The organism is Brucella sp. NBRC 12953, from assembly GCF_040369775.1.
Lineage (GTDB): Bacteria > Pseudomonadota > Alphaproteobacteria > Rhizobiales > Rhizobiaceae > Brucella > Brucella pseudogrignonensis.
The window spans coordinates 56,279-112,754 of the sequence record NZ_BAABSV010000001.1; the positions used below are offsets into that span (position 1 = coordinate 56,279).

A 56,476-nucleotide genomic window follows, 5' to 3' on the forward strand; every position below is an offset into this window, starting at 1 on the left:
CGGGATCTTCTGCATATGCTGTGAGCAGGCGACCAGCTTTTCAAAATCCGATTCAGTAATATCACCGCGACGAATCTTCGAGGAAGACACTTCCGTTTGCTCAGAAATGATACGGGTCGCGAGCTGCTCCGCCGACATTTCGAGTGAGAAGAAGCCAACAACACCGCCATTGATTGCCTTCATCGTGCCGTCGGCCTGCTGCTCGGCTTCATAGGCATTGGCGATGTTGAAAGCGATGTTCGTAGCAAGCGAGGTCTTACCCATACCCGGACGACCTGCAAGAATGATCAAGTCGGAAGGCTGCAAACCACCCATTTTGCCATCAAGCGTATGAATGCCCGTGGACACACCCGAAAGGTGGCCGTCGCGCATGAAAGCGGCGTTCGCCATATCAACGGCGGTGGTAACGGCATCCTTGAACGCCTGAAAACCACCGTCATAACGGCCCGTTTCTGCAAGTTCGAACAGACGGCGCTCGGCGTCTTCGATCTGTTCCTGCGGCGCATTGTCAACCGGCGCGTCATAAGCGACGTTGACCATATCTTCGCCAATGCCAATCAAAGCGCGGCGCGTTGCAAGATCATAGATCGCACGGCCATAATCTTCGGCATTGATGATGGTCACGGCTTCGGTGGCGAGACGCGCGACATACTGGAATACAGTCAGATCACCGATCTTGCCCTCATTGGGCAAGAAAGTTTTCATGGTGACAGGATTAGCCATCTTGCCGACGCGGATAAGATCCGTGGAGATCTCGTAGATACGGCGATGCAAGGGCTCGAAGAAATGGGTCGGTTTCAGAAAGTCTGAAACGCGATAAAAGGCGTCGTTGTTGATGAGGATAGCGCCCAAAAGCGCCTGCTCTGCTTCAATGTTGTGGGGTGCTTCCCGATAAAGCGTCTCTTTTTGATCGCGCGCATCGTCAAGTTTGCGTACCGCCGCTTCCGCCATGATTCTCTAGTCCTGTCCCTGATCTCTCCAGCTAGCTCTGAAGTGAAGCTAAACGCAACGCAGCCTCAAGGTGATTCCTGCTGGAAGATACAAGCTATACCATGATTCACAGGCATCCACAGTTCACGGTTCAATCTTTTGCACCGGGACTTGACGTCTGTTGTGATGCAGAATGGCTGCTGCTACGAAACCCGAAACAAGCTCAGAGGGATTCTTTTATGCGTTCTCGTTTCATATCGGCGTGGCTGGCGGCCATCGCTTCGTTGTCATTTCTGTCTTTTCCTGCGGCAGCTGCTGAACCGATCAAGGTTAAGGTCTTCATCGCTGCAATGTTCGAGATCGGCGAGAACAGCGGCGATCGCGCAGGTGAATTTCAAAACTGGTATGAGCGCTATTGGAAAGATGCCAAGCCTATCGAAGTGAAAGGCGCATTGAAGCCCGTCTATTGTAACGATGATGGTGTTTGCGGCGCAGTGCTTGGCATGGGCAAGGTGAACTCATCTGCCAGTATGCAGGCTATTCTTCTCGACCCGGCTTTTGACTTCTCGAAAAGCTATTATGTCCTGTCGGGTGTTGCCGGTACGCCACCTTCACGCGGTACGATTGGCGATGTGAGCTGGGCGACATGGCTTGTTGATTATGACCTTGGGCACCGCTGGGCACCGGAAGAAGGCAAGGCAGGCGAGCCGGTCTTCATGCCGCGTAAGGGCTATGAAGATTATCGGGTCTTCAAGCTTAACCCCGATCTTGTTGCCGCCGCCATGCGTCTTGGAAAAGACGTAAAGCTTGAGGATTCGAAGGAAGCGCAGGCCTATCGGATGCGTTATCCGGACAAAGTTGCACAAGCAGCACCGTCTTTGAAGGAAGGCACTCATATGACGGGTGATACTTTCTTTCATGGCCCGGGATTGTCAAAAGAAGCGCAGTATATTGCAAAGCTTTACGGCGCTGACGACTATTTGATCACCGAAATGGAAGCTGCTTCGATCACCCTCGTCATCAAGCGCCAGTTCGGCACGGATCGTATTCTCAGCCTGCGTGGGGCCGTGAACTTCGATCAGGGCAATCCAAACGAAACGACGTTGCAGCACCTTGATCCAGCACCGGGCGAAACCGCCGGCGGGTTTGCCGAAACAGTCAAGAATATCTACCTCGTTGGCGCTCCGGTCGTCGATGAAATCACGACCCATTGGGATAAATGGGAAGCTGGTGTTCCTAAAGCTGAATAAGCATAAAGGGCTGTGTGAATGTTCACACAGCCCCTTTCTTTGTATGTCAGCACTATTGAGCTTTGGCCCTTTTTTTGGGTGCTTGTGTCTCGCTGTTGGCACCTTTTGGCGCGCTGTCGAGCCGCTTGAGTCGCTTTTCCTCAGCCTCAATGTAATTGCGTGTTAGCGGCACGGCTTCCTGCTTATGTGCAATCTGAATATGGAACACCATCATGTTCTGCCAACGGAATGCGCTCTCAGAGGCTGCGAGGTAAAATTCCCACATTCGGCAGAAACGTTCGTCATAAAGAGCTTTGGCTTCCTCGCGTCGAGCCATAAATGCAAGACGCCATTCTTTGAGCGTTTCGGCATAATGAAGCCGCAAGATTTCAATGTCAGTGACATAAAGCCCTGCTTTCTCGATATGCGGCAACACTTCGGAGAGGGCAGGGATATAACCACCCGGGAAAATATACTTGCGGATGAATGGGTTGGTTGCGCCAGGGCCATCGGCGCGGCCAATAGCGTGAAGCAGGAAGACGCCGTCTTTTTTCAGCAAGCGCGCCGCATGTTGAAAATATTCAGCGAAATGTCCGACGCCGACATGCTCGAACATCCCCACTGAGACAAGCCGGTCGAACTGGTCATCGATATTGCGATAATCGGTCAACTGAAACTTGGCGCGGTCCGCAAGATCTTCTTCGGCTGCGCGTTTGTTGGCGATAGCGTGCTGTTCTTCTGAAAGCGTGACACCAGTCACATTAGCTTTGAGATAACGGGCGAGATAAAGCCCCATGCCGCCCCAACCGCAGCCTATATCCAGAATTTTGTCGCCTTCATTGACGAGAAGTTTCGCTGCGATATGGCGCTTCTTCGCGAGTTGTGCCTCAGCGAGCGTCGTATTGGGTGTTTCAAAGTAAGCGCAGGAATATTGCTTGTCCGGATCAAGGAACAGATCGTAAAGCGCGCCTGAAAGGTCGTAATGGCTTTTCACATTGCTCGATGAGCGAGCCAGATTGTTCATCTGCTGGAAACGCCGAAACAGCACGCGGAATTTGCCAGCTGCCTTCATCCAAGGCTCGGTGGCGGCTATTGGTCCCGTGTTTTCGAAAACCACTTTCAGCAATGTGTAAATATCGCCGTTGAGAAAATCAATTTCGCCATCCATGAAGCATTCCGCAAGCTTCAATTCAGGGTCGAGCGCTACAGCGCGTTCAGCATGTCGAGTATTAAAACGGATATGAACCGGCTGGCCGGTCTTGTCTCCATACTGATTGGCAGTCCCATCAGAATCGGTAACCGTCAGGTCTCCGGTTTTGATCATATGCGAAAGAACAGTACGCAGCATTCCATACATCGGCCCCATCTCCTTGTTGAGATTAGAGCAGGTGCAAACATCCATGCGATTGCATGGCAGGCGGCCTGTTGCCTTTACAAAAGCCGCGCTGTCATCAGATTTTCAGGCAATTCCCATTTGGTCAGTCAGTCTTTGGCCGGCCTCTGGCTTTTCGCCTGAGCAAACGCGGACGTTTCCGTCAGCACCCTCTCCAATCCAATACTAAAATGAAGAATAGGCACTTTTGCCGATCTGAAAAGAGAAAATGCCCGACGGAGACCGCCGGGCATGATCATATAAAGTTTACCACCATGGGAATGCCAGCCAAAGAGGCTGGCATTTCTCGGATGATAGACGGCTAAATTAAGCCTGGTCTTCTGCTTCTTCGTCTTCGTCGAAGATTTCTTCAGCAAGCGGAGCTTCTTCGATGCCGTAGATAGCTTCGATAGAGGTGAGGTCTTCACCCTTTGCCTGACGTTCAGCTTCTTCGGTCGAACGAGCGATGTTTACAGTAACGCTGACCTGAACTTCTGGATGCAGCGAAATCGAAACTTCGTGCAGGCCAATTGCCTTGATTGGCTGGTTCAGTTCAACCTGGTTGCGGTGCAGGTTGAAGCCGTTTGCAGTGATGATGTCAGCGATGTCGCGGGTCGAAACCGAACCGTAGAGCTGACCGGTTTCACCAGCCGAACGAACAACGATGAACGATTCGCCGTTGAGCTTTGCAGCAACTGCTTCAGCTTCGTTCTTGCGCTCAAGGTTCTGAGCTTCGAGCTGTGCGCGCTGGCCTTCAAACTTCTTCTTGTTGGCTTCGTTGGCACGAAGAGCCTTGCCCTGCGGCAGAAGGAAGTTACGGGCAAAGCCGTCCTTGACCTTAACAGTGTCGCCCATCTGACCGAGGCGGGCGATGCGTTCCAGAAGAATAACGTCCATTTGAGTTTCCTTTCGAGTGTTTCAATATGTTTATTGGTTGTTGGCGTCTGGCATTTTTGAGATCGGCGCACCGCGCGATGTATCGAAAAGACCAAAAACCATGAAGACAAAAAGCAGGAATGCGAAGAGGATAATCGCCACATAGACGAGCCACAGCACCACTGGGCGCCAGGCTTTTCCACGCGTGCGCATGTGGAATGTTGCAAGACCTGCAATCATGAAGCCGAAGCTCAATGCTCCAACAACTACCGTTGCAATCAGGCCAGCTCCACCCGGCAGAAACGCTACTGCGAGCGCTACCGCAAAAACGAGCAATGCTGGACGCGGCATACGCATGGTCGCGGGCCAGTCATCACGCGGACGGCGTAAACGGCCAGACAGAGCTGTAAGGCGCAGAGCCAGATAGAGATTGCCGACCAGAATGGCGAGGCAGGTTGCAGGCTGAACCGCAGGCAAGGCTACCATCAGAAGAGCCGTAACGCTCTGGCGCATTTCATCGCTAGGTGTGAACTGTGGATCAGCCTCAGCCAGACGATCGATCAGCGTATTAGCGAGCTCGCGAGCCATATCCGGCCCGAAACCCAGAATGAAACCAATGATGATGAAGCTGACAGCAACCATCAGCGCGAGACGGAAAACAATATCCGAAAGCGGATACCAGACCATGACGTCTTTAGGACCGCCGAGTTCGGAAGCCGGGCGTGCGAGGCCGGAAAGATACGCGCCTGTTGCAGCGGGCACGTAGCTTGTTAGTGCCATCAGCACTGCTGCCATGGGGGCTGCAAACACGCCGATCGCAATGGTGGCGGCTGCAGCGGCAACAAGCCCTGCGCTCGAACCCCAACCAAGGGCGGCAACAAAAATTGGTAACGGCGTCAGGAAATACAGAACCACCGCCATGCCCGATTGAGCAATGACGCCAGACGACATCAATGCCGAGGCAAGCCCCGCCAATATGCCGACTCCAATGATGGTTCCGTTAAACTTCATAAACTCGCTGTCCTGCTCCGGCTATTCCGGTTCTGCAGTTAGAGACGGCACAAGGGCTTCGCCTCAACTTGGGTTTTAATTATACTCCGTTGCGCCCATCGCAGTGGAGGAGAATGGGAGGCGAAGTGTCGCCTCCCAAAAAGTCTTACTTTACAACGTATGGAAGCAGGCCGAGGAAACGAGCGCGCTTGATCGCCTTGGCGAGTTCACGCTGCTTCTTCTGGCTGACAGCCGTAATACGCGAAGGAACGATTTTGCCGCGTTCCGAAATGTAACGCTGCAGAAGCTTGATGTCCTTGTAGTCGATCTTCGGTGCGTTTGCGCCGGAGAAAGGGCACGTCTTGCGACGACGATGGAAAGGACGACGGGTCGGGATCTGATTGATATCAACCATGATTATGCTCCTTCACCAGCTTCGTTGTCGCGTGGACGACGTGGGCCGCGATCACCGCGATCGCCACGGTCGAAACCGCCTTCACGTGGACGACGTGGACCGCGGTCATCACCATCGCGTTCACGACGATCGTCGCGGCGCGAAAGCATAGCCGACTGGCCTTCTTCGTGTTCTTCAACGCGAACGGTCATGAAACGAAGAACGTCTTCGTTGATGCGCATCTGGCGTTCCATTTCAGCTACGGCTGCTGCCGGAGCTTCAATGTTTACGAGCGTGTAATACGCCTTGCGATTCTTCTTGATGCGGTAGGTGAGGGGACGAAGACCCCAGTTTTCAACCTTACCGACCTTGCCGCCATTAGCTTCGAGGACACCCTTGTACTGTTCGACGAGAGCGTCGACCTGCTGCTGGGAAATGTCCTGGCGGGCAAGAAGCACATGTTCATAAAGAGCCATTGGCTTTGCCTTTCTTCTGTTGCATCACGCTGGCACTAACGGCTAAGCCTCTGCGACTTCTCTTAGAACCGGAAAACCGGGAAGAAAGGACGCTTGGGTAAAGACAATCGAGAGCGGAGACACGGGAGGCAGAAGCACTTACGACTTCCACATGCATTCTCACTTTTAACGGTGAGGAAGACATGCTCCTCCGTTCAGCCCCCAGCTAATGCCAGCAACGAACGGGCGCCTATTACGTGTTTTTCCCCTGCTTTGCAAGCGTTGCGACTGGCAAAAATCCACAAATACTTGACTTTTCAACCCATGCTGGGGCACATCGCGTGAAATTGTTATATAAAAAGAGGCATTCATGGCGGTAGCATTTACCTTTCCCGGACAGGGCAGCCAGGCAGTTGGCATGGGCAAAGCCTTAGCGGAACAGTTCGCTGAAGCACGCGCTGTTTTCGAGGAAGTAGACGCAGCACTGGGCGAAAAGCTATCCGCGACCATGTTTGAAGGTCCGGAAGATGTTCTGACGCTGACGGCCAATGCACAACCAGCTCTTATGGCTGTTTCGATTGCCACGGCGCGCGTCATGGAAGCGCGTGGCTTTTCGCTGAAGGACAAAGTCGCCTACGTTGCGGGCCATTCGCTCGGCGAGTATTCTGCGCTGTGCGCAGCGGGCACTTTCTCGCTTGCAGATACTGCCCGCCTTTTGCGCATTCGCGGAAACGCCATGCAGAAGGCTGTTCCGGTCGGTGAAGGCGCAATGGCTGCCATTATCGGCCTCGAGCACAGCGATGTTGAAGCCATCTGTGCAGAAGCAAAGGCCTCTGGCTCGGTTCAGATCGCAAATGACAATGGCGGCGGTCAGCTCGTCATTTCTGGTTCAAAAGCGGCTGTTGAACTGGCGGCTTCGCTTGCTTCCGAAAAAGGTGCCAAGCGTGCGATCATGTTGCCCGTCTCCGCACCGTTCCATTCGACGCTGATGGCTCCTGCTGCGGAAGCTATGCGTGAAGCGCTGGCTCAGGTTGAGAAGCACAATCCAATTGTGCCGCTGATTGCCAATGTGCGTGCGGCGCCTGTCACGGATGCCAATGAGATCGCTGATCTGCTGGTCGAGCAAGTCACGGGTCAGGTGCGTTGGCGGGAAACTGTTGAATGGTTTGCAGCCAATGGCGTAACCACGCTTTATGAAGTAGGTTCAGGCAAGGTTCTGACCGGTCTTGCGCGTCGCATCTCTAAAGATGTGACTGGAGTAACCGTTGGTTCGGCCGAAGAAATCGATGCAGCTCTTGCTGCGCTTAATGCATAAGAGGATCTGGAATGTTTGATCTGACTGGCCGCAAGGCTCTCGTAACCGGTGCGACTGGCGGTCTGGGCGAAGCGATTGCTCGCGCTCTTCATGCGCAGGGCGCAATCGTCGGCCTTCATGGTACGCGTGAAGAAAAGCTGAAAGAGCTCGCTGCTGAACTCGGTGATCGTACGTTCATTTTCCCGGCAAACCTGTCTGACCGCGAAGCCGTCAAGGCTCTTGGCCAGAAGGCGGAAGAAGAAATGGGCGGTATTGATATTCTCGTCAATAATGCCGGCATTACCCGTGATGGCCTGTTCGTACGCATGAGCGACGAAGATTGGGATGCGGTTCTCAATGTCAACCTGACCTCGGTGTTCAACCTGACGCGTGAGCTGACCCATCCGATGATGCGCCGCCGCAATGGCCGTATTATCAATATTACGTCGATTGTTGGCGTGACCGGTAATCCAGGTCAGGCAAACTACTGCGCGTCCAAAGCAGGCCTAATCGGCTTCTCGAAGTCGCTGGCCCAGGAAATTGCGAGCCGCAACGTTACAGTTAACTGTATTGCTCCGGGTTTCATCGAATCGGCTATGACCGACAAGCTGAACGAGAAGCAGAAGGAAGCAATCATGGGCAGCATCCCGATGAAGCGTATGGGCGCTGGCGGTGATATTGCTGCTGCGGTTGTTTACCTGGCAAGCGATGAAGCCGCATATGTGACTGGCCAGACACTGCACATCAATGGCGGTATGGCTATGATCTAAAAGCCCTTTACAGGCTTTGAGGTCACTATTTTACGGTATATAAAGGCTTAAAGTCGGACTGTGAAAACTAAAATGCGCTTTGCCTTGCTCAAGAAGCATGGTAATGCGCCCGACGAGAGTTTCGGCATTTCGGTTGCGAGATGTCGTTATCCTGTTCCGCAAGGAATATCCACAGGGTGACTGTCAGGCGAGTAAACTCGAAACTTGGCAGGCATCTTATAACTTGATTACAATCATGCATGCCGCTAACCAAGGCAGAGCAAACTAACAACAGGTCGAGGTTCCGACATGAGCGATACCGCAGAGCGCGTCAAGAAAATCGTTGTTGAGCATCTGGGTGTAGATGCCGACAAGGTCACCGAAGGCGCAAGCTTCATTGATGATCTTGGTGCAGACAGCCTCGACACCGTCGAGCTGGTCATGGCTTTCGAAGAAGAATTCGGCGTTGAAATTCCTGACGACGCTGCAGAAACGATCCTCACGGTCGGCGACGCTGTGAAGTTCATCGATAAGGCATCCGCCTAATCTGAGCTTTTGGGGCTGGGATTCTTGCAATCCCGGCCCTACTTGTCTTCTGCTTGGAGACACGAACGAACATAACCGGTTCTGGCCAAACACAGGCCACATGCGAAACGCAATCCGGTAGCAAGATTGAGCATCGGCCGTATGAGGCGCTATTCGCCTGCGGGATGTCTCCAACGAAGTTTATCAAATCTAAGGGGTGGATATGAGGCGTGTCGTCATCACCGGTCTTGGTCTGGTGTCTCCGCTTGCAAGCGGTGTCGAAGAGACCTGGAAGCGTCTTGTTGCCGGTGAAAGCGGTGCTCGCCGCATCACGGAATTTGAAGTTGACGATCTGGCCTGCCAGATTGCCTGCCGTATTCCGATCGGCGATGGCACCAACGGCACATTCAACCCCGATCTCCATATGGAGCCCAAGGAACAGCGCAAGGTTGATCCTTTCATCGTCTATGCTGTTGGCGCAGCTGATCAGGCTCTGGACGATGCCAACTGGCATCCTGAAAGCGATGAAGATCAGGTTCGCACTGGCGTTCTGATCGGCTCCGGCATCGGTGGCATCGAAGGCATCGTCGAAGCGGGCTACACGCTGCGTGACAAGGGTCCGCGTCGTATTTCGCCATTCTTCATTCCCGGACGTTTGATCAATCTGGCTTCCGGCCATGTTTCGATCAAGCACGGACTTCGTGGCCCGAACCATTCCGTGGTAACTGCCTGCGCAACCGGAACGCACGCCATTGGCGATGCTGCCCGTTTGATTGCCTTTGGCGATGCCGACGTCATGGTTGCCGGTGGTACGGAATCGCCGGTCAGCCGCATTTCGCTGGCAGGCTTCGCTGCTTGTAAGGCTCTGTCCACCAAGCGCAATGACGATCCAACCACAGCTTCCCGTCCTTATGACAATGACCGCGACGGTTTCGTCATGGGTGAGGGTGCAGGCGTTGTTGTTCTTGAAGAGCTGGAACACGCTCTTGCGCGTGGCGCAAAGATCTACGCTGAAGTCATCGGCTACGGTCTGTCAGGTGATGCTTTCCATATCACCGCTCCGACTGAAAGCGGTGAAGGCGCAGAGCGCTGCATGGTTGCAGCTTTGAAGCGCGCTGAAATCACTCCGGACCAGATCGATTACATCAATGCGCATGGCACTTCGACCATGGCTGATACCATTGAGTTGGGTGCAGTCGAACGTGTTGTTGGCGATGCGGCCTCGAAGGTCTCCATGTCTTCGACAAAGTCGTCAATCGGGCATTTGCTCGGTGCGGCAGGTGCTGCGGAGGCAATCTTCTCAACGCTAGCTATCCGCGACAATATCGCTCCGCCAACGCTTAATCTGGACAATCCAGCGGTTGAAACCAAGATCGATCTCGTTCCGCACAAAGCGCGCGAACGCAAAATCGATATCGCGTTGTCGAACTCTTTCGGTTTCGGCGGCACCAATGCTTCGTTGATTCTGCGTCGCTATTCCTGAATGGTAGCCTAAGCAAAAGTCGATCTATTTAAAAACGCGGGGATTTCTCCGCGTTTTTGCCAAAATATAACCCGATGCGATGTTTAAACCTGCTTTTTGTGGTTAGTGTGCTTCACAAGTATTTGGTTGATTTGTATGCCGTCTCGCGCGGGTCTCAGGACGAGGTGATGGAGTGAGTTCAGAAGAAAAGCCCGGAGCCAACCCTGCAGAGCAGCAGCCGCAAGGTGCTGTGGTGTCCGAACAGGCGGCAGCTAAGCCTTTCGTGCCGAAATCTGCTTCAGAGGCTCTGCGCCCTGAACCGGGTACGCCACCGCCGCGCAAGCGTTCGCGCCATGCACGAAGCCAGATCGTCGTCTTCATGAATTTCATGCTGTCACTGATCGTACTGGTTTTGCTCGGTGCATCGGCCCTGTTTTACTTCGGCAAGTTACAATTTGACTCTCAAGGGCCTCTGACTGCTGAAACCACATTCCTTGTGAAGCGTGGCGCTGGCGTTTCAGAAGTTTCGAACAGCCTCGAAGGCCGTGAAATCGTCAGCGACGCACGTATCTTCCGCTACGGTATGCGTGCTTACGGCCATGAGAATGATCTCAAGGCTGGCGAATATGCGATCCCTGCTGGCTCGACCATGCGCGACGTGATGAATATTCTGATCAGTGGCAAGTCGATCATGTATCCGCTGACAATTCCGGAAGGCCTGACTGTCAAACAGGTGTTCGACCGTATCTCTGCCGATCCAATTTTGGTTGGTGATATGCCAAAGAACATGCCTCCCGAAGGTGGTCTGTTCACCGACACGCTCAACTTCACACGCGGCTCGACACGCGAAGAAATCATCAATCGTATGATCGCTTCACAGCAGAAGTTGATTGACGATACTTGGGCGAAACGTCGCGCTGATCTGCCGGTCAAGGACAAGAATGAGTTCGTGACGCTTGCTTCTATCGTTGAGAAAGAAACAGGTATCGCATCGGAACGTCCGCATGTGGCTTCGGTTTTTGTGAACCGTCTCAACAAGGGTATGCGTATTCAGTCCGATCCGACTATCATTTACGGCCTCTTCGGTGGTGCTGGTAAGCCTTCTGATCGCCCGATCTTCAAATCAGATATCGAGAAGCCAACGCCATACAACACTTATGTAATCAATGGTCTTCCGCCGACACCAATTGCCAATCCGGGTCGCGCAGCACTTGAGGCTGTGGCCAATCCGCTTGATACTGAAGACCTTTATTTTGTGGCTGATGGTACTGGCGGGCATGTTTTTGCCAAGACCTTGGCCGAACACAATGCCAATGTGCGCAAATGGCGCGCGGTTGAGCAAGAAAAGAACCAGCTACAGCAGCAAAACACCGCCCAGTAATGGGCGGTTTTACTTCGCATGCTAGTCTTTGGTGAAGAAAGGTGCACATGGCGCTCCAGAGTATGACAGGGTTTGCGCGCCACGCGATACAGTATGGTGCAGCGGATAACGAAGCACGGATCGTGTGGGAAGTACGCTCGGTCAACGGCAAGGGCCTGGACCTGCGTTTGCGTTTGCCGCAAGGTCTGGAAGGTGCTGAGCACCCGGTTCGGTCACTTCTGGCGCGTTATTTTTCGCGCGGAAATTTTCAGGCAAGTCTGACAGTCGAACGTGCAGAAGCCCAGGCGGGTTTCACTATCAATCAAGCAATGCTCGATGAAGTTCTGAAACTAGGTGCGGAGCTGCAGGCCCGACACGGTCTTCAGCCAGCAAGCGTTGATGGCATTCTCTCGCTGCGTGGCATTATCGATCAGGCGCAAGTCAGCGAAGACGACAATTCACGCGCAGGGATTGAGGCAGCGGTAGTTGCGGCTTTTGAAGGCGCCTTGAAATCCATTGCCGAAGCACGCGCTCACGAAGGCCAATCACTTTTCACGATCCTTTCCGGCCATGTCGATACGATTGAGCGTTTGACACTTGAAGCGCGGAACGATCCGTCGCGTAGTGTCGAAGCTATCCGCACAAAGCTGGCCGGGCAGGTCGCTCTACTCATGGAAACCGGACGCGATCTTGATGAAACGCGGCTTTATCAGGAAGCGGCCTTCCTTGCGACCAAGGCGGACATTCAGGAAGAGCTGGACCGGCTGGAAACCCATGTCGCTTCCGCCCGCAAGCTGCTTTCCGATGGCGGTCCGGTAGGGCGTAAGCTTGACTTTCTTTCACAGGAATTTAATCGCGAAGCCAATACGCTGTGTTCGAAGTCGAATGCAGCGTCGATCACCGCAATCGGCCTTGAGCTGAAAGCAGTCGTCGATCAGTTTCGCGAACAGGTACAGAATCTGGAGTAACGGAAAATGGCCATCTCTTCGGTCGAACATGGCATTGCACGCAGAGGCTTGATGGTGGTGATTTCGTCACCGTCGGGTGCTGGAAAATCCACAATCGCGCGACAGTTGCTCGGCGATCCGGATATGAAGCTTTCGCTATCGATCTCCGTTACCACGCGTGAGCGCCGCCCAAGCGAAATCGATGGCGTGCATTACCACTTCATCACCAAGCGTGAATTTGAGCGGCTGCGTGACAATGATGAGCTGATCGAATGGGCGGAAGTGCATGGCAACTTCTACGGCACGTTGCGCCAGACCGCTGAGGAAGCGCTGGCAGACGGTCAGGACATGCTGTTCGATATTGATTGGCAGGGTGCTGAACAGCTCCAAGCCAAGATGCCTGCCGATGTGGTGTCGATCTTCATTCTGCCGCCTACCATGCGTGAGCTGCAGAACCGCCTCAACCGCCGTGCTGAAGACACGGCTGATGTGATCGAAACCCGCTTGCAGAATGCGCGGTTTGAAATCCAGAAATGGGTAAAATACGACTATATCGTCATCAATGAAGACCTTCAGCGCTCCTATGCGGGCATCAAAGGCATCATCGTTGCCGAGCGTCTGCGCCGTGATCGGCGTCCGGGACTTTTCGAATTTGTCGAAGGTCTTCTGGAGGAAAATCCGGGAATCTAAACAGCCATCAAAGCGCGGGGAGGGCGTGACGTGAGACCAGTTGTTGTCGTCACTGGAGGCAGCAGAGGTATTGGTGCTGCGACTGCAACGCTCTTCGCGCGTGAAGGCTATAATGTCTGCATCAGCTATGTAAGCGATGTTGATGCCGCTCTTGGCACTGTAAAAGCCTGCGAAGGCTTCGGTGCTAAAGCAATAGCTGTGCGCAGCGACGTTGCAAACCGGCAAAACGTGATCGATCTTTTCGCAACCTGTGATCGGGAGCTGGGCGCGCCCAGCTGTCTTGTCAACAATGCGGGCATCATCGGGCAAAACACCCGCATCCAGGGGCTCGAGGAAGAAGCACTCGAACAAACATTCAGGACGAATGTCTTCGGGTTACTCTATTGCACACAGGAAGCCGCACGCCGGATGTCGACTGCGAACGGTGGCTCTGGCGGCACAATCATCAATATTTCATCAGTGGCTTCCATTCTGGGGAGCCCGGGCGAATATGTCCATTATGCTGCCTCAAAAGGTGCGGTTGAAACCATTTCGATCGGCGCTGGCAAAGAGCTGGCACCGGAAGGTATTCGGGTAAATGCCATTCGTGTCGCCACGACCAACACGTCTATTCATGCACTAAGTGGTAATCCTGATCGACCTGCAAAAATTGCAGCCATGACACCGATGGGCCGTATCGCTGAGCCGGAAGATATTGCACAAACAGCGCTCTGGCTCGCTTCCGATAAATCAGGATTTGTAACCGGAACCGTCATTACAGTTGCGGGTGGTCTAAGCGCTTAATTTAGTTGATAATATTATGTCACGCCGTCGGTTTGATTTCCGATTGCGACGATAATGATTGGGCATTCGAAATGAACTGCCGAAAAATTGTAGAAAGTTGTGATTGCCGTGTCTTTTGTAAGTCCGCCCACCAAGCACTGGTCTGTTGTTGAGCTATTGCATGAAACGGTCAAGAACCCGAATATTCATGTACGAGGAAAACACAGCTATTACAGCAATGCCTGGACAGGCTCATTTGAAGATAGCGTTGTTCGGTACTTGTATGGTGATGAATACAGCCTCAAGGCTTGGGAATCTCAATGGCCTGTGGATCAGCTCCACATAGGTGATTACGTTTGTATCGGCGCGGAAGCAGTCATCCTGATGGGTGGCAACCATACGCATCGTACGGACTGGTTCAGTCTCTATCCATTTCCGGATGTCATTCTCGATGCCTATAAGGGAAAGGGCGACACCGTTATTGCGGATGGTGCCTGGATTGGAATGCGTGCCATGTTGATGCCGGGCATCACTGTCGGAGAAGGGGCAATCATCGCCTCTGGTGCTATTGTGACGAAGGATGTCGCACCTTACACGATTGTCGCCGGTAATCCTGCTACAGTGGTTCGCTCGCGGTTTTCAACACCGGTCGTTGAAACCCTGTTGGGCCTGGGAATATACAACTGGGATCAGAAAAAGTTCGATGCAATGAAAGCCTATCTCTGCGCAAGCGAGATTGAAGTGCTTGTCAGCGCTTCGGCAAAATACGATGCCTCGGTCAAAATAACGGAATGAGCTTTGCGCTCATTCCAGCCTGATCGTAATGCGATCCGTATCAGCAACCAATTGCCGAAATGCTTCCAGAAAAGGCTTGCCGCCGAGCGTTTTTAGCTCGCTCAGGGCTTCCACATTCCTGAATACGAGTTCGCATTCGCCCGGCCAGCCGGGGCCACCCCATTGCACACCATCCCAGAATGAATCGAGCGTATAGCCAAAGGATTTTGGATCAAGCGCGGGCACGGTGTCGAGATAGCGCTGCCAGAGCTCGTTGGGTGACTTTATGCCGGTGCAGTCGATTTCATGGACCGGCAGCATCAGTCGACCAGTATGAGGATCGCGTCCACTACGGCCAGTGTGAAGAGCAGCGCGATCATGGTTGCAGCTGCAATCACCATCATCCGCTTTTGTCGGGAGCGCTTTTCAGGCTGCTTTCCACTCCAGTCATATGGCGTCTCAGGCATTATCTCCTCCGGCATGATTTATCTCTTCAACCAGTCTCCATGGGTCCTGATCTTTATAAGCGTGCACATGACTGCGCCCATCTGCAAGATAAACAATACCCTGAGCGCCATAAAATTTACCGTCGGGATATCGCATGACGATCATTACTTCATATCCGCGTGCATCTTTGTAAACGCAACCTGTCCGGACTTTGAGTGTCATGCGCGGTCCTCTCGGGTCGCTTTCAGCAATAAGGGCTGTGGAGAAAATGTTATAGCTGCTGGAGTGCGATACGATTGCCTTCACTATCCATAATTTCAGCTACAAAGCTATTTTCGCCGAAAGCTGTCTTTGGAAACAGTACTTCGCTGCCGAATTTCGCCGCCTTTGCAATTGCCTTATCGATGTCAGCAACGCTGAGATAGACAATCGCACCATTGATAGTTGGCACATAGACGTCGCCTTCTGCCAGCGCGCCACTAGCACTATCCTTACCTTCTTCAAAAGGAAAGTAAGCCATGCGATTGCCGTGGATTTCGACCACCTCGCCAAATGCCATGTCGAAGACTTCAGAATAAAACGCGATGGCACGTTCAAGCTTTGTGGCCGGAATTTCGATGTGGGCGATGATATTCATCAAGAAGCTCCGAAAGAAGAAATGGCTGTTTCGCTGGCCTTCCTGATCGAATTGAGGATGCGGCTGCGGATTATGCCGCTGACTGGACGGATCAGATACCAATAGGGCGTGAAGCGAAGATGACTTTTACGATCAGGGCAAAAGACACGGGTTTCGGTGACTAGGCGCGTTTTGCTGCCCTGTTCGGTCACTGTGAATGTCAGTGCAAGCTTTGCAACGCCCGGTGTGCAGAAAGCGAGATAGTCTTCCGCGCTTTCCATTTTTACGAGGCCGAAATCAGTTTTCCAAAACTGCCCCACCAGCCCATAAACCAGTGCTTCACTGGGCCTATGATCAAGCAGCGTAAACTCATGCAAGCCGAAAGGCGGCGCAACGTTATTTTCGCGCCCACGCAATTTTGCGAGCGCCCGCATAGGCACTTCGCGTAGCGCAATCATGCTGCGGAAGAACATGTCCGTTTCTGGCCTGTAGCTCATTGCCGCCTGCAAGACGAGCTCAGGAGCAGCATTGACATCGCAGCCATGGATTTCGCTGAAACCATATTCGGGCAGGTATTTGTCGATCAGCTGCATGAGCAGGGATTATACCGCTGTACCACCGACCGTGACCTGATCCATGCGCAGATGCGGCTGTCCGACGCCGACCGGCACCCACTGTCCGCCCTTGCCGCAATTGCCCGACCCCGTATCGAGCTTCATATCATTGCCGATCATCGAAATGCGTTGCATGGCATCCGGGCCATTGCCGATCAGCATCGCGCCCTTGATCGGCGCACCGATCTTGCCGTCTTCGATCATGTAAGCTTCCGTGCAACCGAACACGAATTTGCCAGACGTAATGTCCACCTGACCGCCGCCGAATGAAACGGCATAAATGCCCTTCCTCATGGAGGCGATGATCTCTTCCGGCGTTTTGTCACCAGAAAGCATATAGGTGTTGGTCATGCGCGGCATGGGTGCGTGTGCATAAGATTCGCGGCGACCATTGCCAGTGGCTTCCATGCCCATCAGGCGGGCATTCTGCCGGTCCTGCATGTAATTCACCAGCTTGCCATCTTCGATCAGCACGGTGCGATTGGTCGGTGTGCCTTCATCATCGATGGTCAGTGAGCCGCGACGCTCGGAGATCGTACCGTCATCGACAACGGTTACGCCTTTCGAAGCCACCTGCTGTCCTAGAAGGCCGGCAAAGGCGGAAGTCTTCTTACGATTGAAGTCGCCTTCAAGGCCGTGACCAACGGCTTCATGCAGCATTACACCCGGCCAGCCATTGCCCAGCACAATGTCATAGGTGCCCGCCGGGGCGGGGATCGCTTCGAGATTAATCAGAGCCTGACGCAATGCTTCATCGGCAACGCTCTGCCAGCTTTCCGTGGAGATAAAATCACCAAAGCCCTTGCGTCCACCAAGTGTGTGGGAACCGGATTCCTGACGGTCGCCATTGCCTGCTACCACCGAAACGCTCAACCGCACCATTGGGCGAACATCACGCACAAAATGCCCATCAGCCCGCAAAATTTCCACCTGCTGCCATGATCCGGCGATGGAAACAGAAACCTGCCGCACCTTGGGATCTTTCGCCCGCAGATAGGCATCGATTTTCTGCAGAAGCTGAACTTTTGCATCGAAAGTTGGCGAGCCGATTGGGTTCTCGTCAGTATAAAGATGGCGATTGGTACCAGCAGGTGCCGCTGCATATGTGCCGCTATGACCTGTCAGTGTGGCCGAGACCGCATCGGACGCGCGTTTGAGAGCCGCAACTGAGAGATCGCCCGCATGGGCATAGCCAATGGCTTCGCCAGCAACAGCGCGCAAGCCAAATCCCTGATCCTGATTGAACGAGCCGGTCTTCAGGCGTCCGTTATCGAAAACGAGTGCTTCCGCCTCGCGATATTCCATAAAGAGTTCGCCGTCGTCGCTACCTTTCAGGCTTTGCGAGACAAGGCGCTCAATATCGTCACGAGTTACATCGAAGCTATTGATCAGGCTCTTCATAAAAATAATCCTGCGGCATGTGTTTGCCACAGGATGTAAGCGCTAAATCGGTTGAGAACAACCTTGAGATTACGGCAAGGCGTCGAAGCCTTCACCAAATCCCTTCAAATCTACGGGAATTCCAACCCCTTCTTCCGGTGTCTGGAAGACGATGAAGGTTGCAGACTTGCCATTGCGGAATGTGTTGAGCAGTTCGTCTTCAAGGATGACCTCTGCATAGCAGCCGTCTTCAAAGCAGCGCACGAAATAGGCGCGGCCGATATCCTTGCCATCAACATTCAAGCCAAGGCCGTTTGGCAGCAATACGCCGAGCGGGGCCAGAACGCGCAGGATACGAGCCTTGTTATCAGCAGTTTTGAGAACAACGACCGAAAGACCGAGTTCGGGACGCTTGGCTGCAACCACGTTCTGAATGAGCGCGCATTGCTCGGTTTTGGCACCGGCTGGCGTATCACACAGAATTGCCCATGGGCCATGTTGTGATTTGAGCGTGCCGCTCTGCTGCGGCGTCGCGGAAGATTGCGGCTGCGCAGGTGTTTGTGCCGTTGGTGCTGGAAGTTGCGCAGGCGTTTCCTGCGCGACTGACGGCATTGTGGCAGCCGCGAAGACCAGAGCTACACTCGTTGCAAGGGTAGCAAAGCGTTGGAAAATCGAGCGGCGGGCGGATGTGCGGAAAATCATGAAATCTCCAGATCGAATCACCGGGACGTTACCCTCCGAAACAGGCGGTGAAAAGCTATTGTCGCTTCCGAGCCATCATCGCAAAGGTGATACCGGCATTGCATCTAAGATGCGTCCCCGGCAGTTGCATCCATTATCACGCGGCACGTTAGAGGAAACCTCTTGCTAAATCATGGCTTCATTATGGGTTTATCAGGTTTTTCCCAAGTTTTCGAAGGGTTATGACGCTTTATTGAATGATCGGCATGCGGGCCTCTGACGCAGGCTTGCGCGCAAAAATGCCGCACAGGAACATATTCGCCTTCCTTGCGGTGTGCGTTAAGGTGTGGTTTGAACGCTGACGGGGGATACGGCCGTCTAAACGTCCGGCGTCCAGCCTGAAAGGGCGAAAAGGGAGAGAGTTCTGGTGGATAAATTTGTTGCCACAACGAGGGGTGCCGTCGTTGGTGCTTTCGCATTGCTGTGGACGAGCGGTGCCGCTTTGGCGGATCAGCCGCGTCCATGGGAGATAAGATTTCAAGAAGCTGCGACCGGTATTGCCGAGCAGATTCATTGGTTTGAGCGTTATACGCTCTGGTTCATCATTCCAATCACATTGCTGGTTCTGGCGCTGATCGTCTGGTGTGTGATCAGGTTCCGCGCAAGCGCAAACCCAGAACCATCCAAGACCAGTCATAATACGGCTATCGAGGTTATCTGGACCGTGGGTCCGGTCATTATTCTGCTTTTCCTTGCGGTGCCGTCGTTCCAGCTTCTGACTGCGCAATATTCGCCTCAGGATCCGACGCTGACGGTCAAAGCAACCGGTTATCAGTGGTACTGGGGCTATGAATATCAGACCGAAACGCCGGTAAGCTTTGATTCGCTTATCCTGAAGGATGCTGATCGCGCTGCTGCAGGCAAAGAAGATTATGCTCGTTATCCGCGCCTTCTGGCAGTCGATAACGAAGTGGTCGTTCCGATTGGCGAAACGGTCCGTCTTCTGGTAACAGCTGCCGATGTGATCCATTCATGGACCATTCCGGCCTTTGGTGTGAAAATGGACGCCGTACCGGGCCGTATCAACGAAGCCTGGTTCAAAGCCGACAAGGAAGGCCTCTATTATGGCCAGTGTTCCGAGCTTTGCGGCAAGGACCATGCCTTCATGCCAATCGCCGTTCGTGTCGTCTCAAAAGAGCAGTACAACACATGGCTGACGGCAGCCGCCTCGGATGTTCCGGGTGCAAACAAGGCGCTTCAGGCTGAGCTTGAAGGCGATGCAAACGATAAAGTGGCTGCGGCGGGTCTTTAAAGACTTCGATACGCAAGACTGTTGAAAAACGGGAGCGAATTCCATGGCTGGCACAGCAGCTCACGAGCATGGAGCCCATGACGACCACAAGCCTAAAGGCTGGGTGCGCTGGGTTTACTCGACCAATCATAAAGACATCGGTACTCTGTACCTGATCTTCGCAATCATTTCCGGCATCATCGGCGGCGCATTGTCTATCGCGATGCGCGCCGAGCTTCAGGAGCCGGGCATCCAGATTTTCCATGGTCTGGCACAGATGGTTTATGGTGTTGAGGGCGACGCAGCTCTCGATGCTGGTAAGCATATGTTCAACGTGTTCACCTCTGCGCACGCTCTGGTCATGATCTTCTTCATGGTTATGCCTGCGCTGATCGGTGGTTTCGCCAACTGGATGATTCCGCTGATGATCGGTGCGCCTGATATGGCGTTCCCGCGTATGAACAATATTTCGTTCTGGCTTCTTCCACCGGCGCTCACACTGCTGCTGATCTCGCTGTTCATGCCTTCGGCACCCGGCGGCTGGGGGCCTGGCGGCGGCTGGACGCTGTATCCGCCGCTTTCGACGAGCGGTCAGCCTGGCCCGGCAATCGATTTCGCGATTCTCGCGCTCCATATTTCCGGTGCGTCGTCGATCCTTGGTGCGATCAACTTCATTACGACGATCCTGAACATGCGTGCTCCGGGCATGACGCTGCACAAGATGCCGCTGTTCGCCTGGGCTGTGCTAGTAACTGCTTTCCTGTTGTTGCTTTCGCTTCCGGTTCTCGCAGGTGGCATCACCATGCTGCTGACTGATCGTAACTTCGGCACGACCTTCTTCACGCCGGATGGCGGTGGTGATCCGATCCTTTACCAGCATCTGTTCTGGTTCTTCGGTCATCCAGAAGTGTACATTCTGATCCTGCCGGGCTTCGGTATCGTCAGCCACATCATTTCGACCTTCTCGCGCAAGCCGGTCTTCGGTTATCTTGGCATGGCTTACGCTATGGTCGCGATTGGTGTTGTCGGCTTCGTCGTCTGGGCTCACCATATGTACACGGTCGGTCTGTCGCTCGACACGCAGCGCTACTTCGTTTTCGCAACGATGGTTATCGCGGTTCCGACGGGCATCAAGATCTTCTCTTGGATCGCGACCATGTGGGGCGGCTCGCTGACCTTCCGCGCGCCGATGCTCTGGGCGATTGGCTTCATCTTCCTGTTCACGGTTGGTGGTGTAACGGGCGTTCAGCTCGCCAATGCCGGTCTCGACCGTGCGCTGCATGACACCTATTACGTTGTGGCTCACTTCCATTACGTTCTGTCGCTGGGCGCTGTGTTTGCGATCTTCGCAGGCTGGTACTACTGGTTCCCGAAGATGAGCGGCTATATGTACGACGAATTCACCGCGAAGCTGCACTTCTGGGTCACCTTCGTCGGCGTCAATCTCGTCTTCTTCCCGCAGCACTTCCTCGGTCTTGCTGGTATGCCACGTCGTTACATCGACTATCCGGATGCCTATGCAGGCTGGAACATGGTGTCGTCTTACGGCTCGTACATTTCCGGCTTCGCTGTGCTGATCTTCCTCTACAATGTCTTTGAGGCATTTGCGAAGAAGCGTGAAGCTGGTGCGAACCCATGGGGTGAAGGCGCGACGACGCTGGAATGGCAGCTTTCATCGCCTCCGCCGTTCCACCAGTGGGAACAGCTGCCGCGTATAAAGTAAATGTGCAAGGGGCGAGCCCTGAAAGGGGTTCGCCCTCGCGCAAAACTGTGATATGTGCGGGCGGCATTCAGTTCCGTCCGTCACCGATTGAAGTTCAAGACGACGCTTCTGACTAGGAGTGAATGCATCTCCGGGAGGTAAAAGTCGTATTGAATAGCTGATGTGTGCTCTGGGCCGAGCACAGCATTGGCCCGGTGAATTCGAGGTTGTAGAAGTTAATGTCTCTGGTGGAAAAAAACACGGTTTCCGATGACGCATTCGCTCTTTCCGAGGCGACTGCGCGGGATTATCTCGTCCTGCTGAAGCCGCGTGTGATGTCACTTGTGGTGTTCACCGGGCTTGTGGGCTTGGTGCTTGCGCCTGGGCATATGAACCCTGTGCTGGCTGCGATCAGCATTCTCTGCATTGCGGTGGGTGCTGGCGCGTCCGGGGCTCTCAATATGTGGTACGATGCCGATATTGATGCCGTGATGAAGCGCACCCGCAATCGTCCAATCCCAGCAGGTATCATTGCACCGAACCAGGTTTTGGCCTTTGGCCTCACGCTTTCGGTATTTTCTGTCATTACGCTTGGCCTGATGGTCAATTGGCTGGCTGCAGCTCTTCTTGCCTTCACCATCTTCTTCTACGCCGTGATCTACACGATGTGGCTCAAACGCTCGACGCCGCAGAACATCGTTATCGGTGGCGCCGCCGGTGCTTTCCCGCCAATGATCGGCTGGGCTGCTGCAACTGGCGAGATCACATGGGACAGCGTTGTGCTGTTGATGATCATCTTTCTTTGGACGCCACCACATTTCTGGGCTTTGTCGCTGTTTTCGACCAATGACTATGAAGCCGCACGAGTCCCCATGATGCCGAATGTGAAGGGCGAACTTTCGACCCGTCGGCAGGCGATGTTTTATGCCGTAATCATGGCGCCTGTAGGTGTGCTGCCTTACGTGCTTGGTTTTGCTGGCATCACTTATGGCGTGATTTCTACACTGCTCGGTCTGGCATTCGTCTATTATGCATGGCGCATGTGGATGGCCGAAAGCCATGCTCAGATGCTGCTTGCCGCGCGCAAACTGTTCCGTTTTTCGCTGATGTACCTTTCGGGCGTCTTTGCGGTTTTGCTGGTGGAAGCGCTGGCGATCAGGCTGCTGACAGCCTTTGGAGTGATTTGATGGGTAATTCTGTACAGAAGCCAAATAACGAGGAACTAGAACTGGTTGTACCAACTGAGCAGCAGAGAAAAGCTCAGCGCAACCGTTCCTGGGGCCTCGCAATTGCTTTGGCTCTGTTCGTTGTCCTCGTTTATGTGGGCACAATGGCAAAGCTGGGAGCGAATGTTCTGGTTCGTCCACTCTAATTTTAGGGTGGACTGATAAGAGTTCTATCTGGGAGGAGAGAATGGCAGATCAGCAGAAAATTGATGAGAAGCAGAAGCGGCTCAATCGTTCAAACCGTACGGTTGCGATTGCGTGTCTGTCCTTCTTTGTCTGCATGATTGGCGCGGCTTATGCTTCAGTGCCGCTCTATCGTATTTTCTGCCAGGTAACGGGTTACGGCGGCACCACGCAGCGCGTTGAGCAATATTCCGATACCATTCTGGACAAGACCATGAAGGTGCGTTTCGACGCCAACACCGCAAATGGTTTGCCTTGGGAATTCAAGCCGGTTGAGCGCGAAGTGACCGTGCGTATCGGCGAAACCACCATGATAAAATATGAAGCGCGTAATCTGTTTGATGAGCCGACCTATGGTCGCGCGAGCTTCAATGTGGCTCCGGGCCGTGCAGGCGCTTATTTCAACAAGGTTGAATGCTTCTGCTTTACCGATACGACTTTGCAGCCGGGTGAAGACATGGAAATGCCGGTTGTTTTCTTCGTTGACCCGGAGATCGTCAATGATCCGGATTTGAAAGACGTAAAGACGATTACACTTTCCTACACGTTCTTCCCGATTGACAAGCCGAAGCCTGTTGCAAATGCAAAAGCGACACAAGCGGCAAATAGCGGAAGCTGATTTCGAAAATTGTGCGGCACACAATGCCGCAAAGACAAAAGAGCCAAGCGGCTCTATGTTACGATACTAAGGGATTTGTCTGAGATTCTTAGGGGAGCTTAGACAGGAAGGCACAGAGAGGAGCCTTGGGGAGAGACATGGCTGACGTTCACGAGAAAAATCACGACTATCACATCATCGCGCCCAGCCCATGGCCGTTCCTGAGTTCGGTTGGCGCGTTCGTGCTTGCCGTCGGCGGCATTTCATGGATGCGTTATATCAATAACGGCCAGCTTCCGTTCTTCGGTATCAATCTGGTGACGCCATGGATTTTCTTCATCGGCTTGGCGATCGTTTTGTATTGCATGTATGCTTGGTGGGCAGACACGATCAAGGAAGGCCATGAAGGCCATCATACCCGCGTCGTGGCACTGCATCTGCGCTACGGCATGATCATGTTCATTGCCTCGGAAGTCATGTTCTTTGCTGCATGGTTCTGGGCATTTTTCGATGCAAGCCTGTTCCCGAACGAAGTGCATCAGGTGATGCGCGCTGAATTCACAGGCGGTCAGTGGCCTCCAAAGGGCATCGAAGTTCTCGATCCGCTGCACCTGCCGCTTTACAACACTGTCATTCTGCTCCTTTCGGGTACGACATTGACATGGGCGCACCATGCTCTGCTCCACAAGGATCGCAAGGGCATGATCACAGGCCTTGCGCTGACGGTTGCTTTGGGCGTGCTGTTCTCGTTCGTTCAGGCCTACGAATACATCCATGCACCGTTCGAATTCAAAGACTCGATCTATGGCGCGACCTTCTTCATGGCAACTGGCTTCCATGGCTTCCACGTCATCGTGGGAACGATCTTCCTGCTGGTGATCCTGTTCCGCGCGATGGGTGGTGATTTCACCCCGGAACGCCATTTTGGCTTTGAAGCAGCCGCTTGGTATTGGCATTTCGTGGACGTCGTCTGGCTGTTCCTGTTCTTCACGATCTACGTGTGGGGCGGTTGGGGCGCACCAATGCACGGCGGCTGATCAGCTGTTTGATAAGATGATGAGGCGGCCTTGGAAACATGGCCGCCTTTTCTTTTCGCAAGTGTTAGGGAGCGTGTGATGTCGGACCATAATCTATATCCAGCAGTCGATCCGGTGAAGAGCGGGCTGACAGGGCATTGCCCGCGTTGCGGCGAAGGTAAACTGTTCGATGGCTTCTTAACTGTCGCGCCGCGCTGCAGGGTCTGTGGTCTGGACTATTCGTTCGCCGATTCTGGCGATGGGCCTGCCGCCTTCGTCATTCTCATCATCGGTTTTATCGTGGTTGGCCTCGCATTATGGATGGAGGTCAATTATTCGCCGCCTCTATGGGTGCATTTCATTCTGTGGGTGCCACTGGCGATTATCCTTAGTCTTCTTGCCATGCGCAGCATCAAGGGTATTCTCATCAATCTGCAATTTCGCAACAAGGCGTCACAAGGACGTCTGGATGATGACAATGAATGACCAATCAAAGCGGCAGCGCCTGCCATGGGGACTGCTGATCGCTTCACTTATCGCGCTGATAATTCTCCTTGGACTGGGTACGTGGCAAGTCGAACGGTTGCAGTGGAAAGAAGCGCTGATTGCGTCCACGCAGGAACGTATTCATGAGCCGCCTTTGCCGCTTGCAGAGATGGAAAAAATCTATCGTGAAAAAGGGACTGTTGAATATCTGCCGGTGACGGTTTCCGGCACTTTCATGCATCAGGGCGAACGCCATTTTCTGGCGACCTATGAAGGTAAGCCGGGTTTCAATGTCTATACGCCGCTGATGCTTGAGGATGGCCGCTTCGTACTGGTCAATCGCGGCTTCGTCCCTTACGAAAAGAAAGACCCGCAAAACCGCCTTGATGGACAACTGGATGGCCCTGTGACGATTACGGGACTTGCACGCGATCCTCTGAGCGCAAAGCCGGGCTACTTCCTTCCGGACAATGATGTCGCAAAAAATATCTTCTATTGGAAAGATTGGTCGGCCATGGCTGAAAGCGCGGATATTCCGTCGCTGGATGATGCTGTGCCGTTCTTTATTGATGCCGATAACAAGCCAAACTTTGGCGGTTTGCCTGTTGGCGGCGTGACGATTATTGATTTCCCCAACAACCATTTGCAATATGTGGTTACATGGTATGGCCTCGCTTTGGCGCTGATAGGGGTTGTCGGAAGCTGGCTCTGGCGGTATCGAAAGGCTACAAAGACTTGACAAGGGCCTCGTTAGAGCCCAACTCCGGCCTTATATGCCGATCCTATATGCCCGACCCTATATGCCCGACCCTATATGATTGTGAGCACTTCAAGCCACGCCGAACCCTGCGAGCACGCTTCATGACCAATACACGACCCCCTCTGGAAATCCGCCTCTGCGGCCCGCGCGGCTTTTGCGCAGGTGTTGATCGGGCAATCCAGATCGTGGTGCTGGCTCTGAAGAAATATGGCGCGCCTGTCTATGTGCGCCATGAGATCGTGCATAATCGCTATGTTGTTGAAGGTCTGCAGTCCCGCGGGGCGATTTTTGTCGAAGAACTTGATGAAATTCCGGCTGAACATCGTGATCAGCCGGTGGTATTTTCCGCCCATGGCGTACCGAAATCAGTGCCAGCGGATGCGGAATCCAAGAACCTCTTCTATCTTGATGCAACTTGCCCACTGGTTTCCAAGGTGCATAAGCAGGCCATGCGTCATCAGCGCCTTGGCCGTCACGTCATCCTGATCGGTCATTCCGGCCATCCGGAAGTCATCGGCACTATGGGGCAGCTGCCCGAAGGCGCTGTGACGCTCATCGAAACGGTTGAGGATGCGCGGGCGATTGAATTCGCTGATCCAGATAATCTCGGATTCGTAACCCAGACGACACTGTCGGTAGACGACACAGCTGGTATCATCGTTGAGTTGCAGCAGCGTTTCCCGAACCTGACGGCACCTGCCGCAGAATCGATCTGCTATGCCACCACGAACCGTCAGGATGCGGTGCGCGCAGCGGCTCCTGGATGCGATCTGTTTCTTATCGTGGGTGCTCCGAACTCTTCCAATTCCAAGCGTCTTGTCGAAGTTGCTGAAAAGGCGGGCGCGGGCATGTCGATGCTTGTGCAGCGCGCAAGCGATATCGAATGGGATAAGGTCGGAGATATTTCGGTCGTCGGGCTTTCGGCTGGTGCATCAGCGCCTGAGATCATCGTCGATGAGATCATCGATGCTTTCAAAGCCCGTTTTGATGTGAAGATCGAACTGGCAGAAACGACAGTTGAAACCGAAAACTTCCTTGTGAATCGTGAGATACGCGATGTGGAATTGACGGTGCGCGATATGGCATTCGTCAACGGCGAAAACCGGGTCGTCGGTATTCCTAAATTAGAGCGCATCCCGAAAACTGGCTAACGGCTTTCGGATAAGACGCGTGTGGTGAATATGGGGAAATAAGCGGCATGGCCGTCTATACAGATATCAACGAAATCGAACTTGGCGCTTTTCTCGAGCAATACGACATAGGTGCTCTGACTTCCTATAAGGGCATTGCGGAAGGTGTCGAGAACACCAATTATCTGCTCCACACCACGACAGGCTCTTTCATTCTCACGCTTTATGAGAAGCGCGTGAACCGCGATGATTTGCCGTTTTTCCTTAATCTGATGCTGCATCTTTCCAAGCGTGGTCTGGAATGCCCGCAGCCGGTTGTGCGTCGTGATGGCGCAACGATTGGTGAGCTTGCAGGGCGTCCGGCGGCAATCGTGACCTTCCTTGAAGGCATGTGGATGCGTAAGCCAACCGTCGCTCATTGCGAAGAAGTTGGTCGTGGATTGGCAGAAATGCATCTGGCGGGTGAGGACTTCGACATGCGCCGCCGCAACGGTCTGACATTGCCCGATTGGCGTCCGTTGTGGGACTTGTCCAAGGCGCGCGCCGATGCTGTTGAGCAGGGGCTGGCTTCAGAGGCAGAAAGCGATCTTGATTACCTTGAAAAGAACTGGCCAACGGGATTGCCTGAAGGCGTCATCCACGCTGACCTCTTTCCTGATAACGTGTTTTTCCTTGGTGATCGCCTGTCGGGCTTTATCGATTTCTATTTTGCGTGCACGGATATTCTCGCCTATGACGTGGCGGTCTGCCTGAACGCATGGTGCTTTGAGAAAGATTTCTCTTTTAATCTAACCAAGGGCGCGGCCTTCCTGCGGGGTTATAATTCAGTGCGACCGCTTTCGACCGCTGAAATTGAGGCTCTGCCAGTATTGGCCCGCGGCGCTGCTGTTCGCTTCATGCTGACCCGTCTTTATGACTGGCTTAATGTGCCGGATGGCAGCTTTGTCATGAAGAAAGACCCGATGGAATATGTGCGCCGTATGCGCTTCCACCGACAGGTCACATCTGCAACGGAATATGGTCTTGAACTGAGCGGAGCTGACGCGTGAAGCAGATTGAAGCTTTCACGGATGGTGCATGCTCTGGCAATCCCGGTCCCGGTGGTTGGGGGGCTATCGTGCGCTGGAACGGTCATGTGAAAGAGTTGAAGGGCGGCGAAGCCGACACCACCAACAATCGCATGGAGCTGATGGCCGCGATTTCAGCGCTTAATGCTCTCAAAGAGCCATGCGAAGTCGATCTCTATACCGACAGCGTTTATGTGCGTGATGGTATTTCCGGCTGGATTGAGGGCTGGAAGCGCAACGGCTGGAAAACTGCAGCCAAGAAGCCGGTCAAGAATGCAGAGTTGTGGCAGGCACTGGATGAGGCGCGCAAGCCGCATAAGGTGACGTGGCACTGGGTTAAAGGCCATGCTGGCCATCCGGAAAATGAACGCGCTGATGAACTTGCCCGCGCCGGTATGGAGCCATTCAAGTATAACGGTCACAAATCGCTTCAAGTTAAGTAATCAAAGCATTTCGAATAAAAGTGCGATGCATCGGATAATGCGAGAGAACAAAGCGATAGAGCGGTTTCAATGATTCAGCATTAGTTGGGATCGCTCTAGCTTCTGATATTTGGACAAGAAAAAGCCGCGCTGGGTTTCAGCGCGGCTTTTTAGTTTCAAGCAGATTACTTGCCCTGCTGTACTTCTGTTGGGTCTTTAAGACGACCTGTCAGGGAGAACGCCAGCAGCGAAGATACCAGCATGACAGCGCCGACAATGAACATTGGCATTTCGTAAAGACCAGTCCAGTCTTTAACGAGGCCTGTGATGTATGGTGCTGCGAAGCCCGCAATATTGCCGATCGTATTGATCAGCGCGATGCCTGCTGCCGCTGCCGTGCCGCTTAGGAAGCGGGACGGAATGGCCCAGAAGTTAGGCAAGGCGGAGAAAATCGCGCAAGCCGTAACTGTGATCATCAGGATCGTGGTTGCAGGCGTTGGCATGAAAAGTGCTGCCGGAATGGCAATGGCGCCAACAAGTGCTGGAATACCAATATGCCATGGGCGAACACCGCGCTTTGCAGCATCGCGGCTCCAGAAATAGAGAGCGATAGCGGCTGGCAGATATGGAATTGCGGTGATCAGACCCTTGTCGAACACGTCGAACTTGGTGTCGAACTGCTGTTCGAAGCCGCCAATGATCGTTGGCAGGAAGAAAGCCAGTGCATAGAGGCCGTAGATCAGACCGAAATAGACGATCGACAGAAGCCAGACGCGCTTGTCTGCGAGAGCAAGGCCCGTCTTGTGGCTGCCGTGAGCCTTTTCCTTGATCTTCTCTTCCTGAGCGAGTGCGCCGTTAAGCCAGTCGCGTTCTTCCTTGTTCAGCCACTTGGCGTCATTCGGCGTGTCGGGCAGGTAGAAGAAGGTGATGATGCCGACAACGATTGCAGGGACTGCAACGCCGAAGAACATGATGCGCCAGCCTTCGAGACCAAAAGCGCCATGCATTGCGATCAGCTCTGCTGCAAGTGGCGCGCCAATTACAGTGGTCAGCGGCTGTGCGAGATAGAACAGTGCCAGGATCTTGTTGCGGTGACGCGAAGGCACCCAGGTCGACAGGAACAGAATTGCACCTGGGAAGAAGCCAGCTTCAGCAACACCCAGCAAGAAGCGCAGGATGTAGAGCTCGGTTGCGCTGGAAACCCAAGTGAAGAGAAGGGCGACGATGCCCCATGTCACCATGATACGGGCAAGCCATTTGCGTGCGCCAAATTTGTGCAACGCGAGATTGCTAGGCACTTCAAGAATGATATAGCCGACAAAGAAGATACCGGCGGCAAAACCGAACTGAGCTGCTGTCAGCGCAAGGTCGGCAGTCATCCCGTTCGGACCAGCAAAGGAAATTGCGGTGCGATCCAGGAAGTTGATGAAGAACATCAGCGCGATGAAGGGAACCAGCCGGATCGAGATTTTCGATATGGCTGACTTTTCAGCTGACGTCATTTCGTGAGATTTTTGCTGCATTGCAGTTCCTCCCTGCTTGCATAGTAACAAGAGCGAAGGGAACTGCCTGAATGCATATCATACGATATAATGGATTCCAGCGGTGCTTTCGCCCCTAAATACGCGAGATAGCTAAAGAATGCGACATGCCGCCGCAAGCGATTTATTGTCTGTGATTTGTGATATAACCTCACAGGTATGCTCAGATACGAACGGGAGTTTCCATGCGTCCATTGCCTTCTTTGAACGCGTTAAAGGCTTTTGAAGCCGTCGCACGCCATCGCTCTATGACGAGGGCGGCAGAGGAATTATGTGTGACGCATGGTGCAGTTAGCCGTCAGATACGATCACTGGAGGATTCCCTTGGCGTGCTTTTGCTTACACGCAATGCGCGACTGAGCGATCCCACGCCCGAAGGTGCGCGACTGGCTGAGGGATTGGCCAGCGCATTTTCAATTATTGAAGGCAGTATAGAGCGTGTGAAACCGGGACCACTGACCTTGTCGTGTTCGTCCTCAATCATGATGGAGTGGATCATCCCGCGCATTGGCCGATTCCATGATCGCTATCCGGGCATCGAACTGCAGTTCAACATGAACTATGATCGCATCGATTTCATGCGTGACAAGATCGGCATAGCCATCCGCTCAAGCATTATCGAACCGCCAGCAGATGCGGTCATTCGTGATATGGGTCGTGAAGCGATCGGACTTGTCTGTGCGCCGTCCTATCTTGCACAATGCCCGTTGATAACGCCTGCCGACTTGAACCAAGCAGCTGTACTTGCCACGCAAACGCGTCTTGAAGCATTTGCTGACTGGCAAAAAGCGGCACATGTGGATTTTCCGGCGCCAGAGCCAAAATCCACATTCCATCATTTCTATCTGCTGATTCAGGCGGTGCTGTGCGGGCTGGGCGTGGCAGTCGTACCGCATATGCTGGTTGCTGAGCATATTGCATCGGGACGTCTGGTAGCGCCTTTTGGCTTCCGGCCGGGGCCGCGTCGAATGTTGCTCTGGATTGCGCCGCACAGGGCAGGGCAACCAGATACGCTGGCACTTGAAAAATGGCTCACGCGTGAAATGCGCGCCCTGCCGGAAAAGCAGGGCGCATAAGGATTTGGATTACAGCTGCTCGATGAGGGTCGCAGCACTTGAAGTTGCGGCCTGACCAGCCTGTTCTTCGATGTTGAGGGTCTTGAGCACGCCGTCTTCAACAATTGCCGAATAGCGCTTCGAGCGGATGCCAAGGCCACCAGCGGTCGCATCCCGTTCCAGACCGAGAGCTTTGGTGAACAGGGCCGAACCGTCTGCGAGATAGAGAATCTTGCCTTCGCCGCCTGTGCTCTGTGCCCATGCGCCCATAACGAAAGCGTCATTCACGGCAACGACTGCGATCTGATCAACGCCTTTTGCAAGGATGGTGTCGCGGTTTTCGAGATAGCCAGGCAGGTGGTTAAGGCTGCAGGTCGGCGTGAAAGCGCCGGGAACCGCAAACAGAACAACCTTCTTGCCAGCGAAGACTTCGTCGGTCGTCACTTCTTTGACGCCGTCTGCGGTCTTTACCTTGAAGGTTGCTGCGGGCAGCTTGTCACCAACTTTGATCGTCATCGTTTTTCTCCTGAAGGTGAGCTTTTGCCGTTATGGCCCACCTTTATGATGGCTGAATTTCGAGTGCCCATGCTTGAAACATGGCAAAGGCATTTAAGCTGATAATAGCCCATTCCACAATTTCAAATTACTGATCTTGCACGTTAATCTAGCCGAACTTGTCCGGAAACTGCTTTACCATTCTGAACCAGCGTATAGTCGATCAGTGCGCCGTCTGCGGCTTTACCATGTAGCGTTGCTGCGAAGCGCGACTGGTCGCTAGCGCTCTGGCGCTTTGCTTCGGAAAGGCTAAGCTGGTTGCTTCCGACAAACAGTTCAGCAGGTGCTTGTGCATCGGGAAGTGCGATCTCGAAAACCGCTTTGCTATCCTCCCGCGTGGCGGCTTTTACGCCGAATTCAGCCGATGCGGGAGCTGGCAGCCGATCAAAGGCTGTTTCGATGATGGTACGCGCGGCAATGGCTTGAGGCGATTGTGCAGAGGTTTCATTCAATGGAAAGTCAAACTGAGCCTGAACGGGAATGCAGATCTTCTCACAGACGCCAAGGAAAACGTGTCCTTTCAGGCGTTGCTCGCCAGGCTTTACGTGGAAGGTCAATGGCAACGACACTGAATGTTTGTAACCGATACCGCCTTCATCCCCAGCGTCAAAGTGCACAGGTGCAGGGAAGTCGATCCGCGCAAAAGTGTCACCTTCAATGCTAAGCTGCGGCGGTACACCTGCATCACCCGGATTGCGCCAATAGGTTTTCCAGCCCGGGTTAAGATCGATCTGCAACGCGCCGCGCACTTCGCCATCTGGCTTTGCACCTTCGATAATAACGCGCACTTTGCCGCCCGGCGTTTCCGACCAGTCAGATGTAGCGGCTTGCGCAGAAAATGCTGCGCTCATGAGCAAAGGGAGGACAAGAAACTTCAAAGATCTCATGCGGCGAGATTGGTAGAAAATCATGTTTCTATCAAGGCTGATTTTATGCGTGCAAATTGTAGTTCAGTGTTTCAGCAACAATTGCAGCGCGACACTAGAAAAGATCAGAAAGCCGAGACCAAGATGAAACAGAAACGCGATATTGGATATGATGCGCAGCCTGTCATAATCCGCGAAATTTGAAGCGATTTCATCGGGCGGTGTAGGGTTGTGCCAGAGATATAGCGCAAAACGATAGTTACCGCGTGGCATGGTGAAAAGATAATAGAGATCAGACACATCTCCGATCGCCTTCGTCATTGACGGGCTTTGTCTGATGTAATCGATAAGCGGAGAAAGTCTGACCTGCGCATATATAGAGTAAGCCAGGAAAAATACTGCTGAAACTACAACTATATACATTAACATGCTGGTGATTCTTCTCAATCATTAATTGCATTTCTTCGCGGAGAGGTTGCTTCATTAAGCAACCGGAAATCAAGCCCGTTCGAAACAATAAGGAACTTTGCACGATTTTCATTGTCATTTGGCGCAGTCTTGCTACCTTGATAGCTATGACCATTCTCAGGAAGCCAAACCAGGAGCAGGGTTTCTTGAACGGGCAATTCCTGCTCGCCATGCCCGGAATGAACGACGAGCGCTTCGCCCGCGCTGTGGTCTATATCTGTGCGCATTCTGAAGAAGGCGCGATGGGCTTCATTATCAATCAGCTTCAGCCGGTAGGTTTCCCCGATCTGCTTCGCCAGATTGGGGTTATCGACGATGAGGATCTGATCGTTCTTCCCTCGCGTGCGCAGAACATGATCGTGCGCAATGGCGGGCCTGTGGATCGCACGCGCGGCTTTGTGCTCCACACCGATGATTACATGGTGGATTCCACCATGCCTGTTTCAGAAGATGTGTGCCTGACAGCAACGGTCGATATCCTACGCGCTATCTATGGCGGGGGCGGCCCTGCTCAGGCTCTTATGACGCTCGGATATTCGGGCTGGTCTCCTGGGCAGCTTGATATGGAATTTGCCGAAAACGGCTGGCTCGCATGTCCTGCTCCCATGGACATGCTGTTCGACAGCGACATTGCCGGAAAGTACGACCGGCTGATGGCTCGTATGGGCATTGATGTGACCCGGCTCGTTTCCGAAGCAGGTCATGCGTGAATTAGAGCAGTAGAAGCGTAACGCTAGGTGCCTATTCCCTAAAATCACGCTGCAGCAGAATCCTGCTGCTCTCGGATCAGGCGTGTCGCTTCATCGCGGCTCGACGGTTCGCCGAACATGAAGCTCTGCACATATTCACAACCCATCTGGCGCAGTTGAAGCGCATCGCTTTCGCTATCGACGCCTTCTGTCACGACAGCGAGACCGAGGTCATGGGCCATGCTGACGATAGAGCGCAGAAGTGTGGTTTTCTGCGGTTGGTCGCCTTTAACGAATGAGCGGTCGATCTTGATTATATCGAACGGGAAGCGGGTAAGATAAGCGAGCGACGAATAGCCAGTGCCGAAATCGTCAAGCGACAGTCCAACACCCATAGTTTTCAAGCGCGCCAGCACATGAGCCGATTGCTCGGGATTTTCCATCAGAACGGATTCTGTCAATTCGAGTTTGAGGCTACCCGGATTGAGGTGAATGCGCGAGAGAACCGAGCGCACATCATTGATGAGGTCTTGTCGTATCAATTGCGTGCTCGAAAGATTGACTGACACAAACAGATCGAGCTTGGAAAACTGTTCTTGCCAAGCGAACAGATCTTCTGCCGCACGCTGAATAGCAAACAGACCGAGCTGCACGATCAGACCAGAGCTCTCTGCAATCGGAATGAATTCCGATGGTGGGATCGCACCACGGCGCGGATGCTCCCAACGCATCAGAGCTTCAAAGCCTGCAATTGTTCCTTCGTCCAATCGGACAATTGGCTGATAAACGAGACTGATTTCATCGCGCTCAAGCGCACGGCGCAAATCGGATTCGAGCTGCAATTTATCGCTGCCAATGGCGCGGAATGCCGGGCGGAACGGTTCGATGCGGTCGCCGCCGAAGCGCTTGGCCTGATGCATCGCAAGTTCTGCATCCTTGACGAAATCTTCGGCTGTTGATGCAGTCTTCGTCCAGGTGATGAGGCCGACTGATGCTGTCAGCACGATTTCGCGTTTTGCATAGGCGATAGGCGCGCGTACTGCCTGACGGAGGGCTTCAGCAAAGGAAGCAATACGCCCTGGGTCGCTTTCAGAGGCAAGGAGGAGCCCAAACTGATCAGAAGACAGGCGCGAAAGCGTATCCTGTGGCTTCATCAGGCGCGACAAGCGGCGAGAAATGGTGAGCAGGATTGTATCGCCTGCTGACATGCCGAGACTGTCATTGACCTGCTTGAAGCGGTCAATGTCGATAATAAAAACAGTCGGATGCAATCTGCTCTCGCCACGCGCCATGTTCATCACATTGCTTAGGCGGTCGAGGAAAAGCTCACGATTTGGCAAGCCAGTCAGATTGTCATGCACGGCATCGTGCAGCAGACGTTCTTCGGCTTTTTTCTGCTCAGTCACGTTAATCAATGTGCCGACGCAGCGGACAATCTCACCGTCTGAACCAATCACGGGGCGAGCACGCAGCGCATACCAGTGATAATGGCCATCATTGGCGCGCAGACGGAAAATCTGTCCAATTCGTCCGCGGCGATTTTCGAGAACGGCATCGAGTGTGGACCGGAAACGGTCGCGATCATCGGCGTGCATGGCCGGCAGCCAGTTACGGACCGGGCCTTGCAGCGAACTTGCTGTGTTGCCGAGATAGTTTGCGATATCTGGCGTTGTGACAACACGGTCACGCGGTACGTCCCAATCCCAGACAATGTCGCCTGCACCAATCACAGCAAGTGCCTGACGTTCCATGTCAGAAAGCAGACCTTGCTGAAGTGCTCCGCCTGAAAAGGCGTGCTGCATGACGGTGAAGCCAATCAGCAATACAATAAGCACAAGACCGCCGCCAAGTGCGGGTTGGATAATGTCATTATCCAGTTTCCCCGAAACCGTCATCCATGCGCCGAGGAGCCATATGAGCGTGAGCAACCATGCGGGGATCAGCATCACCGCTCGATCATAGCCTTTGACGGCAAGGTAACCGATGATGAAAATGCCTGACGCAACGGTCAATGCCAGCGACATGCGCGCAATACCCGAAGCAATTGGTGGGTCGAAAACCGCAACGCCTGCGAGCGCCAGAAGGCCGAGAACCCATGTAACGGCACCATAGCTGAAATGGTCGTGCCAGCGATTAAGGTTGAGATAGGTGAACAGGAAAATCACCAGAGAGGCGGCAAGGGCTACTTCGGTGCCCGCTCGCCAGACTTGCTCATTTCCGGGCGTTATCTCCATCAGCTTGTTCCAGAAGCCGAAGTCAACGCAGATATAGGCAAGAACCGCCCATGCAAGGGCTGCGGTGGCCGGAAACAGTGAGGTTCCCTTGACGACGAAGAGAATGGTCAGGAACAGGGCCAGAAGGCCCGAAATACCAAGCAGAATGCCGCGATAAAGCGTGTAAGAGTTAACCGCATCCTTGTAGGCTTCTGGCTCCCACAGATAGAGCTGTGGCAGATTATGCGAGGAAAGCTCAGCAACGAAGGTGACAACCGTACCCGGATTGAGCGTGATGCGGAAAACGTCGGCATCGGCACTTGGCTGACGATCAAGCGCAAAGCCTTCACTGGGCGTAATCGATGAAATGCGCGGCGAACCAAGATCCGGCCAGATGACGCCAGAGCCGACCAGACGGAAGTGTGGTGCAACAATCAGGCGGTCTATCTGCTCGTCTGTCGGGTTGGCAATGGAAAACGCGGCCCAGTCACCGGATGCGTTGGAATTTGGATCAGCCTGCACCTCAATGCGGCGAACAATGCCATCAGCACCGGGAGCTGTAGAAACCTGAACGCTTTCGCCCTGATTACGCAGCAGCTCAACAGCGCGCGAAAGATCAAGGGCAGTATCTTCCTTCGAGATTTTTATAGGTTCAACAGCAGATGCCTGAACGACTGAAAAGGTCACTAAGACGATAAGCGCGAGAAGCCGCGCAAGAGTTGAAAATAACTTGTCTGTAAGACCGTTCACGAGCGTTCAACCTTGCCATTGATCATGCGTTTGTCGCTTTCTATCAGAGCAAACAGCAGGTGATCCTGCCAGAAGCCGTTTATCTTGAGATAGGAGCGCAACAGTCCTTCTCTCTGAAATCCGGCTTTTTCGAGAAGCCGTATCGAACGAACATTATGGGGAATACAGGCAGCTTCAATTCGGTGCAACCTCAGTTGACCGAATGCAAAGGGGATAACCAGATTGAGTGCCTCGGTCATATAGCCTTTTCCGGCAAATGAAGCGCCGCTCCAATAGCCGACCATGCCATTCTGCCCCACGCCGCGCTTGATGTTGCCAAGCGTTATACCACCGACAATCTGGTGGTCGTTGTTGCGAAAAATAAAAAACGGATAGCCGGTTCCGTCAGACATTTCGTCCTGAACGCGGCGTATCCGATAGCGAAAAGCACTTTTTGTAAGTTCGTCGTCGGCCCAGGTGGGTTCCCATGGGGTGAGAAAAGCCCGGCTTTGCGCCCGCAGGCTGGTCCAGGCGGCAAAATCGCTCATCATCGGTTCGCGTATGTAAACGCGTGGACCGCGAAGAACTGTCGGATTGCTGCGCCGGAAAGGCAGGCCGATCATGCGGGTTCCTGTGTTGTTATGAGAGCAGGGGGTAGGGAAGCGATGGCGCGTGTTTTAAAAAATGAACAAACAGTATCGCTCTGTTGATCCAGCCAAGCCGACCCTGGTTCCCCCTATTTCCCTTAGACAGCAATCTTCCTTGTATGCGCGCTCGTCGAAAGCGCATCAGTCAGCCGATCAAAGCTCATCAAGCGTCCGACCGGACCAACACCGGCAATTGTCGGCTTCGTGTCGAGGAACAGTCGGCCTGCAAGATCACTCAGGCGTTCAGGGGTGATCTGCGACAGGCGGTCCATCAGCTCACTGTTTGCAACCGGACGGCCATAAAGCAGGAACTGACGCGCAAGCTGACCTGCACGGCTGGCAGCACTTTCCTGTGACATCAGCAGGCTAGCACTATACTGCGCACGAGCACGGTTCACTTCTTCGAGCTGAATGGAGTCTGCAGCCTTATGCAGCTCATCAATGATGACGGGCAGAAGCTCGACAAGCTCATCACGACCGGTTGCCGCATGAATGCCGAACAGACCGGTGTCAGAAAAGCCCCAATGGAACGCATAGACCGAATAACAAAGGCCACGCTTTTCGCGCACTTCCTGGAACAGGCGTGAGGACATGCCGCCGCCCAGAATCATCGATAGAAGCTGAGAGGCGTAGAAATCGCGTACATGATAGGCGCGGCCTTCAAAGCCGATCAGAACCTGCGCATCCATCAGATCACGATCTTCACGGAAGTCGCCGCCAACATAGGTTGCGAGATCAAGCGTAGGGGCCGTGTTGTGGGCACGGAAGCCACCCAGGCGTTGCTCCACTTCCTTCACGAATTGATCGTGATCGATGCCGCCAGCTGCGGTCACAACCATGCGGTCGGCACTGTATTGCTCATCCATATACTGACGAAGATCAGTGGACGTAAACGACATCACCGTATCCGGCTCGCCCAGAATGGCGCGCCCGATTGGCTGATGACGATATGCAGTCTCTGTAAACCGGTCGAAGACGATATCGTCAGGCGTATCGTGCGCCGCACCGATCTCCTGCATGATAACCTGCTTCTCACGTTCAAGCTCGGCTTCATCGAACTTGGAAGCGGTCAGAATATCTGCGAGAATATCGATTGCCAGCGGCACGTCATTGCGCAAGACACGCGCGTAATAGGACGTGGTTTCGACGCTCGTAGCTGCGTTTATCTCGCCACCCACATTTTCAATGTCGGAGGCAATTTGCCAGGCCGTTCGCTTTTCCGTCCCTTTGAACGCCATATGTTCAAGGAGGTGGGCTATGCCATGCCGGTCAGGCGCTTCATTTCGAGCACCAGCTTTGACCCAGATACCCAACGCAACACTTTCCACATGCGGCATGTTATCGGTGGCAATTGTCAGGCCGTTGGAAAGACGCGTTACTTCAACACCCATCAGAAAAATGCTCCCATAGTCCCATTCGGGTTCCCGTTCTTATTCTCGCAAAAGGTTTGAATTCATGCCCGAGAATGACGGCGAACGTATTCTTCCACGATTTTCAGGTCGTTGTGAAGAACCGTGAAACTTTCTTTTCGTTCCATAAGGTCCGAAAGCCATGCCGGAAGCGCTGGAGTAACACCGCTTGCAGCCTTTACAGCATCGGGGAATTTGGCCGGATGCGCGGTTGCCAGAACCACCATCGGAGCTGCTTCAGACACATTTTCGCGAGCGACCTTAACCGCAATCGCCGAGTGTGGATCCAGCAGATAACCGTCGGTTTCCAGAACAGATTGAATGGTTTGCGCCGTTTCTTCAACCGAAGAACGACCAGCCGAAAACTCGCTGCGGATAGCAGCAAGTGGCTTTTCGGAAATGGTGAAGCCTCCCGATTGCTTCAGGCCTTCCATCAAACCGCGCACCGCCGCCGCATCACGATCATGTGCTTCAAACAGCAGGCGCTCAAAGTTGGACGAAATTTGAATGTCCATCGATGGCGACGTGGTCTGTTCGACGCCGCGCATTTCATAAGCGCCGGTTTGAAGCGTACGCGAAAGAATGTCGTTGTCATTGGTCGCAATAATGAGGCGCTCGATTGGCAAGCCCATTTTTTTGGCGACATAACCCGCAAAAATATCGCCGAAATTGCCGGTTGGCACGGTAAACGAGATTGCGCGATCTGGCGCGCCAAGGCTCAATGCTGCGGAGAAATAATAAACCACCTGGGACATGATGCGTCCCCAGTTGATCGAATTTACGCCGGATAGCGAAATGCTGTCGCGGAATTGAAGGTCGTTGAACATGCCTTTGACGAGGTTCTGGCAGTCGTCGAAATTGCCTTCGATGGAAAGGGCATGAACATTCGAGAAGCCCGAGCTGGTCATCTGGCGCTGCTGCACCGGAGACACACGGCCATTCGGGAAGAGAATGAAGATATCGGTGTTATCGCGACCGCCAAAGGCTTCGATAGCCGCACCACCCGTATCGCCGGATGTCGCGCCAACAATGGTCGCGCGCTCGCCGCGTTGGGCAAGAACGTAGTCCATCATGCGCGCAAGGAGCTGCATGGCGACGTCTTTAAAGGCGAGTGTCGGGCCATGAAACAGCTCAAGTACATATTCGTTCGCGCCGGTCTGAACCAATGGGCAGACAGCATCGTGGCGGAAGGAGCTATAAGCTTCGCGTACCATGCGTTCGAAATCGGCCTGAGGAATCTCGCCGCCAGTGAAGGGTGTCAGCACGGCCAATGCGATATCCACATAGGATTTTCCACGAAGATCGCGGATCTGATCGGCGCTGAACTCCGGATATTCCTGTGGGAGATAAAGACCGCCGTCGCGGGCAAGTCCGGCGAGCAAAGCGTCGCTGAATCCCAGAACAGGTGCTTCGCCGCGGGTACTGATATATTTCATCTCAAAGGCCTTCATTTCGGGTCGAGGCAGATTTTTAGCCGTCAATGCAATAGAGCGTCCCTAAAAAAGCCGCAAGAATTAAAGCAACCTTTGAGGGATGGGGTTGCTCTTGGCGACAAAAAACAGGAAAACACCCTCACGCTATGCATTGCGTAGTGGTATAGAACAGGTCGATCAGTGCAGGGAAGCCCGGTTTATGCAGAAAGCATTACAGAATCGTTCATCGTTGTTTCCAGTCTTTGCAACGGTTTTGCTCGCAGCGCTTGCAGGCTGCACCACAAGCGGCACGCAGAAGTCTGCGGATGGCGCGCTCACGGACGCAAGCCAGCCTCGTGTGAAGGAATCGGAGCTTCGCGCCTTTTGCCCATCCGTCACGTTGCGTGACGGTACAGCCTATTTCAACACTTATGAAAAAGGCGGCGATAAAGATGCAAGCCGGGTGATTTATCAGGCTGCTTTGACCGACACCACTCGCAGCTGCCAATATGGCGAAGGGACTATCACCCTTGATGTAGCAGCGGCTGGTAAGGTCGTACCGGGTCCGAAGTACAAGAGCGGAAATGTCACTATGCCGGTGCGCGTTGCCGTGGTTCAGGGCGACAAAGTGATCTACTCCAAGCTCCACAAACAGGCTGTTAGTGTTACCAGCGGTGGCGGTGCTACGCAGTTCGTCTTTAACGACAAGGGAATTACGGTGCCGTCTGAAAGTGCTCGCAGCGTTCAGATTTTCGTGGGCTTCGACGAAGGTCCGTATAACACCAAATAATTTCTCAATTTAGAACGCCGATCTGATCCAATCACATTGGCGCTCTAAGAATATGCATCGACATTACTGGTGCAGCTGGAAACTGCTAATCAAAAGAGGCGTTCACCGTGATTGTGAGCGCCTTTTTTAGACTTGCACTTTGAATTAATTGCTAATTATAGTGCTCCGAAAGCTTTAGTACTGTATTATATATTGCTTTTTTGAAAATTTGGTTTTGATCTTTAGCAAGAATATTTGAGAATTATTCATTTACATTATTTGTTTTTGTGCGCCATATAAGTATGGCGACGTAGTTTTAAACTGGGCTTTCGATTGTTGATATTGGAACGGCAGGTTTTCTGATGGGACTTCAACGCAGGTCTGTTATTTTGCCTGTTTATATCCTGGTCGTCGTTATGCTGCTGCTTGGCGCAATAATAGGCAAATGGACCGGAGAACGTTTCCAGCTTCTTGAAGAAGAACGCGACATGGACGCGTATATGACCGTGCTCATGTCTCAGGCAAACCGCATCGTCACTTCCGCCCAGAAAACTCTGGAACAAACGAACCGCTCACCTTACTCAGTCTGCTCAGACGACGATAAACGTTATTTGAGGGAGCTGCTGTTCAGTGCCTATCATATCAAAGACATCGGTCGTCTCATCAATGATCGCCTCCAGTGCTCGACCTTGTTAAACGACATTGACACCGATGAGGTACGCTCGACTGAAGATGTGCTTTTGGGAGACGGAACTTATGTTTATGGCGACCATCAGCTGCTCACGCCCGGTAGTCATGGGCCTGTCATGGGGCGGGCTGAAGCCAATGTCGTATTAAGTTCGGTTGCTTTTGATGCTCTGCATGTCTCGCAGTATCATTTCGCAGTTTTTCTCGTGAATTCCGATAAAACAAAATCTGCTCGTCTCTACAGCTTTCCGGATGAATTTCCCGGCAATGCCCAGAATAGTTTTGTACCGACGAGGAACAGTCGATTTTTCGGTGTTGGAGACGATATCCTGCGGGAAAACACCTGCGATCCCGTCACGGGTGTTTGTATTGCTCTGGCGACGTCGGAAAGCTGGCATACGCAGTCGGATGGCATTTTGCCTGTCCTGTTCACAGTTCTTGGCACATGCGTAGGAGCAGGGCTCGGTGTCGGTTGGAATTACTATCGCAATCGCGACCGATCATTGGTTTCACTTTTGAAGAAGGCTCTGGCGGCGAACAGTCTGACACTCGTTTATCAACCGGTTGTCTGCATCGGCAGTGGTAGAATTACCGGTTTTGAGGCGCTAATTCGTTGGGAAATAACGAAAGGCGATTTTGTCCCGCCCGATCTGTTTATAGCGCGTGCGGAAACTGCTGGGATTGCTGACAGGATCACTATCTACGTCGTCGATCATATGCTTGCAGAAATGGGTGAGCTGCTTCGTGAGCAGCGCGATTTACGTATCAATATCAATATGACGGCAGGTGATGTGCAGAACCCAACTTTCAGGGCAGCACTTGAGCAACGCTTGCTTGCTGCCGACATTGATCCCCATCAGATTGGGCTGGAGCTGACTGAACGCACTGCTGTTGACTTTTCTAAGGCTTCCGAAGGTATCAAGGACCTGCGTGAGCGGGGCCACCGGATCTATATCGACGACTTCGGTACTGGCTATTCCAGTCTTGCCTATCTGGGAGAGTTGCAGGTCGACGCGATCAAGATCGATAAGGCTTTCACCCGAACCGTGGGTGACGAGGATGGCAAGGTTTCGATCGTTCCGCAGATCATTTCCATGGCGCATGGACATAATCTCGATATCGTCGTGGAAGGTATCGAGACAGCCGCTCAGGCGGAATATTTTCGCAGCATTAGTGGCGATATTTCAGGGCAGGGATGGTTTTTCGGAAAGCCGGTTGATGCCAAGTTCGCTCAAGCGCTTGTCGTTGGTTCTAAGAGCCCCAAAAAACGCGGACAGGCAAAGACACCTAATTCGAAATAGATATTTAACTATAGGACAAATCTATAAGATTCTAATTAAATTAAACCGCTTGTGTGAAGTGAATAGCAAGAGGTTTGCGCTAGAACAGTATCAACAGAGATGACTGCATCTGGAGTTCGGGCGCAATCATCTTCGACTGAAACTGCAACGAAACAAGAGGATGGGGCGGCTCACAGAAACCGCTCTGGTCTATGCCCATGAAACAGAAATATGAACGCGTGCTTGAACCGACGGATACCTGGGCTATCTTCGATACGATCTCAGGCGAGCCTGCTTCACTGGGCGAGCGCATGCTGATCGGATTGAGCGAAAGCGAATCTGAAGAGCTGTTTGCGACACTAAATGCCGCGTCGAAGGGCAAGAGCAAGCGTAGCGCTGCCTGAGCGCTCTAATCATCTGGTTTAACGCGCATCTTGTTCCGAGAACCGTTTCACACTTTTCGGGATGCGCTTTAAGCGGACAGAAATGCTTCATTTCCATGAACTGATGCAGCGAGAATATGCTGCATCAATTGCACCAGCGACTATAATTCTCCCGAAAATCCATTCCGGAGAAATGGATGAAAATCAGGCATCCGTCCAAATTGACAGTGCTTCGATCACGCCGGGAAGATCCTTGTGGCGGTGAATAACTGTTTCCGCACCTGCATCGGTCAGCTTGTCTGCATGTCCGGGATAGGTGTGAGCGCCTCCGGTGAAGCCGATGACGCGCATACCCGCAGCGCGCGCGCCATGAATGCCGTGGGCTGAATCTTCAATAACAATTACATCAGCCGGATCGACACCGAAGTGCTTCGCTGCATGAAGGAAGACGTCTGGTGCAGGCTTTGGCTTCTTGGAGCCAACTTCACGAGACGAGAAGATGTTCGGTTCAAAAAGATCGTAGAGGCCGACGCGCTTCAGCATGAGTTCAAGGCGAGCGCTGGTCGAGTTCGAGCAGATGCACTTTGGAAGGCCAAGAGCTGAAACGACTTCGACGATATCTTCAATCGCCTGAACTTCGTTCTTAAGGCGTTCATCCAGCAGCTTGTCGGCTTTATCGAGCAGGGACGCCGAAAGTGGAATTCCAGCTTCACGCTCAACGGTGAGAAGAATGTCCTGCCACGTCAGGCCTGCGAAACGCTCACCCACTTCTTCCGCTTCAATTGGATAACCGGCTTCAGTGAGAAGGGCTGCATCGACTTGTGCGGCGATGAATTCCGAGTCCACCAATACGCCATCACAGTCAAAAATAATCAGGGACGGAGCCGCCATTTTAAAAAGCCTTTGTGTGGGAGGTGTGGGGGTAATAGCACCCACCGAACTATCGCCGATGAGCTACACCTTTATGACTTAGGCGTCAAACTCGGCGTCTTCAAGGATGAAGGGATATCAGGAACGATATCAATTGCTGACCGTTTTCTCTTGGTCGGAGCGTGATGCGATCTGACAAACATACTTGGCGTGTATCACCGTGAAGCTTGCTTAGGCTCTCCCTGATGCGCTCTCAAAGGAGAATTCGATGCGTAAATCCGTTGTACTGTTTGTTCTGGCAGTTATCGTCGTTCTAACTTTTATTTTTGCTACCCCGTATTATTACCGTGCAACGCCGGAAAACAACGGAAGCGAACCCACTTCCCAAACAAGCCAGTAAACTTAGACCTCGCCTGAAACCTCACGGCGGCGGCGATCTAGTTCTTCACTATAGCGACGCAATGTATGTGCTTCACTCAAAAGCCCCAGCACTTTGCGGTCCTGTGCATTGTTGATGACTGCGAGTGCTTCAGCTTCCGCACGGTCAAAACGCGCAACAGCTTCTTTGGCATTCATCTGTGGAAGCAGGAACTCATCCTGATAGCGCAACAATTCGGAGATACTGCGTGTCTCATCCGTTGTGTCGAAACTCTCGGAATAGGCAGCAGGAACGGGAATCATGCCGACATATCGGCCATCACTATCGACGGCGATGACGCGCTGTGTCGAACCAAGCGGAAAGTCGTGGCGGAATGTTTCGATATCTGTGTCGATCTGCACCGTACGCACGTCATGACGCATCATCCGGGTGACAGTCAGGTTACGTATCCAGCCAATATCGTGTGCGGAACGTATAGCTTCACCGCGCAAGTGGAAACGCCAGGTTGCGAAGGAGTAGCCGAAGGTTTTGCGAACCATCAGAGATGAAGACACGACGGCACCTAGCACAAGCATCGCAATTGGGAAATCGCCAGTTAATTCGAGAGCCAGAAACGTCATCGTCAATGGGCCGCCAACGATGGCGACGGCCATCGAACTCATGCCGATCACAGCGTAGACCTCTGGTTCAAGCGTGAGTGGTAAGACATAACCGGTCACGGCTGCAAAGAGCTTTCCAGTAAGCGCGCCAAGAAACAGGGACGCAAAGAACAAGCCGCCGCGAAATCCTGAACCGATTGAGATGGCTGAAGCCAGTGACTTACTGAAAATTAGCAGCAGCAAAACCGGAATGGTTAGATTGGCATTCAGGTCGAGATGCAGGGCACCATGGCCGGAAGCCAGAACTTGTGGCGAGACGAAAGCGATCATGCCGACAATTGCGCCACCAATGGCTGGAGCGAGAACTGTTGGGACCACGCTTTTGCGTGCGACACGCTCAACTGTTGTCACACCACGCATGATGAGAATGGCGATGCCAGCAGCAAGAAAGCCGAGAACCAGTGCAGGCACATAGTCGCGCGCCGCAATGCTATCCAAAGGTCCGATGTGAATGACAAAAGGCGGACCACCGATGGCTTGTGTGACCAACATGCCGACGATTGCGGCGACCACCACAGGTGCAAGAGTGGCAATCGAGTAAACGCCGATAATGAGTTCAAATGCGTAGAAAGCGCCGGTCAGCGGTGCGTTAAAGGCGCTTGCAATCGCGGCTGCTGCACCACACCCAACTAAAGTACGCAAATCGGCGCGGCGCAATTTCAGCGCACGACCGATACGCGATGCGAAACCACTGGCGAGCTGCGTATAAGCTGCTTCAAGCCCGACGGACGCACCAAACCCGTTGGAAATAAGGTTCTGCCCGACGAGGATAAAACTGTCCGTCAGCGAAAGATGGCCGCCGTGCAAAGCATTGGCTTCAATGGGGTCAACGATGGGACGTTTACGCCAGCGCGCCAATATCCAAATGACAATTCCCATGAGGATGCCGCCGGCGAGTGGTGCAATGTAAGCGCTGGAACTCAGTTCCGAGGCGGAGCTGAGCCGCTCCCCTTCCGCAAGACCGAACAGAGCCTGATGCATCCACTGAGAAATGCCGCCAATTGCTGCAACAGCAAGCGCGGAAATCACGCCGATAACCACGCCCGCGATAGCGAGACCAATTTCACTGCCGCGCACAAGCGCGCGCATACGGAAGGGTACGAAAAGAACCCGCAAATACCGGTTGTGGCGCAGCTCGTTGATATTCATGTCAGACACATAGAACAGGTACGCTTATCAGTCTCGGGTTGCAGTCCAAAATATGAAACGGTTTTCGGACAAGCAGCACGTTGAAGCAAATCACTTGAAGGCAATTATAGGCGCAAAACGAATAACCAAGCCTTATTGATTGCGTCATATTGCATTTCTGCACTGCAATTTGTTGACGGCTTTAATATGGCTGGAAGAAAACTGTTTAAGCCATATCGCTCGCAAAAGTGCCGGAAACGCGGGCATTTACCGCTCAATTAAGAAAAGGTTTACGATTTCAATCACTTGGCGTTAACCGCATATTTACCCTACTCAGTAACCATAAGGACAAGTTTTTAGCGTTCACAGGTAATCGAGTATCCCATGTCCCTAGTACGTCTTGCACATGAGTTGCCTATTGAGGCCCCACGTACCGCTTGGCTCGACTCTATCATCAAGGGTGATTGCGTTGCCGCTCTGGAACGCCTTCCTGATCACTCGGTGGACGTCATTTTCGCCGATCCTCCATACAATCTTCAGCTTGGTGGTGATCTCCATCGCCCTGATCAGACGATGGTCAGCGCAGTTGATGATCATTGGGACCAGTTTGAAAGCTTTCAGGCCTATGATGCTTTCACTCGCGCATGGCTTCTGGCCTGCCGCCGCGTTCTGAAGCCAAATGGCACTATCTGGGTCATCGGTTCTTACCACAACATCTTCCGCGTCGGCACGCAGTTGCAGGATATTGGTTTCTGGCTGCTCAACGATATCGTCTGGCGCAAGACCAATCCGATGCCGAACTTCCGCGGTCGTCGTTTCCAGAACGCGCATGAAACGCTGATCTGGGCTTCACGAGATGCAAAGGGCAAAGGTTACACCTTCAATTACGACGCCATGAAGGCTGCCAATGACGACGTACAGATGCGCTCTGATTGGCTGTTCCCAATCTGCACGGGCTCAGAACGCCTGAAAGATGAAAACGGCGACAAAGTTCATCCGACGCAAAAGCCGGAAGCACTGCTTGCCCGTATTATGATGGCCTCGAGCAAGCCGGGCGACGTTATTCTTGATCCGTTCTTCGGTTCCGGCACCACGGGTGCTGTTGCAAAGCGCCTCGGTCGCCACTTCGTTGGTATCGAACGGGAGCAGACCTATATCGATGCGGCAACCGCTCGCATTGATGCGGTCGAACCGCTGGGCAAGGCCGAACTGACGGTTATGACCGGCAAGCGTGCAGAGCCGCGGGTGGCCTTCACCTCGATCATGGAGGCAGGTCTCCTACGTCCGGGCACGGTTCTTTCTGATGCACGCCGTCGTCATGCCGCCATCGTTCGTGCTGATGGCACACTGGCTGCGAATGGTGAAGCGGGTTCGATCCATCGCATTGGGGCCAAGGTACAGGGATTTGATGCCTGCAATGGCTGGACATTCTGGCACTATGAAGAGGCAGGTATGCTGAAGCCTATCGATGATCTGCGCAAGGTGATCCGCGATCAGATGGCTGTCGCAGGCGCTTAATCTTGATCCATTTGTTTTTGCGCACATCTTGTTCCGAAAACCGCATCGCACTTTTCGGAATGCGCTCTAACACTCTATATTTGCAGCATATTTAAGGAATTATGCTGTAGAGCTTACTATCGGACGACCTCCAACAAAGTCTGATGAAAAGACCCCCGAAGTGTTTCGCTTCGGGGGTCTTTTTCTGTTTAGGTGTTTTTTGGATCAGAATGAGAGACCGAGGCTTCTCAGATTGTCTGCCAATTTAGGTGCGCCGGTGAAATGCACAGCCTGCCAACCGGCTGCTTTAGCACCTTCCACATTGGCCGGACTGTCATCAATAAAAAGCGTTGCAGCAGGATCAAGATCGAAGCTTGCAACGTGATGCTCGTAAATTTCGCGGTCTGGTTTCAACATACGGATATCGCCTGAGACCGTGACGCCGCGGCTCTCCGTCAGAAACGGAAACCGTCCTTGCGCTTCACGTAATGTGTCGGAAGCGAAGTTCGTGAGCATGGTTACGTCATTGCCCTCAGCAATAAGTCCGCGCAGTATTGCAACACTGTCATCGTAGGAATGGGGCACCATCAGATTCCAGTTTTGGCGAAATGCGCGAATGTGACTGCTCTTTTCTGGGTGCGCTTCAATCAGCAGCGCTTCAGCATCCTGCCAGCTGCGGCCACGATCCTGTTCGATATTCCAAGCGCCTGTGCAGATATTCTCCAGAAACCAGCGGCGCTCTGCCTCGTCAGGGATCACATCGAGATAGGCAAGCTCTGGGTCATAATGCAACAGCACTTTTCCAATATCGAAAACGACGTGTTTGACTTGATTGGTCAACGGTTTTTCCTCCCCCGTTTGAATGCGTCTGGAATAGCGGCAGTAATTGCCTTTTTCATGACAGTCGGCAGCGCTTCGCCTTCAAGTTCTGAAGGCGAAGACCACCAGCCTTCTGTAATATCGTGCTTGGTGATGTTGGCGGCTGAATAGACGGAAAGGCGCAATTCGAAATGTGTGAAGACATGCGTGATGCTCCCTGAGGCGACCCAGTCGCCAGCAAAAGGAGCGGCATCTACCGTTGCGTCGCCATCAATACGTGCCGTCCAGTGACTGCCCGGCACTTCTGTCATGCCAGCAAGCAGACCTTCACCTTTGCGTTTGCGCAACAAAACGGAACCATCATCGGCGATTGCAACGAAAGCAGCGCCCGTTCGGATTGGCTTCGACGCTTTAGGGGCTTTGACGGGAAATTCTTCCGGGTCGCGCTTTGTAAGAGCTTCGCAGCCGTCATTGACAGGACAGATCGCGCAAGCTGGGCGACGCGGTGTGCAGATGGTTGCGCCTAAATCCATGACTGCTTGCGCAAAATCACCAGGCCTGTCTGCAGGTGTCAACTCTCCCATAAGGAGGCGGATTTCTGTTTTAGCTGCAGGAAGAGGAGTGTCGATAGCATAGAGACGTGAAATAACACGCTCGACATTGCCGTCCACTACGGCTGCTGGCTGACCAAACGCAATTGCTGCGATTGCCGCAGACGTATAATCGCCGATGCCCGGTAGTTCTTTTAACTCGGCAGCGGTTGTGGGGAAGCTTCCGGCATACTGAGCTGCAACCAGATCTGCGCATTTTTTGAGATTGCGCGCGCGTGAATAATAGCCAAGTCCTGCCCAGGCTCGCAAAATGTCGTCTTCGCTCGCAGCGGCCATAGCCATGACATCCGGCCAGCGTTCGACAAATTTGGTGAAGTATGATTTGACCGCTTCAACCGTTGTTTGTTGAAGCATAATCTCCGAAAGCCATATCCGGTAAGGGTCAGCCTTGATGCCGCGCGATTGCTCTGATGGTGATACACGCCATGGTAGAATACGATGGTGCCGATCATACCAGTCAAGAATTCGTCCAGTTCTGTGGCTAACGCAGGTATTAAGCATTTTTCCGGTATGATTTAAGTGTCGGGAGAGGTACTCATCTCTGATTAGAGACCTTTGTTTAGAATTGATAGAAATTAATGCGTGGCATCGCCTCACTGAGCTGCCAAGAGAATTGAAATTAAGGAGAGCCCGTGGTTGGTTCTGTCCCGGTTTACGCCATCAATCTTGCTCGCTCTCAGGACAGATGGGACGCCCTGCGCGCAAGCGCTGATGCATTCTCCATTGATATTCGTCGCGTAGAAGCAGTCGAGGGTAAACTCCTTGCTCCAGAAGAGCTGACCAATTTGGACGAGAATAGCTTCCGCCGGTGGCATGGAAAAATTCCACTCCCTGCTGAAATCGGATGTTATTTCAGCCATATACGTGCGCTTGAAACAATAATCGCTGAAAACGAGCCTTTTGCAGTCATCATTGAAGATGACGTGGAGTTCACACCAGAGTTTCTTCCGTTTTTAGCCGCAGCACGTAAGTTGGCAGGCTGGGATATTATAAAGCTCGTCAATCATCGCACAAATAGCTACCGCAATTTTCACACTTTAGGCGCGGGATTTACGATTGGTCGGTGTATGCATGGGCCTTTGGGCAGCTCTGCTGCCTACATCGTTACACTTGAGGGGGCCAAGCGGCTACTTACGGCGATAAAGCCTATGTATCTTCCATATGATGTTGCATTGGAGCGTGGATGGGCGGGCAGTTATGAAATCTTCACGACCAATAAGCCCGTTGTCGCTCTGTCAGAAATACTAGTATCTACTATAGCACAAGGTAGACAAGGCTACGCCAAAACGCGTTTACCTGCATACAAACGGCTGACAACGTTGTTGTTTAGAGCAACTGACTATATCAGGCGAATCGCATACGCTCTAAGGCGAAATAGCCTGAAAGAGGTTTAAGTGGCATTTCTAAAAAAATCTTTTCTTCTCCGCCGGCGGGTGGACCATTGGGTTCTAGGCGTTGCATCTGCAGCGATGCCCATCCGATTAGGATTGGGCCCAATCATTCTTTTTGTATTTTCATGCATTGGTATCTATCTCAGTTTTGCTCGTCACGCAGCGACCCGTCTATTTGCTAAGAAGTTCTACATATTCATTCTACTTTATGCTGGTTGGTCTTTAGGCCTCATTCTGTTCCGTGGAGAGCCGTTCGCTAACAACCGACAAATTGGCTACACGCTTTTGATCGCGGTATTCGCCTTTGCAGGTCCCGGAATGCTGCTGGTTCGGAACCCCCTTCGGGCGTATGTGCTAGGATCGCGTGTCGGTGTCATTATGGCCGTCCTTGCGATTATATACCTCGTATTCGCTGAGGGTGGGCGGATTGGTGTTGGTGGCAACGAGGCAGTCTTTGCCTTTGTCGCAGGCGTGGCAGCTATTTCAGCCGCTATTCCAATTGGCAAAACTCATCGCTATCTTCCAAACGGCCCTCATTGGCTGATTTTGGGTTTGGTTTCTGTTCTGGCGTCGGAAACGCGGGCAGTTATTGTTGTGCTGCCGGTTTTTGCCGCGATCGAAGTCATATTCTTCCTCAAACGCTTTAGTATTCGACAACAGGGAGCTGCTTATGCAGCCATGGTGGCCGCTCTCGCGGCTCTTGTCGTTGTAGGACCTGTTGGAGATATCATCTCCAAACGTTTTGCGGGAATGGTTGAATACTACGACAGTGGTGACAGCTCACAATGGGAAGATAAAATTTCGGCAGATATCCGCGAAGTCATGTGGACGAGTGCTGCAAAGGTTATCGAGCAGAATCCGATAGCGGGGGTTGGTGCTTATACGAAAATGGACGTAGTCCGGGCGCAAGCTGGAGAGCAAGCTGCTCTGTTGGAGGGATTTCGCCACGTCCATAACACTGTGCTCGATGAATTGCTGAACGATGGCATCATTGGACTGTTCTTCATGTTCGCGGCGTTCCTGGCGATTTTTGTGCATCTTTGGCGCAACTCCGATAGTTGGGCTATGCGCCGAGCCTTGATTTACTTTGCGGTGGTTTGTGGCAGCTATGGCATGTTGCATAATCCATTGCTGCATGAGGTTACGATCTCGTCGGTGATGTTCTTCCTCGCCGCGCTGAATGCAGCAGCATCACGCCGCATTATGGCTTTGCGTCGTGCCGGACTTACAAACTACATTTGCAGGAAATGACATCCATGAAAGCAATCGTGACGGGCGCCGCTGGTTTCATCGGCTTTCACACCGCAGCGCGCCTTCTGGATGAGGGATGGCAGGTCATAGGTATCGATAATCTTAATGATTATTATCAGGTTGACCTCAAGGAAACGCGTCTTGCCAAGCTGAATGCGCGCGACGGCTTTCGCTTTGCGCAAGCGGATGTTTCCGATGCGGAAGCTTTCAATGCGGCAATTGGTGCTGATCGTGATGTCGATGTCATCGTGCATCTCGCAGCCCAGGCTGGCGTTCGTTATTCCATAGAAAACCCGGCAGCCTATGTGTCGGCCAATGTCATGGGGCAGATTACAGTTTTTGAAACGGCTCTTAAGCTCGAAAAGCGTCCGCCAGTCGTTTATGCCAGCTCGTCGTCAGTCTATGGCGCTAACGAAAAAATTCCGTTTTCTGAAAGCGATGCTGTTGACCATCCGGTCTCGGTTTATGCCGCTACAAAGCGTTCAGGTGAACTTTTGGCCGTGTCTTATAAGCATGTTCACGGCCAGCATTCGACGGGTTTGCGCTTTTTTACGGTCTATGGTCCGTTCGGACGCCCGGACATGGCGCCATGGCTGTTCACCTCGGCGATCCTCAAGGGCGAGCCGATCCGTGTTTTCAACAATGGTGAGATGCAACGAGATTTCACATTCGTTGATGACATCGTAAGTGGCGTTTTAGGCGCCATAAAACGCATCATGGAACAGCCTGAACAAACTGCGCCTGTCTATAACCTCGGCAATAACCGCCCGGTCATGCTCAGCGATTTCATCTCGGAGATTGAAAAAGCATGTGGAAAGCAAGCGATCCGCAAACTTGAACCGATGCCAGCTGCCGACGTTCCGCGCACCTATGCTGATATTACACTTGCTGCGCGCGATCTTGGTTTCAGCCCTAAAACCACACTCGATGAAGGTATTCCTTTGTTTGTTGAGTGGTTTCGCGGCTATAATGGAACGCGATGAGCGAACGTAAACCCAAAAGAGGCTTCCGCCCTCTGGCAGATATGGCATCTGGTTTGATGGACCCGATGTTGCAAAAGCGTGCGGGTATCAATCTCTCATTGCTGCAATCCTGGGAAGATATTGTCGGCCCGGCAATAGGTGCTTCGTCACGCCCGCTGCGCATTATCTGGCCTCGGCGCCTGCATGAAGACGATCCTTTCAGTCCCGCTACGCTGATTATTGCCTGTGAGGGTTTTTCTGCTTTGCAGATCCAGCACGAAACGGGTGAAATTATCAGTCGTGTGAATGGCTTCCTTGGCTTCTCGGCTATAGGTCGCATAAAGATTGAGCAGAAGCCGCCTGCGCTGGATTTCAGGCGTAAGCCAAAGCGAATGGCTCCTCTGGCGCCTTCAGAAGAACGGCGTATCGATAAGGCAACGGACGGTATTGAGGACGATGCTCTGCGCGCCGCGCTTGCCCGCCTTGGCAAAAATATACTCGCTGAGAAACGCGCTACGAAGAAGTGAGCCGCTTGCCTTAAATTTGATCCAACAATCGTGCTGAACTTCATTTGATCAAGTGAGGGCTGGTGATTAGTCATCCGCCACCCTAAATTGCTTCTAAACGTCAACATTTAAACAGGACTGGATGATTCGTATGCCTGCAACGCTTAACCGCAGACATGTTATTTCTCTTGCAGGCGCAGCTGCCGCAGGGTTGGCTCTTGCTGGCAATGCAAGCGCTCAGTCCCGCAGCGCCGAAGCCACCATCGATGCCGCCAAAGTCGCAGAGCCTGGCAAGCTCAAGGACATGGTCTATGGTAAGGCCGATGCTCCAGTCACGATCGTCGAATATGCATCGCTGACCTGTTCGCATTGCGCTGATTTTGCAATCAACACTTTCCCGACCATCAAGGAAAAATACATCGATACCGGCAAGGCAAAGCTGATTTTCCGCGAGTTCCCGTTCGATCCACGCGCAACCGCTGCTTTCATGCTCGCTCGCTGCGCACCGGAAGATCGTTACTTCCCGATGGTTGAAGTCTTCTTCAAGCAGCAGCAGCAATGGGCTGGCGCCGCTGATGGCGAAGCTGCACTGCTCCAGATCGCAAAACTTGCAGGTTTTACACAGGAGTCATTCAAGGCTTGCTTGACGAACCAGCAAGTTCTCGATGATGTGAGAGCAACGATGGAACGCGGTTCGACGGAATTTGGTGTGAACGCCACGCCAACTTTCTTCATCAATGGACAGAAATACGCTGGAGCCCTTTCGGTTGACGAGATGTCGGCAATCATTGACAAGCTGCTCTAAGCCGCCTTTCGGCAAGAAAAGCGGACGCTTCGTTGCGTCCGCTTTTTGTGTTTATACGCAAGCGCCGGGCGAAAAAGTGGAAGCCGGTTTTTCGCACAACCGGCGCGTTGAAACAGTTTCGGGGAGGGCTCACTGATGCGCTTCTCCAAGCTGCGTCTTGTTGGTTTTAAGTCCTTTGTCGAACCGATGGAGTTCGTCATTGAAGGTGGGCTGACCGGTGTTGTCGGGCCAAATGGTTGCGGCAAGTCCAATCTCGTTGAAGCTCTGCGCTGGGTGATGGGTGAAAACTCATACAAAAACATGCGCGCTTCCGGCATGGACGATGTGATCTTTTCCGGCTCCGCTACGCGACCCGCGCGTAATACGGCGGAAGTGACGCTTTTCCTCGATAATTCTGACCGCACAGCACCTGCTGCCTATAATGATCAGGACGAGTTGCAGGTTTCGCGCCGTATCGAGCGCGAAGCGGGTTCGGTTTATCGCATCAATGGTAAGGAAGCGCGCGCCAAGGATGTGCAGCTGCTCTTTGCCGATCAATCAACCGGTGCCCGCTCGCCGTCCATGGTGGGGCAGGGCCGGATTGGCGAACTTATTCAGGCCAAGCCACAGGCGCGTCGCGCGCTTCTGGAAGAAGCCGCAGGCATTTCCGGATTGCATACCCGCCGCCACGAGGCGGAATTGCGCCTTCGTGCAGCTGAAGGCAATCTTGAACGCCTCGAAGATGTCGTTGGCGAGCTTGGCAGCCAGATTGAAAGTCTGAAACGTCAGGCGCGTCAGGCCAATCGCTTTAAAGCACTTTCGGCTGATATTCGTCGCGCCGAAGCGGCCTTGCTTCATTTGCGCTGGTCGCAAGCCAAAACGCAGGAAGGCGAGGCACAAAGCGCACTGGCACAGGCAACCTCTGTTGTCGGGGATATGGCGCAGGCACAGATGAATGCCGCGCGCGAACAGGGCGTTGGCGCGCATAAATTGCCTGAAATGCGTGAGGCAGAAGCCAAAGCCGCTGCCGCTTTGCAGCGTCTTTCAATCGCTCGCACACAGCTCGACGAAGAAGACGGTCGTATTCGTGCCCGCCGTGCCGAGCTTATGAAGCGGCTCGAACAGTTGACTGCCGACATTACACGCGAAGAGCAAATGGTGCGCGAGAATGCCGACATTCTGGCACGGCTTGACGAGGAAGAGCAGGAGCTGCTCGCATCCAATGAAGCATCTGGCGAACGCGATGAAGAGTTGCGTGCGATTTTCGAGGAATCGGAAATCCGGCTGCAGGATAGCGAAAACGCGCTTGCTCGCGTGACCGCGGAACGTGCAGAGGCCGCTGCCGAACGAACGCAGATCGAGCGGGCCTTGCAGGAAACGCAAAGCCGTCGTGACCGTCTGGCGAATCAGATGGAAACAATCGAGCGCGATATTGCGGCGGTCACTGAGCAGATCGGTGGACTGTTTGATCCGGCTGAGAAGCGCATTGCAGTTGAAGCTGCAACTGACGCACTGGCAGCATCCGAAGACGCGGTGACTGCCGCTGAAGAACTCGTGGGTGCTGCGCGTGAGCAAGAGGCAGCTGGCCGTCAGCCGCTCAGCGAAGCGCGCACTGAGCTTAATCGGATCGATACCGAAGCGCAGACATTGGCGCGCATTCTCAATGCTGGCGAGACAGGACAGTTTCCGCCGGTCGTCGAAGAGTTACAAGTCGAAAAGGGCTATGAAATTGCCTTGGGTGCCGCTCTGGGTGAAGACCTTGATGCAGCAAGCGACACCGATGCGCCGGTCTTTTGGGCCTATAATCCGGCAGTTGAAACCGATCCGGCTCTGCCTGAAGGCAGTGTATCGCTTGATCGTCTGGTGCAAGGCCCACAGCAATTGCGCCGCAGACTGGCGCAGGTCGGTGTGGTTTCCGACAATGATGGTCCGCGTTTGCAGGCTTCTCTGCGTCCTGGCCAGCGACTGGTCAGCAAGGCTGGTGCTCTGTGGCGCTGGGATGGCTATACTGCAAGCGCCGATGCGCCGACACCAGCTGCTCAGCGGCTTGCGCAAAAGAACCGTCTGGCGGAGCTTGAGCAGGAAGCAATCAGTGCTGACGCCCGCGTAAAGAGTGCCGAACAGGCCGTGCAACGTTTTGAAATGGCTGTTCGCGAAGCGGTTGAACAGGAACGCGTTGCCCGCGATGCCTGGCGTGCCAATCAGCGCAAGCTAGATGATGCGCGTGAGGCTCTGGCTGCTGTTGAACGTGCTGCGGGGCAGCTGGCGACCAAACGTGCTGGTCTCGAAGAAGCCAAATCGCGCCTTGAGGAAAACCTTGAGGAAGCACAGATCCGCGTTGTTGAGGCAGAAGACCGTCTCAACGAAATGCCCGATATGGATGCTATCGGCGAACGCCATTCGGCCATGACTACGGAAGTGCAAGCGGACCGCGTTCAGCTTGCGGAAGCTCGCGCTGCCTATGAAGGTCAGCGTCGCGAAGCCGACA

Annotated in this window: 59 protein-coding genes (2 of these 59 cut by a window edge); 34 read left to right on the plus strand and 25 right to left on the minus strand. The window is 53.2% G+C overall.

The window, feature by feature from the left end:
* On the minus strand, positions 1-951 hold the 5' portion of the coding sequence (locus ABWV94_RS00295) for a replicative DNA helicase (protein ID WP_007873804.1). Its footprint begins 555 nt before the window's first position; the window shows 951 of its 1,506 coding nt (coding positions 1-951); the start codon lies at positions 949-951; the stop codon falls past the left edge of the window.
* A 218-nt stretch (positions 952-1,169) separates the two neighbouring features.
* Between ABWV94_RS00295 and ABWV94_RS00300 the strand changes: the two genes are divergently transcribed.
* Entirely contained in the window at positions 1,170-2,180 is a 1,011-nt protein-coding gene (locus tag ABWV94_RS00300; protein ID WP_079211580.1) for a purine-nucleoside phosphorylase, read from the plus strand.
* A 52-nt stretch (positions 2,181-2,232) separates the two neighbouring features.
* On the opposite strand, the gene ABWV94_RS00305 is transcribed toward ABWV94_RS00300, so the two are convergent.
* The 5 genes from ABWV94_RS00305 to rpsF form a co-directional block, all read right to left on the minus strand.
* On the minus strand, positions 2,233-3,516 hold the full coding sequence (locus tag ABWV94_RS00305; protein WP_113498356.1) for a cyclopropane fatty acid synthase: 1,284 nt from the start codon (positions 3,514-3,516) through the stop codon (positions 2,233-2,235).
* A 342-nt stretch (positions 3,517-3,858) separates the two neighbouring features.
* On the minus strand, positions 3,859-4,428 hold the full coding sequence (gene rplI, locus ABWV94_RS00310; RefSeq protein WP_064320273.1) for a 50S ribosomal protein L9: 570 nt from the start codon (positions 4,426-4,428) through the stop codon (positions 3,859-3,861).
* Positions 4,429-4,458: 30 nt separating this feature from the next.
* Complete coding sequence (locus ABWV94_RS00315; RefSeq protein ID WP_007873814.1) at positions 4,459-5,418, minus strand: DUF2232 domain-containing protein; 960 nt, start codon at positions 5,416-5,418, stop codon at positions 4,459-4,461.
* Positions 5,419-5,563: 145 nt separating this feature from the next.
* Positions 5,564-5,812 (minus strand): 30S ribosomal protein S18, encoded by a 249-nt coding sequence (gene rpsR / locus ABWV94_RS00320; protein WP_006466219.1) that lies wholly within the window; start codon positions 5,810-5,812, stop codon positions 5,564-5,566.
* A gap of 2 nt (positions 5,813-5,814) precedes the next feature.
* On the minus strand, positions 5,815-6,267 hold the full coding sequence (gene rpsF, locus ABWV94_RS00325) for a 30S ribosomal protein S6 (RefSeq protein WP_007873819.1): 453 nt from the start codon (positions 6,265-6,267) through the stop codon (positions 5,815-5,817).
* Positions 6,268-6,616: 349 nt separating this feature from the next.
* On the opposite strand from rpsF, the gene fabD reads away from it, so the two are divergent.
* From fabD to ABWV94_RS00370, 9 genes are all read left to right on the plus strand, one after another.
* On the plus strand, positions 6,617-7,561 hold the full coding sequence (fabD, locus tag ABWV94_RS00330) for an ACP S-malonyltransferase (protein ID WP_113498352.1): 945 nt from the start codon (positions 6,617-6,619) through the stop codon (positions 7,559-7,561).
* Positions 7,562-7,572: 11 nt separating this feature from the next.
* Positions 7,573-8,310 carry a 3-oxoacyl-[acyl-carrier-protein] reductase gene (gene fabG / locus ABWV94_RS00335; protein WP_007873823.1) on the plus strand — a complete coding sequence of 246 codons (738 nt, stop codon included), beginning with the start codon at positions 7,573-7,575 and terminating at the stop codon, positions 8,308-8,310.
* Positions 8,311-8,598: 288 nt separating this feature from the next.
* Positions 8,599-8,835: an acyl carrier protein gene (locus ABWV94_RS00340; RefSeq protein ID WP_002963616.1), complete on the plus strand. Its 237-nt coding sequence runs from the start codon at positions 8,599-8,601 to the stop codon at positions 8,833-8,835.
* Between the two features lie 202 nt (positions 8,836-9,037).
* Positions 9,038-10,297 carry a beta-ketoacyl-ACP synthase II gene (fabF, locus tag ABWV94_RS00345; protein ID WP_113498350.1) on the plus strand — a complete coding sequence of 420 codons (1,260 nt, stop codon included), beginning with the start codon at positions 9,038-9,040 and terminating at the stop codon, positions 10,295-10,297.
* A 172-nt stretch (positions 10,298-10,469) separates the two neighbouring features.
* The gene (mltG, locus tag ABWV94_RS00350) at positions 10,470-11,657 is read left to right on the plus strand and encodes an endolytic transglycosylase MltG (RefSeq protein WP_007873999.1); all 1,188 of its coding nucleotides are present in this window, start codon (positions 10,470-10,472) and stop codon (positions 11,655-11,657) included.
* Between the two features lie 47 nt (positions 11,658-11,704).
* Entirely contained in the window at positions 11,705-12,604 is a 900-nt protein-coding gene (locus ABWV94_RS00355) for a YicC/YloC family endoribonuclease (RefSeq protein WP_113498348.1), read from the plus strand.
* Positions 12,605-12,610: 6 nt separating this feature from the next.
* A complete protein-coding gene (gmk, locus tag ABWV94_RS00360; protein WP_007874006.1) occupies positions 12,611-13,273 on the plus strand; it encodes a guanylate kinase in 663 nt (220 codons plus the stop codon).
* A 30-nt stretch (positions 13,274-13,303) separates the two neighbouring features.
* On the plus strand, positions 13,304-14,056 hold the full coding sequence (locus tag ABWV94_RS00365; protein ID WP_113498346.1) for an SDR family oxidoreductase: 753 nt from the start codon (positions 13,304-13,306) through the stop codon (positions 14,054-14,056).
* Between the two features lie 108 nt (positions 14,057-14,164).
* Positions 14,165-14,830 carry a CatB-related O-acetyltransferase gene (locus ABWV94_RS00370; protein WP_353412430.1) on the plus strand — a complete coding sequence of 222 codons (666 nt, stop codon included), beginning with the start codon at positions 14,165-14,167 and terminating at the stop codon, positions 14,828-14,830.
* Between the two features lie 9 nt (positions 14,831-14,839).
* Here the strand turns inward: ABWV94_RS00370 and ABWV94_RS00375 are convergent, their stop codons facing one another.
* The 7 genes from ABWV94_RS00375 to ABWV94_RS00405 form a co-directional block, all read right to left on the minus strand.
* Positions 14,840-15,130 carry a hypothetical protein gene (locus tag ABWV94_RS00375; RefSeq protein ID WP_113498343.1) on the minus strand — a complete coding sequence of 97 codons (291 nt, stop codon included), beginning with the start codon at positions 15,128-15,130 and terminating at the stop codon, positions 14,840-14,842.
* Positions 15,130-15,276 (minus strand): hypothetical protein, encoded by a 147-nt coding sequence (locus ABWV94_RS00380; RefSeq protein ID WP_153223297.1) that lies wholly within the window; start codon positions 15,274-15,276, stop codon positions 15,130-15,132. Before ABWV94_RS00380 ends, ABWV94_RS00375 begins: the two co-directional genes overlap by 1 nt.
* Positions 15,269-15,478 carry a hypothetical protein gene (locus tag ABWV94_RS00385; protein ID WP_113498341.1) on the minus strand — a complete coding sequence of 70 codons (210 nt, stop codon included), beginning with the start codon at positions 15,476-15,478 and terminating at the stop codon, positions 15,269-15,271. Before ABWV94_RS00385 ends, ABWV94_RS00380 begins: the two co-directional genes overlap by 8 nt.
* A gap of 49 nt (positions 15,479-15,527) precedes the next feature.
* The gene (locus ABWV94_RS00390) at positions 15,528-15,893 is read right to left on the minus strand and encodes a VOC family protein (protein WP_113498338.1); all 366 of its coding nucleotides are present in this window, start codon (positions 15,891-15,893) and stop codon (positions 15,528-15,530) included.
* On the minus strand, positions 15,893-16,465 hold the full coding sequence (locus ABWV94_RS00395; protein ID WP_007874014.1) for a hypothetical protein: 573 nt from the start codon (positions 16,463-16,465) through the stop codon (positions 15,893-15,895). The genes ABWV94_RS00390 and ABWV94_RS00395 overlap by 1 nt, the downstream gene beginning before the upstream one ends.
* Before the next feature lie 9 nt (positions 16,466-16,474).
* A complete protein-coding gene (gene tldD, locus ABWV94_RS00400; protein WP_113498336.1) occupies positions 16,475-17,887 on the minus strand; it encodes a metalloprotease TldD in 1,413 nt (470 codons plus the stop codon).
* Positions 17,888-17,956: 69 nt separating this feature from the next.
* Positions 17,957-18,568, minus strand: a complete 612-nt coding sequence (locus ABWV94_RS00405) for an invasion associated locus B family protein (RefSeq protein WP_064320283.1) — start codon at positions 18,566-18,568, stop codon at positions 17,957-17,959.
* 406 nt (positions 18,569-18,974) lie between these two features.
* Here ABWV94_RS00405 and coxB point away from each other — a divergent pair, with 406 nt between their 5' ends.
* The 11 genes from coxB to rnhA all read left to right on the plus strand — a co-directional run bounded on the left by coxB (position 18,975) and on the right by rnhA (position 28,449).
* Positions 18,975-19,859, plus strand: coding sequence for a cytochrome c oxidase subunit II (gene coxB, locus ABWV94_RS00410; RefSeq protein WP_353412433.1), 885 nt, complete (start codon positions 18,975-18,977; stop codon positions 19,857-19,859).
* A 43-nt stretch (positions 19,860-19,902) separates the two neighbouring features.
* The gene (gene ctaD, locus ABWV94_RS00415; RefSeq protein ID WP_007874019.1) at positions 19,903-21,561 is read left to right on the plus strand and encodes a cytochrome c oxidase subunit I; all 1,659 of its coding nucleotides are present in this window, start codon (positions 19,903-19,905) and stop codon (positions 21,559-21,561) included.
* A 218-nt stretch (positions 21,562-21,779) separates the two neighbouring features.
* Complete coding sequence (gene cyoE, locus ABWV94_RS00420) at positions 21,780-22,727, plus strand: heme o synthase (protein WP_113498334.1); 948 nt, start codon at positions 21,780-21,782, stop codon at positions 22,725-22,727.
* Entirely contained in the window at positions 22,727-22,912 is a 186-nt protein-coding gene (locus ABWV94_RS00425; protein WP_007874021.1) for a cytochrome c oxidase system small membrane protein, read from the plus strand. The genes cyoE and ABWV94_RS00425 overlap by 1 nt, the downstream gene beginning before the upstream one ends.
* A gap of 41 nt (positions 22,913-22,953) precedes the next feature.
* On the plus strand, positions 22,954-23,568 hold the full coding sequence (locus ABWV94_RS00430; RefSeq protein ID WP_113498332.1) for a cytochrome c oxidase assembly protein: 615 nt from the start codon (positions 22,954-22,956) through the stop codon (positions 23,566-23,568).
* Between the two features lie 137 nt (positions 23,569-23,705).
* On the plus strand, positions 23,706-24,584 hold the full coding sequence (locus tag ABWV94_RS00435; RefSeq protein ID WP_007874023.1) for a cytochrome c oxidase subunit 3: 879 nt from the start codon (positions 23,706-23,708) through the stop codon (positions 24,582-24,584).
* Between the two features lie 78 nt (positions 24,585-24,662).
* Positions 24,663-25,049, plus strand: coding sequence for a DUF983 domain-containing protein (locus tag ABWV94_RS00440; protein WP_007874024.1), 387 nt, complete (start codon positions 24,663-24,665; stop codon positions 25,047-25,049).
* Positions 25,042-25,788 carry an SURF1 family protein gene (locus tag ABWV94_RS00445; protein ID WP_113498330.1) on the plus strand — a complete coding sequence of 249 codons (747 nt, stop codon included), beginning with the start codon at positions 25,042-25,044 and terminating at the stop codon, positions 25,786-25,788. Before ABWV94_RS00440 ends, ABWV94_RS00445 begins: the two co-directional genes overlap by 8 nt.
* A 122-nt stretch (positions 25,789-25,910) precedes the next feature.
* Complete coding sequence (gene ispH / locus ABWV94_RS00450; protein WP_112806996.1) at positions 25,911-26,960, plus strand: 4-hydroxy-3-methylbut-2-enyl diphosphate reductase; 1,050 nt, start codon at positions 25,911-25,913, stop codon at positions 26,958-26,960.
* Between the two features lie 47 nt (positions 26,961-27,007).
* Complete coding sequence (locus tag ABWV94_RS00455; protein WP_113498328.1) at positions 27,008-27,988, plus strand: homoserine kinase; 981 nt, start codon at positions 27,008-27,010, stop codon at positions 27,986-27,988.
* A complete protein-coding gene (rnhA, locus tag ABWV94_RS00460; protein WP_064320288.1) occupies positions 27,985-28,449 on the plus strand; it encodes a ribonuclease HI in 465 nt (154 codons plus the stop codon). Before ABWV94_RS00455 ends, rnhA begins: the two co-directional genes overlap by 4 nt.
* A gap of 164 nt (positions 28,450-28,613) precedes the next feature.
* Here the strand turns inward: rnhA and ABWV94_RS00465 are convergent, their stop codons facing one another.
* The gene (locus ABWV94_RS00465; protein WP_007874032.1) at positions 28,614-29,951 is read right to left on the minus strand and encodes an MFS transporter; all 1,338 of its coding nucleotides are present in this window, start codon (positions 29,949-29,951) and stop codon (positions 28,614-28,616) included.
* 203 nt (positions 29,952-30,154) lie between these two features.
* Here ABWV94_RS00465 and ABWV94_RS00470 point away from each other — a divergent pair, with 203 nt between their 5' ends.
* Positions 30,155-31,045 (plus strand): LysR substrate-binding domain-containing protein, encoded by an 891-nt coding sequence (locus ABWV94_RS00470; protein WP_105518259.1) that lies wholly within the window; start codon positions 30,155-30,157, stop codon positions 31,043-31,045.
* A 9-nt stretch (positions 31,046-31,054) separates the two neighbouring features.
* Here the strand turns inward: ABWV94_RS00470 and ABWV94_RS00475 are convergent, their stop codons facing one another.
* The 3 genes from ABWV94_RS00475 to ABWV94_RS00485 form a co-directional block, all read right to left on the minus strand.
* Positions 31,055-31,540 (minus strand): peroxiredoxin, encoded by a 486-nt coding sequence (locus tag ABWV94_RS00475; RefSeq protein ID WP_113498326.1) that lies wholly within the window; start codon positions 31,538-31,540, stop codon positions 31,055-31,057.
* A 143-nt stretch (positions 31,541-31,683) separates the two neighbouring features.
* Positions 31,684-32,466: a protein-disulfide reductase DsbD domain-containing protein gene (locus ABWV94_RS00480; protein ID WP_113498428.1), complete on the minus strand. Its 783-nt coding sequence runs from the start codon at positions 32,464-32,466 to the stop codon at positions 31,684-31,686.
* 63 nt (positions 32,467-32,529) lie between these two features.
* Complete coding sequence (locus ABWV94_RS00485) at positions 32,530-32,745, minus strand: hypothetical protein (RefSeq protein WP_161624136.1); 216 nt, start codon at positions 32,743-32,745, stop codon at positions 32,530-32,532.
* Between the two features lie 275 nt (positions 32,746-33,020).
* Here ABWV94_RS00485 and ABWV94_RS00490 point away from each other — a divergent pair, with 275 nt between their 5' ends.
* Positions 33,021-33,623 (plus strand): YqgE/AlgH family protein, encoded by a 603-nt coding sequence (locus tag ABWV94_RS00490; RefSeq protein WP_007874038.1) that lies wholly within the window; start codon positions 33,021-33,023, stop codon positions 33,621-33,623.
* A gap of 44 nt (positions 33,624-33,667) precedes the next feature.
* On the opposite strand, the gene ABWV94_RS00495 is transcribed toward ABWV94_RS00490, so the two are convergent.
* The 4 genes from ABWV94_RS00495 to thrC form a co-directional block, all read right to left on the minus strand.
* Positions 33,668-36,565: an EAL domain-containing protein gene (locus ABWV94_RS00495; RefSeq protein ID WP_113159861.1), complete on the minus strand. Its 2,898-nt coding sequence runs from the start codon at positions 36,563-36,565 to the stop codon at positions 33,668-33,670.
* Positions 36,562-37,167, minus strand: coding sequence for a GNAT family N-acetyltransferase (locus tag ABWV94_RS00500; protein WP_007874042.1), 606 nt, complete (start codon positions 37,165-37,167; stop codon positions 36,562-36,564). The genes ABWV94_RS00495 and ABWV94_RS00500 overlap by 4 nt, the downstream gene beginning before the upstream one ends.
* A 122-nt stretch (positions 37,168-37,289) precedes the next feature.
* Positions 37,290-38,582 carry a M16 family metallopeptidase gene (locus ABWV94_RS00505; RefSeq protein ID WP_113498324.1) on the minus strand — a complete coding sequence of 431 codons (1,293 nt, stop codon included), beginning with the start codon at positions 38,580-38,582 and terminating at the stop codon, positions 37,290-37,292.
* Between the two features lie 62 nt (positions 38,583-38,644).
* Positions 38,645-40,036 (minus strand): threonine synthase, encoded by a 1,392-nt coding sequence (gene thrC, locus ABWV94_RS00510; RefSeq protein ID WP_113498426.1) that lies wholly within the window; start codon positions 40,034-40,036, stop codon positions 38,645-38,647.
* Positions 40,037-40,232: 196 nt separating this feature from the next.
* Between thrC and ABWV94_RS00515 the strand changes: the two genes are divergently transcribed.
* From ABWV94_RS00515 to ABWV94_RS00525, 3 genes are all read left to right on the plus strand, one after another.
* Entirely contained in the window at positions 40,233-40,802 is a 570-nt protein-coding gene (locus ABWV94_RS00515) for a hypothetical protein (RefSeq protein ID WP_007874049.1), read from the plus strand.
* Positions 40,803-41,143: 341 nt separating this feature from the next.
* Positions 41,144-42,769: an EAL domain-containing protein gene (locus tag ABWV94_RS00520; protein WP_113498322.1), complete on the plus strand. Its 1,626-nt coding sequence runs from the start codon at positions 41,144-41,146 to the stop codon at positions 42,767-42,769.
* 197 nt (positions 42,770-42,966) lie between these two features.
* Complete coding sequence (locus ABWV94_RS00525) at positions 42,967-43,152, plus strand: hypothetical protein (RefSeq protein WP_113498320.1); 186 nt, start codon at positions 42,967-42,969, stop codon at positions 43,150-43,152.
* A 183-nt stretch (positions 43,153-43,335) separates the two neighbouring features.
* Here the strand turns inward: ABWV94_RS00525 and ABWV94_RS00530 are convergent, their stop codons facing one another.
* Positions 43,336-44,022, minus strand: a complete 687-nt coding sequence (locus ABWV94_RS00530; RefSeq protein ID WP_007874055.1) for an HAD family hydrolase — start codon at positions 44,020-44,022, stop codon at positions 43,336-43,338.
* Positions 44,023-44,269: 247 nt separating this feature from the next.
* On the opposite strand from ABWV94_RS00530, the gene ABWV94_RS00535 reads away from it, so the two are divergent.
* Positions 44,270-44,401 carry a hypothetical protein gene (locus ABWV94_RS00535; RefSeq protein WP_256443839.1) on the plus strand — a complete coding sequence of 44 codons (132 nt, stop codon included), beginning with the start codon at positions 44,270-44,272 and terminating at the stop codon, positions 44,399-44,401.
* 2 nt (positions 44,402-44,403) lie between these two features.
* Here the strand turns inward: ABWV94_RS00535 and ABWV94_RS00540 are convergent, their stop codons facing one another.
* Complete coding sequence (locus ABWV94_RS00540) at positions 44,404-46,188, minus strand: chloride channel protein (protein ID WP_112806984.1); 1,785 nt, start codon at positions 46,186-46,188, stop codon at positions 44,404-44,406.
* Positions 46,189-46,551: 363 nt separating this feature from the next.
* On the opposite strand from ABWV94_RS00540, the gene ABWV94_RS00545 reads away from it, so the two are divergent.
* Positions 46,552-47,685, plus strand: coding sequence for a site-specific DNA-methyltransferase (locus tag ABWV94_RS00545; RefSeq protein ID WP_007874058.1), 1,134 nt, complete (start codon positions 46,552-46,554; stop codon positions 47,683-47,685).
* A 204-nt stretch (positions 47,686-47,889) separates the two neighbouring features.
* On the opposite strand, the gene ABWV94_RS00550 is transcribed toward ABWV94_RS00545, so the two are convergent.
* Complete coding sequence (locus tag ABWV94_RS00550; protein WP_113498317.1) at positions 47,890-48,504, minus strand: HAD family hydrolase; 615 nt, start codon at positions 48,502-48,504, stop codon at positions 47,890-47,892.
* The gene (gene mutY, locus ABWV94_RS00555) at positions 48,501-49,595 is read right to left on the minus strand and encodes an A/G-specific adenine glycosylase (protein WP_105518263.1); all 1,095 of its coding nucleotides are present in this window, start codon (positions 49,593-49,595) and stop codon (positions 48,501-48,503) included. Before mutY ends, ABWV94_RS00550 begins: the two co-directional genes overlap by 4 nt.
* Positions 49,596-49,726: 131 nt before the next feature.
* On the opposite strand from mutY, the gene ABWV94_RS00560 reads away from it, so the two are divergent.
* The 6 genes from ABWV94_RS00560 to smc all read left to right on the plus strand — a co-directional run.
* Complete coding sequence (locus ABWV94_RS00560; RefSeq protein ID WP_113498315.1) at positions 49,727-50,488, plus strand: glycosyltransferase family 25 protein; 762 nt, start codon at positions 49,727-49,729, stop codon at positions 50,486-50,488.
* Complete coding sequence (locus ABWV94_RS00565; RefSeq protein WP_079211603.1) at positions 50,489-51,736, plus strand: O-antigen ligase family protein; 1,248 nt, start codon at positions 50,489-50,491, stop codon at positions 51,734-51,736. It abuts the gene before it with no gap.
* A 5-nt stretch (positions 51,737-51,741) separates the two neighbouring features.
* Complete coding sequence (locus ABWV94_RS00570) at positions 51,742-52,719, plus strand: SDR family NAD(P)-dependent oxidoreductase (RefSeq protein ID WP_113498312.1); 978 nt, start codon at positions 51,742-51,744, stop codon at positions 52,717-52,719.
* The gene (locus ABWV94_RS00575; RefSeq protein WP_007874074.1) at positions 52,716-53,225 is read left to right on the plus strand and encodes a DUF721 domain-containing protein; all 510 of its coding nucleotides are present in this window, start codon (positions 52,716-52,718) and stop codon (positions 53,223-53,225) included. Before ABWV94_RS00570 ends, ABWV94_RS00575 begins: the two co-directional genes overlap by 4 nt.
* Before the next feature lie 130 nt (positions 53,226-53,355).
* Positions 53,356-54,009 carry a DsbA family protein gene (locus tag ABWV94_RS00580; protein WP_007874076.1) on the plus strand — a complete coding sequence of 218 codons (654 nt, stop codon included), beginning with the start codon at positions 53,356-53,358 and terminating at the stop codon, positions 54,007-54,009.
* Between the two features lie 135 nt (positions 54,010-54,144).
* Positions 54,145-56,476 carry the 5' portion of a chromosome segregation protein SMC gene (gene smc / locus ABWV94_RS00585; protein WP_113498310.1) on the plus strand. The gene runs 1,127 nt beyond the window's last position, so the window shows 2,332 of its 3,459 coding nt (coding positions 1-2,332); it begins with the start codon at positions 54,145-54,147; the stop codon falls past the right edge of the window.

What these genes read in the sequence shown, in the direction of transcription:
- ABWV94_RS00300 (WP_079211580.1), top strand. Translation starts at nt 1,170, where the DNA reads ATGCGTTCTCGTTTCATATCGGCGTGGCTGGCGGCCATCGCTTCGTTG.
- ABWV94_RS00305 (WP_113498356.1), bottom strand. Translation starts at nt 3,516, where the DNA reads ATGTATGGAATGCTGCGTACTGTTCTTTCGCATATGATCAAAACCGGA.
- rplI (WP_064320273.1), bottom strand. Translation starts at nt 4,428, where the DNA reads ATGGACGTTATTCTTCTGGAACGCATCGCCCGCCTCGGTCAGATGGGC.
- ABWV94_RS00315 (WP_007873814.1), bottom strand. Translation starts at nt 5,418, where the DNA reads ATGAAGTTTAACGGAACCATCATTGGAGTCGGCATATTGGCGGGGCTT.
- rpsR (WP_006466219.1), bottom strand. Translation starts at nt 5,812, where the DNA reads ATGGTTGATATCAATCAGATCCCGACCCGTCGTCCTTTCCATCGTCGT.
- rpsF (WP_007873819.1), bottom strand. Translation starts at nt 6,267, where the DNA reads ATGGCTCTTTATGAACATGTGCTTCTTGCCCGCCAGGACATTTCCCAG.
- fabD (WP_113498352.1), top strand. Translation starts at nt 6,617, where the DNA reads ATGGCGGTAGCATTTACCTTTCCCGGACAGGGCAGCCAGGCAGTTGGC.
- fabG (WP_007873823.1), top strand. Translation starts at nt 7,573, where the DNA reads ATGTTTGATCTGACTGGCCGCAAGGCTCTCGTAACCGGTGCGACTGGC.
- ABWV94_RS00340 (WP_002963616.1), top strand. Translation starts at nt 8,599, where the DNA reads ATGAGCGATACCGCAGAGCGCGTCAAGAAAATCGTTGTTGAGCATCTG.
- fabF (WP_113498350.1), top strand. Translation starts at nt 9,038, where the DNA reads ATGAGGCGTGTCGTCATCACCGGTCTTGGTCTGGTGTCTCCGCTTGCA.
- ABWV94_RS00355 (WP_113498348.1), top strand. Translation starts at nt 11,705, where the DNA reads ATGGCGCTCCAGAGTATGACAGGGTTTGCGCGCCACGCGATACAGTAT.
- gmk (WP_007874006.1), top strand. Translation starts at nt 12,611, where the DNA reads ATGGCCATCTCTTCGGTCGAACATGGCATTGCACGCAGAGGCTTGATG.
- ABWV94_RS00375 (WP_113498343.1), bottom strand. Translation starts at nt 15,130, where the DNA reads ATGCTGCCGGTCCATGAAATCGACTGCACCGGCATAAAGTCACCCAAC.
- ABWV94_RS00380 (WP_153223297.1), bottom strand. Translation starts at nt 15,276, where the DNA reads ATGCCTGAGACGCCATATGACTGGAGTGGAAAGCAGCCTGAAAAGCGC.
- ABWV94_RS00385 (WP_113498341.1), bottom strand. Translation starts at nt 15,478, where the DNA reads ATGACACTCAAAGTCCGGACAGGTTGCGTTTACAAAGATGCACGCGGA.
- ABWV94_RS00390 (WP_113498338.1), bottom strand. Translation starts at nt 15,893, where the DNA reads ATGAATATCATCGCCCACATCGAAATTCCGGCCACAAAGCTTGAACGT.
- ABWV94_RS00395 (WP_007874014.1), bottom strand. Translation starts at nt 16,465, where the DNA reads ATGCAGCTGATCGACAAATACCTGCCCGAATATGGTTTCAGCGAAATC.
- tldD (WP_113498336.1), bottom strand. Translation starts at nt 17,887, where the DNA reads ATGAAGAGCCTGATCAATAGCTTCGATGTAACTCGTGACGATATTGAG.
- ABWV94_RS00405 (WP_064320283.1), bottom strand. Translation starts at nt 18,568, where the DNA reads ATGATTTTCCGCACATCCGCCCGCCGCTCGATTTTCCAACGCTTTGCT.
- ctaD (WP_007874019.1), top strand. Translation starts at nt 19,903, where the DNA reads ATGGCTGGCACAGCAGCTCACGAGCATGGAGCCCATGACGACCACAAG.
- cyoE (WP_113498334.1), top strand. Translation starts at nt 21,780, where the DNA reads ATGTCTCTGGTGGAAAAAAACACGGTTTCCGATGACGCATTCGCTCTT.
- ABWV94_RS00425 (WP_007874021.1), top strand. Translation starts at nt 22,727, where the DNA reads ATGGGTAATTCTGTACAGAAGCCAAATAACGAGGAACTAGAACTGGTT.
- ABWV94_RS00430 (WP_113498332.1), top strand. Translation starts at nt 22,954, where the DNA reads ATGGCAGATCAGCAGAAAATTGATGAGAAGCAGAAGCGGCTCAATCGT.
- ABWV94_RS00435 (WP_007874023.1), top strand. Translation starts at nt 23,706, where the DNA reads ATGGCTGACGTTCACGAGAAAAATCACGACTATCACATCATCGCGCCC.
- ABWV94_RS00440 (WP_007874024.1), top strand. Translation starts at nt 24,663, where the DNA reads ATGTCGGACCATAATCTATATCCAGCAGTCGATCCGGTGAAGAGCGGG.
- ABWV94_RS00445 (WP_113498330.1), top strand. Translation starts at nt 25,042, where the DNA reads ATGAATGACCAATCAAAGCGGCAGCGCCTGCCATGGGGACTGCTGATC.
- ispH (WP_112806996.1), top strand. Translation starts at nt 25,911, where the DNA reads ATGACCAATACACGACCCCCTCTGGAAATCCGCCTCTGCGGCCCGCGC.
- ABWV94_RS00455 (WP_113498328.1), top strand. Translation starts at nt 27,008, where the DNA reads ATGGCCGTCTATACAGATATCAACGAAATCGAACTTGGCGCTTTTCTC.
- ABWV94_RS00465 (WP_007874032.1), bottom strand. Translation starts at nt 29,951, where the DNA reads ATGCAGCAAAAATCTCACGAAATGACGTCAGCTGAAAAGTCAGCCATA.
- ABWV94_RS00470 (WP_105518259.1), top strand. Translation starts at nt 30,155, where the DNA reads ATGCGTCCATTGCCTTCTTTGAACGCGTTAAAGGCTTTTGAAGCCGTC.
- ABWV94_RS00475 (WP_113498326.1), bottom strand. Translation starts at nt 31,540, where the DNA reads ATGACGATCAAAGTTGGTGACAAGCTGCCCGCAGCAACCTTCAAGGTA.
- ABWV94_RS00480 (WP_113498428.1), bottom strand. Translation starts at nt 32,466, where the DNA reads ATGAGATCTTTGAAGTTTCTTGTCCTCCCTTTGCTCATGAGCGCAGCA.
- ABWV94_RS00490 (WP_007874038.1), top strand. Translation starts at nt 33,021, where the DNA reads ATGACCATTCTCAGGAAGCCAAACCAGGAGCAGGGTTTCTTGAACGGG.
- ABWV94_RS00500 (WP_007874042.1), bottom strand. Translation starts at nt 37,167, where the DNA reads ATGATCGGCCTGCCTTTCCGGCGCAGCAATCCGACAGTTCTTCGCGGT.
- ABWV94_RS00505 (WP_113498324.1), bottom strand. Translation starts at nt 38,582, where the DNA reads ATGGGTGTTGAAGTAACGCGTCTTTCCAACGGCCTGACAATTGCCACC.
- thrC (WP_113498426.1), bottom strand. Translation starts at nt 40,036, where the DNA reads ATGAAATATATCAGTACCCGCGGCGAAGCACCTGTTCTGGGATTCAGC.
- ABWV94_RS00515 (WP_007874049.1), top strand. Translation starts at nt 40,233, where the DNA reads ATGCAGAAAGCATTACAGAATCGTTCATCGTTGTTTCCAGTCTTTGCA.
- ABWV94_RS00520 (WP_113498322.1), top strand. Translation starts at nt 41,144, where the DNA reads ATGGGACTTCAACGCAGGTCTGTTATTTTGCCTGTTTATATCCTGGTC.
- ABWV94_RS00525 (WP_113498320.1), top strand. Translation starts at nt 42,967, where the DNA reads ATGAAACAGAAATATGAACGCGTGCTTGAACCGACGGATACCTGGGCT.
- ABWV94_RS00530 (WP_007874055.1), bottom strand. Translation starts at nt 44,022, where the DNA reads ATGGCGGCTCCGTCCCTGATTATTTTTGACTGTGATGGCGTATTGGTG.
- ABWV94_RS00535 (WP_256443839.1), top strand. Translation starts at nt 44,270, where the DNA reads ATGCGTAAATCCGTTGTACTGTTTGTTCTGGCAGTTATCGTCGTTCTA.
- ABWV94_RS00540 (WP_112806984.1), bottom strand. Translation starts at nt 46,188, where the DNA reads ATGAATATCAACGAGCTGCGCCACAACCGGTATTTGCGGGTTCTTTTC.
- ABWV94_RS00545 (WP_007874058.1), top strand. Translation starts at nt 46,552, where the DNA reads ATGTCCCTAGTACGTCTTGCACATGAGTTGCCTATTGAGGCCCCACGT.
- mutY (WP_105518263.1), bottom strand. Translation starts at nt 49,595, where the DNA reads ATGCTTAATACCTGCGTTAGCCACAGAACTGGACGAATTCTTGACTGG.
- ABWV94_RS00570 (WP_113498312.1), top strand. Translation starts at nt 51,742, where the DNA reads ATGAAAGCAATCGTGACGGGCGCCGCTGGTTTCATCGGCTTTCACACC.
- ABWV94_RS00575 (WP_007874074.1), top strand. Translation starts at nt 52,716, where the DNA reads ATGAGCGAACGTAAACCCAAAAGAGGCTTCCGCCCTCTGGCAGATATG.
- ABWV94_RS00580 (WP_007874076.1), top strand. Translation starts at nt 53,356, where the DNA reads ATGCCTGCAACGCTTAACCGCAGACATGTTATTTCTCTTGCAGGCGCA.